41 protein-coding genes and 1 pseudogene (1 of these 42 running past the window's edge) are annotated in these 49,667 nt (G+C 66.9%); 11 read left to right on the top strand and 31 right to left on the bottom strand.

Annotated features, from left to right (window positions below; all coding sequences use genetic code 11):
* Positions 1-154: 154 nt before the first annotated feature.
* Together map and ppgK are read left to right on the top strand one after the other, a co-directional pair.
* Complete coding sequence (gene map / locus AC1DR1_RS14105) at positions 155-1,033, top strand: type I methionyl aminopeptidase (protein WP_476992767.1); 879 nt, start codon at positions 155-157, stop codon at positions 1,031-1,033.
* Positions 1,034-1,131: 98 nt separating this feature from the next.
* Positions 1,132-1,935 carry a polyphosphate--glucose phosphotransferase gene (ppgK, locus tag AC1DR1_RS14100; RefSeq protein WP_229994717.1) on the top strand — a complete coding sequence of 268 codons (804 nt, stop codon included), beginning with the start codon at positions 1,132-1,134 and terminating at the stop codon, positions 1,933-1,935.
* A gap of 206 nt (positions 1,936-2,141) precedes the next feature.
* Here ppgK and nrdR read toward each other — a convergent pair whose 3' ends face one another.
* The 3 genes from nrdR to AC1DR1_RS14085 form a co-directional block, all read right to left on the bottom strand.
* The gene (nrdR, locus tag AC1DR1_RS14095; protein ID WP_229994718.1) at positions 2,142-2,645 is read right to left on the bottom strand and encodes a transcriptional regulator NrdR; all 504 of its coding nucleotides are present in this window, start codon (positions 2,643-2,645) and stop codon (positions 2,142-2,144) included.
* A gap of 147 nt (positions 2,646-2,792) precedes the next feature.
* A complete protein-coding gene (hisD, locus tag AC1DR1_RS14090; protein ID WP_414645462.1) occupies positions 2,793-4,145 on the bottom strand; it encodes a histidinol dehydrogenase in 1,353 nt (450 codons plus the stop codon).
* A gap of 76 nt (positions 4,146-4,221) precedes the next feature.
* Positions 4,222-4,785 carry a hypothetical protein gene (locus AC1DR1_RS14085; protein ID WP_364743879.1) on the bottom strand — a complete coding sequence of 188 codons (564 nt, stop codon included), beginning with the start codon at positions 4,783-4,785 and terminating at the stop codon, positions 4,222-4,224.
* Between the two features lie 196 nt (positions 4,786-4,981).
* Between AC1DR1_RS14085 and AC1DR1_RS14080 the strand changes: the two genes are divergently transcribed.
* The gene (locus AC1DR1_RS14080) at positions 4,982-5,440 is read left to right on the top strand and encodes a flavin reductase family protein (protein ID WP_018772361.1); all 459 of its coding nucleotides are present in this window, start codon (positions 4,982-4,984) and stop codon (positions 5,438-5,440) included.
* An 80-nt stretch (positions 5,441-5,520) separates the two neighbouring features.
* On the opposite strand, the gene dnaE is transcribed toward AC1DR1_RS14080, so the two are convergent.
* The 23 genes and pseudogenes from dnaE to dinB form a co-directional block, all read right to left on the bottom strand.
* Entirely contained in the window at positions 5,521-9,078 is a 3,558-nt protein-coding gene (dnaE, locus tag AC1DR1_RS14075) for a DNA polymerase III subunit alpha (RefSeq protein ID WP_364743876.1), read from the bottom strand.
* Positions 9,079-9,222: 144 nt separating this feature from the next.
* Entirely contained in the window at positions 9,223-10,185 is a 963-nt protein-coding gene (locus tag AC1DR1_RS14070; RefSeq protein WP_229994722.1) for an RluA family pseudouridine synthase, read from the bottom strand.
* A complete protein-coding gene (lspA, locus tag AC1DR1_RS14065; protein ID WP_229994723.1) occupies positions 10,178-10,756 on the bottom strand; it encodes a signal peptidase II in 579 nt (192 codons plus the stop codon). Before lspA ends, AC1DR1_RS14070 begins: the two co-directional genes overlap by 8 nt.
* Before the next feature lie 151 nt (positions 10,757-10,907).
* Positions 10,908-11,606, bottom strand: a complete 699-nt coding sequence (locus AC1DR1_RS14060) for a DivIVA domain-containing protein (RefSeq protein ID WP_476992766.1) — start codon at positions 11,604-11,606, stop codon at positions 10,908-10,910.
* Positions 11,607-11,767: 161 nt separating this feature from the next.
* Entirely contained in the window at positions 11,768-12,076 is a 309-nt protein-coding gene (locus AC1DR1_RS14055) for a YggT family protein (RefSeq protein ID WP_229994725.1), read from the bottom strand.
* Between the two features lie 137 nt (positions 12,077-12,213).
* A complete protein-coding gene (locus AC1DR1_RS14050; protein WP_026266243.1) occupies positions 12,214-12,744 on the bottom strand; it encodes a cell division protein SepF in 531 nt (176 codons plus the stop codon).
* A gap of 88 nt (positions 12,745-12,832) precedes the next feature.
* A complete protein-coding gene (locus tag AC1DR1_RS14045) occupies positions 12,833-13,630 on the bottom strand; it encodes a YggS family pyridoxal phosphate-dependent enzyme (RefSeq protein WP_229994726.1) in 798 nt (265 codons plus the stop codon).
* Positions 13,623-14,402, bottom strand: coding sequence for a purine nucleoside phosphorylase YfiH/LACC1 family protein (locus AC1DR1_RS14040; RefSeq protein ID WP_229994727.1), 780 nt, complete (start codon positions 14,400-14,402; stop codon positions 13,623-13,625). The genes AC1DR1_RS14045 and AC1DR1_RS14040 overlap by 8 nt, the downstream gene beginning before the upstream one ends.
* Before the next feature lie 114 nt (positions 14,403-14,516).
* Positions 14,517-15,734 carry a cell division protein FtsZ gene (ftsZ, locus tag AC1DR1_RS14035; RefSeq protein WP_476992765.1) on the bottom strand — a complete coding sequence of 406 codons (1,218 nt, stop codon included), beginning with the start codon at positions 15,732-15,734 and terminating at the stop codon, positions 14,517-14,519.
* 308 nt (positions 15,735-16,042) lie between these two features.
* A complete protein-coding gene (locus AC1DR1_RS14030; RefSeq protein ID WP_476992764.1) occupies positions 16,043-16,942 on the bottom strand; it encodes a cell division protein FtsQ/DivIB in 900 nt (299 codons plus the stop codon).
* Positions 16,935-18,335 (bottom strand): UDP-N-acetylmuramate--L-alanine ligase, encoded by a 1,401-nt coding sequence (gene murC / locus AC1DR1_RS14025; protein ID WP_364743865.1) that lies wholly within the window; start codon positions 18,333-18,335, stop codon positions 16,935-16,937. Before murC ends, AC1DR1_RS14030 begins: the two co-directional genes overlap by 8 nt.
* 4 nt (positions 18,336-18,339) lie before the next feature.
* On the bottom strand, positions 18,340-19,464 hold the full coding sequence (gene murG, locus AC1DR1_RS14020; RefSeq protein ID WP_229994731.1) for an undecaprenyldiphospho-muramoylpentapeptide beta-N-acetylglucosaminyltransferase: 1,125 nt from the start codon (positions 19,462-19,464) through the stop codon (positions 18,340-18,342).
* 280 nt (positions 19,465-19,744) lie between these two features.
* Positions 19,745-21,064, bottom strand: a pseudogene (gene ftsW, locus AC1DR1_RS14015) (putative lipid II flippase FtsW); the annotation flags it as partial.
* Between the two features lie 2 nt (positions 21,065-21,066).
* Positions 21,067-22,668 (bottom strand): UDP-N-acetylmuramoyl-L-alanine--D-glutamate ligase, encoded by a 1,602-nt coding sequence (murD, locus tag AC1DR1_RS14010; RefSeq protein ID WP_229992573.1) that lies wholly within the window; start codon positions 22,666-22,668, stop codon positions 21,067-21,069.
* Positions 22,650-23,759 carry a phospho-N-acetylmuramoyl-pentapeptide-transferase gene (gene mraY, locus AC1DR1_RS14005; RefSeq protein WP_229992572.1) on the bottom strand — a complete coding sequence of 370 codons (1,110 nt, stop codon included), beginning with the start codon at positions 23,757-23,759 and terminating at the stop codon, positions 22,650-22,652. The genes murD and mraY overlap by 19 nt, the downstream gene beginning before the upstream one ends.
* The gene (locus AC1DR1_RS14000; RefSeq protein ID WP_229992571.1) at positions 23,756-25,321 is read right to left on the bottom strand and encodes a UDP-N-acetylmuramoyl-tripeptide--D-alanyl-D-alanine ligase; all 1,566 of its coding nucleotides are present in this window, start codon (positions 25,319-25,321) and stop codon (positions 23,756-23,758) included. Before AC1DR1_RS14000 ends, mraY begins: the two co-directional genes overlap by 4 nt.
* 6 nt (positions 25,322-25,327) lie before the next feature.
* Positions 25,328-26,989 carry a UDP-N-acetylmuramoyl-L-alanyl-D-glutamate--2,6-diaminopimelate ligase gene (locus tag AC1DR1_RS13995; protein ID WP_229992570.1) on the bottom strand — a complete coding sequence of 554 codons (1,662 nt, stop codon included), beginning with the start codon at positions 26,987-26,989 and terminating at the stop codon, positions 25,328-25,330.
* Between the two features lie 133 nt (positions 26,990-27,122).
* The gene (locus tag AC1DR1_RS13990; protein ID WP_229992569.1) at positions 27,123-28,925 is read right to left on the bottom strand and encodes a peptidoglycan D,D-transpeptidase FtsI family protein; all 1,803 of its coding nucleotides are present in this window, start codon (positions 28,923-28,925) and stop codon (positions 27,123-27,125) included.
* A gap of 41 nt (positions 28,926-28,966) precedes the next feature.
* Positions 28,967-29,629: a cell division protein FtsL gene (gene ftsL, locus AC1DR1_RS13985; protein ID WP_229992568.1), complete on the bottom strand. Its 663-nt coding sequence runs from the start codon at positions 29,627-29,629 to the stop codon at positions 28,967-28,969.
* Positions 29,626-30,624, bottom strand: a complete 999-nt coding sequence (gene rsmH / locus AC1DR1_RS13980) for a 16S rRNA (cytosine(1402)-N(4))-methyltransferase RsmH (RefSeq protein WP_229992567.1) — start codon at positions 30,622-30,624, stop codon at positions 29,626-29,628. Before rsmH ends, ftsL begins: the two co-directional genes overlap by 4 nt.
* Before the next feature lie 185 nt (positions 30,625-30,809).
* The gene (gene mraZ / locus AC1DR1_RS13975) at positions 30,810-31,238 is read right to left on the bottom strand and encodes a division/cell wall cluster transcriptional repressor MraZ (RefSeq protein ID WP_090956633.1); all 429 of its coding nucleotides are present in this window, start codon (positions 31,236-31,238) and stop codon (positions 30,810-30,812) included.
* 425 nt (positions 31,239-31,663) lie between these two features.
* Positions 31,664-32,035 carry a DUF3040 domain-containing protein gene (locus tag AC1DR1_RS13970; protein WP_229992566.1) on the bottom strand — a complete coding sequence of 124 codons (372 nt, stop codon included), beginning with the start codon at positions 32,033-32,035 and terminating at the stop codon, positions 31,664-31,666.
* 317 nt (positions 32,036-32,352) lie between these two features.
* Complete coding sequence (dinB, locus tag AC1DR1_RS13965; RefSeq protein WP_414645461.1) at positions 32,353-33,501, bottom strand: DNA polymerase IV; 1,149 nt, start codon at positions 33,499-33,501, stop codon at positions 32,353-32,355.
* Between the two features lie 223 nt (positions 33,502-33,724).
* On the opposite strand from dinB, the gene AC1DR1_RS13960 reads away from it, so the two are divergent.
* Positions 33,725-34,252, top strand: a complete 528-nt coding sequence (locus AC1DR1_RS13960; RefSeq protein WP_229992565.1) for a hypothetical protein — start codon at positions 33,725-33,727, stop codon at positions 34,250-34,252.
* Positions 34,249-35,343, top strand: a complete 1,095-nt coding sequence (locus AC1DR1_RS13955; protein ID WP_229992564.1) for a polyprenyl synthetase family protein — start codon at positions 34,249-34,251, stop codon at positions 35,341-35,343. Before AC1DR1_RS13960 ends, AC1DR1_RS13955 begins: the two co-directional genes overlap by 4 nt.
* A 118-nt stretch (positions 35,344-35,461) precedes the next feature.
* On the opposite strand, the gene AC1DR1_RS13950 is transcribed toward AC1DR1_RS13955, so the two are convergent.
* Entirely contained in the window at positions 35,462-35,815 is a 354-nt protein-coding gene (locus AC1DR1_RS13950) for an Rv2175c family DNA-binding protein (RefSeq protein ID WP_026538795.1), read from the bottom strand.
* Positions 35,816-36,122: 307 nt separating this feature from the next.
* Between AC1DR1_RS13950 and AC1DR1_RS13945 the strand changes: the two genes are divergently transcribed.
* Entirely contained in the window at positions 36,123-37,505 is a 1,383-nt protein-coding gene (locus tag AC1DR1_RS13945; RefSeq protein ID WP_476992763.1) for a lytic transglycosylase, read from the top strand.
* Positions 37,506-37,608: 103 nt separating this feature from the next.
* The gene (locus AC1DR1_RS13940) at positions 37,609-39,780 is read left to right on the top strand and encodes a Stk1 family PASTA domain-containing Ser/Thr kinase (RefSeq protein ID WP_229992562.1); all 2,172 of its coding nucleotides are present in this window, start codon (positions 37,609-37,611) and stop codon (positions 39,778-39,780) included.
* Positions 39,781-39,910: 130 nt separating this feature from the next.
* On the opposite strand, the gene AC1DR1_RS13935 is transcribed toward AC1DR1_RS13940, so the two are convergent.
* Complete coding sequence (locus AC1DR1_RS13935) at positions 39,911-41,302, bottom strand: class II 3-deoxy-7-phosphoheptulonate synthase (protein ID WP_229992561.1); 1,392 nt, start codon at positions 41,300-41,302, stop codon at positions 39,911-39,913.
* Positions 41,303-41,390: 88 nt separating this feature from the next.
* Positions 41,391-42,242 carry a lysophospholipid acyltransferase family protein gene (locus AC1DR1_RS13930; RefSeq protein WP_229992560.1) on the bottom strand — a complete coding sequence of 284 codons (852 nt, stop codon included), beginning with the start codon at positions 42,240-42,242 and terminating at the stop codon, positions 41,391-41,393.
* A 113-nt stretch (positions 42,243-42,355) separates the two neighbouring features.
* Between AC1DR1_RS13930 and AC1DR1_RS13925 the strand changes: the two genes are divergently transcribed.
* Genes AC1DR1_RS13925 through AC1DR1_RS13915 form a run of 3 tightly spaced genes read left to right on the top strand, consistent with a single transcriptional unit; the run spans position 42,356 to position 44,698 of the window.
* Positions 42,356-43,171, top strand: coding sequence for an alpha/beta hydrolase (locus AC1DR1_RS13925; protein ID WP_229992559.1), 816 nt, complete (start codon positions 42,356-42,358; stop codon positions 43,169-43,171).
* Positions 43,168-43,971 (top strand): alpha/beta hydrolase, encoded by an 804-nt coding sequence (locus AC1DR1_RS13920; RefSeq protein ID WP_229992558.1) that lies wholly within the window; start codon positions 43,168-43,170, stop codon positions 43,969-43,971. The genes AC1DR1_RS13925 and AC1DR1_RS13920 overlap by 4 nt, the downstream gene beginning before the upstream one ends.
* Complete coding sequence (locus tag AC1DR1_RS13915; RefSeq protein WP_229992557.1) at positions 43,964-44,698, top strand: hypothetical protein; 735 nt, start codon at positions 43,964-43,966, stop codon at positions 44,696-44,698. The genes AC1DR1_RS13920 and AC1DR1_RS13915 overlap by 8 nt, the downstream gene beginning before the upstream one ends.
* A gap of 64 nt (positions 44,699-44,762) precedes the next feature.
* On the opposite strand, the gene AC1DR1_RS13910 is transcribed toward AC1DR1_RS13915, so the two are convergent.
* Positions 44,763-45,854 carry an ROK family glucokinase gene (locus tag AC1DR1_RS13910; RefSeq protein ID WP_476992762.1) on the bottom strand — a complete coding sequence of 364 codons (1,092 nt, stop codon included), beginning with the start codon at positions 45,852-45,854 and terminating at the stop codon, positions 44,763-44,765.
* Positions 45,855-46,089: 235 nt separating this feature from the next.
* Here AC1DR1_RS13910 and AC1DR1_RS13905 point away from each other — a divergent pair, with 235 nt between their 5' ends.
* On the top strand, positions 46,090-47,913 hold the full coding sequence (locus AC1DR1_RS13905) for an AMP-dependent synthetase/ligase (RefSeq protein WP_229992555.1): 1,824 nt from the start codon (positions 46,090-46,092) through the stop codon (positions 47,911-47,913).
* An 88-nt stretch (positions 47,914-48,001) separates the two neighbouring features.
* Here AC1DR1_RS13905 and AC1DR1_RS13900 read toward each other — a convergent pair whose 3' ends face one another.
* A protein-coding gene (locus tag AC1DR1_RS13900) for a pyruvate carboxylase (protein ID WP_229992554.1) crosses the window boundary here: on the bottom strand, positions 48,002-49,667 show its final stretch. The gene runs 1,730 nt beyond the window's last position; only the last 1,666 of its 3,396 coding nucleotides appear in the window; its start codon lies beyond the right edge, outside the window — the gene reads right to left on this strand; its stop codon occupies positions 48,002-48,004.

Raw genomic sequence — 49,667 nt, 5'->3', positions numbered from 1 at the left:
GTATTCGGGCATCGGGGTTCCTTCACTGTTTTTCCAGCTGTTTTCCTGCTGTTTTTGCTGCTCTTTCCGGATGTATTTTCCGGGCCCTATTTTCCGGACTCTGTTTTCCGGACTCTGTTTTCCGAGCTGTTCCGGCACCTTATATGATCAATCTATGCCTTCTCTAGCCTCGACTGCACCCATCGGCACGCTTGTCCCGGGGACAGTGAGCCCGCAGCTTCCCGTACCGCCCTCCATCCCGCGTCCGGAATATGTGGGCAAGCCGGCTCCGGCAAAGTTCACAGGCTCAGAGGTCAAGTCGGCAGAGACCATCGAAAACATCCGGTTCGCCTCCAAGATCGCTGCCCAGGCCATCGTGGAGGTCGGCAAGCAAATCGAACCCGGCGTCACCACCGACCATCTGGACCGGGTTGGCCACGAGTTCCTGCTGGACCACAACGCGTACCCCTCCACCCTCGGCTACAGGGGTTTTCCGAAGTCCCTGTGTTCCTCCCTCAACGAGGTCATCTGCCACGGGATCCCGGACAGCACCGTGATCCAGGACGGCGACATCCTCAACATCGACATCACGGCCTTCGTCGGCGGCGTTCATGGCGACACCAACTACACGTTCCTGGTCGGCGATGTCGACGAGGAATCCCGGCTCCTCGTCGAGCGCACCCGGGAATCGCTGAACCGCGCCATCCGGGCCGTAGCTCCGGGACGCGAAATCAACGTGATCGGCCGGACCATCGAGTCCTACGCAAAACGCTTCGGCTACGGCGTGGTCCGCGACTTTACCGGACACGGAGTCGGCGAAGCTTTCCACACCGGGCTGATCATTCCGCACTACGACGCCGCGCCCGCGTACAACACCACCATCGAAACCGGTATGGTGTTCACGATCGAGCCAATGCTGACCCTGGGCACCGTTGACTGGGACATGTGGGCCGATGAATGGACCGTCGTGACCCGCGACCGCAAGCGCACTGCCCAGTTCGAGCACACCCTGCTCGTCACGGAGTCCGGTGCCGAGGTCCTCACGCTGCCCTGACTGTCCCGCTCCACACGCTATTTCCCCGAACATCCCGCTCTGCACCAGCCGGCCCTGTCCGGTCCCTACCGCCCGCCCCTGCCACGAACGGAACGAATTTGGCCAAGAAGGACGAGAAGTCGAAGAAGAACGCCCCTCTGATCGGCATTGACATCGGCGGGACCGGTATCAAGGGCGGGATCGTGGACCTCAAGAAGGGGAAGCTGATCGGCGACCGCGTGCGCTTCCCCACGCCACAGCCCTCCACCCCCGAGTCCGTGGCCGAAGTCGTCGCGCAGGTTGTCGCCGAGCTCACGGCACGTGCCGGCGCCCCCGACGCCAGCAGCCCCGTGGGTGTCACCTTCCCCGGCATCATTCAGCACGGCGTGGTCCACTCGGCCGCGAACGTGGACAAGTCCTGGCTGGAAGCCGACATCGATGCCATGCTCACGGCACGTCTGGGCCGCCCCGTAGAGGTCATCAACGACGCCGACGCCGCCGGCCTCGCCGAGGCCCGCTTCGGTGCCGGCGAGGGGATCGCCGGCACCGTCCTGGTGATCACCCTTGGCACCGGCATCGGTTCCGCCTTCATCTTCGACGGCAAGCTGGTTCCCAACGCCGAACTTGGCCACCTGGAGATCGACGGCTTCGACGCCGAGACCAAAGCCTCGGCCGTGGCCCGTGAGCGCGAGGGCCTCAGCTGGGAACAGTACAGCGTGCTGCTGCAGCGCTACTTCTCCCACGTGGAGTTCCTGTTCTCCCCCGAACTCTTCATCGTGGGTGGCGGCATCTCCAAGCGCGCCGACGAGTACCTGCCGCGCATGAAGCTGCGCACTCCGATCGTCCCGGCCGAACTGAAGAATGACGCCGGGATCGTGGGCGCGGCCATCGAGATTGCGCTGAAGCACAAGCTGGCCAAATAGAGGCGCATTCAGCTGTAAAAGCCAATTGAGCTATCACTCCGGGCCGTTCTGAACGCTGGGAACGACCCGGAGTGATAGCTCAATATTTTTGGTGGAGCCGGTGGTGGCAGCGGCTTCCCCTCCGCTGCCACCACCGGAGTCTGTGGTGTGGATCCTAGGACACAGTCACTAAGACACGAGAATCAAAAACTACGACCGAACTGAATCTACGACGGCGCTTGGAGCGGACGTTTGTCCGGGCTCTTGCCGTCCCGGCCCTTGGTCTCCGCCTCGTGGCGAAGCAGGGAAATCGCCGATTCGAAGTCCTCCAGCGATTCGAAGGCCTGGTAGACGCTGGCGAACCGCAGGTAGGCGACCTCGTCGAGACGCTGCAGCGGCTCCAGGATCGCCAGCCCGACTTCGTGGGCATCGATTTCGGCGGCGCCGGAGCCCCGGATCGCCTCCTCGACTTCCTGCGCCAGCAGGGCGAGATCGTCCTCCGTGACCGGACGGCCCTGGCAGGCCTTGCGGACGCCGTTGATGACTTTGCTGCGGCTGAATGGCTCACCGACGCCGGAGCGCTTGATGACGGTCAGGCTGGTGGTCTCCACCGTGGTGAACCGTCGGCCGCATTCGGGGCACTGACGGCGGCGCCGGATGGCGGAACCGTCGTCGGCGATCCGGCTGTCCACGACGCGCGAATCAGGGTTTCGGCAGAACGGGCAATACATGTCGGTTCCTCCCCTGTCGCAATCCGCGGCGTCAATGCTGTTTCAATGCTGTATCAGTGCAGTCGGCGCTGCCCTGTGTCCCCAGTTTACGACTACATGTAGCTGAATAACAAGCCTGTAATTACTACATGTAGTGGTCTGTGCCTGCTACCGGGCGGCGAACCGCACCGTGACGGCCTCGCCGTGCGCGGGCAGGTCCTCCGCGCCGGAGAGGCTGACGATGTGGCCGCTGACCTGCTCCAACGCGGACCGGGTGTAGTTGATGACCTGGATGGCGCGCAGGAACGTTGTCACGTTCAGTCCCGAGGAGAAAGCCGCCGTGCCGCTGGTGGGCAGCACGTGGTTGGAGCCTGCGCAGTAGTCGCCCAGGCTCACCGGGCTGTAGTCGCCCACGAAGATCGCGCCGGCGCTGCGGATCCGACTGGCCACCCGGGCAGCATCGGCGGTCATGATTTCAAGGTGTTCCGCGGCGTACGCGTCGCAGGCGGCGATGCCCTGCGCCAGGTCCTCGACCAGGACCACGCCGGACTGCGGACCGGAGAGTGCCTCGCGGACGCGGCTGGAGTGCTTGGTGGCTGCGGCCTGCCGCTCAAGCTCCACGCGGACGTCGGCGGCGAGGGCCTCTGAGTCGGTGAAGAGAACCGATGCCGCCTTGGGGTCGTGTTCTGCCTGGCTGATGAGGTCCGCGGCCACGAGGGCGGGACTGGCGGTGGAGTCCGCGAGGATCGCAATCTCGGTGGTGCCGGCCTCGGAATCGATCCCCACGACCCCCTTGACCAGCCGCTTGGCAGTTGCCACGAAGATGTTGCCCGGACCGGTCACGACATCCACGGGGTCGATCCCGGGGAGGTTGCCGCCGTCGGACGTGTCGGCCGGGATGCCGTAGGCGAAGGCGGCGATGGCCTGCGCCCCGCCGATCGCGTAGACCTCCTCGATGCCCAGCAGGCAGGCTGCCGCCAGGATTGTGGGGTGCGGAAGGCCGCCGAAGTCCTTTTGCGGCGGCGAGGCCAGGGCAATAGATTCGACGCCGGCGGCCAGTGCCGGGACCACGTTCATGATCACCGAGGACGGGTAGACCGCCAGGCCGCCGGGGACATAGAGCCCCACACGCGCCACCGGCACCCAGTTCTGGCTCACGACGGCGCCAACGCCCAGTTCGACGTCGATGTTCGCCGGGCGCTGGGCGTCGGCGAAGGCGCGGGCCCGCTTGATGGATTCCTCGAGTGCCGCGCGTACGGCGGGGTCCAGGCCCTCAAGGGCCGCACGCAGCGCCTCGGCCGGGACGCGGGGATGCGCCTGCTCGACGCCGTCGAAGGCAAGGGCCAGCTCCCGGAGTGCGCCGAAGCCGCGCGTGCGGACAGCGGCGATGATGTCCAGGACCTTGCCCTCGGCGTCCGCCATGGTGCCGGACTGTGCCCGGGGCACGGCAGCGCGGAGTCCGGCGAGGGACAGTTGCGCACCGCGCACGTCCACCGTGCGGAAGTTGAGGGCGGCGGTCATCGGGGTCACGGGGCTGTCAGGAGTTAGGCTCACCCGATCATTTTACGTGCCCTGCCCCGGCGCGCCGGCACTGGCGTCAGCGGCGGGCTTTGCCGCCGGAGCCCGGGAAGAGGCTGTTCAGGAAGATGGCCAGGGCGATCGCCGCGGGCCAGATGGCGAGGACCGCATAGGAGCGCAGTGAGAAGGCGACGCTGGCGCTGGCGGAGGTATCCGCCGGCGCTCCCCACCACTGGGCGCTGAGCACGCCGGTTCCCCACGCGATGAGCGCACCTGCGGCACCGGCCAGGACCACCAGGATGACGGTTCCGGGACCGGGCTGGTGGTGCTTGGTGCCGGCGACGAACGACCCGGCGATGCACCCTGCGAGCAGGCACAGCCCTGCCAGCACCAGGTCCCTGGGCAGCCAGGTTGCGGTGTTGGTGCCGGCGGCGAGGTCCGGGTCTCCCGTCAGGAGATTCAGGCCCGACGGCGCCAGCAGCCACCAGAGCAACCCCACCGGGACACCGGCGGCCGCGATGACCGCGGCCTTGCGCCACGGGTTTCCGCCGGGTCCGCGCTGCTGCTCTGGAGACGCGGGCCGGAGCGGCTGCGCGGGCTCCCCGGCGTGGTGGACGGGGCCGTCTAGTGCGGGCTGTGTCATGCAACAAACCGTAACAAGGATTCCGCCGGCGCATGACGAAGCCCGGCAGCACATGACGGCGGAAGTAATCAAAATGCCATACTCGATTCCCCTGCGGAATACGCTGGCAGAGTAGGAAGTATGACACGCACGTGCAGCAGGGAGTTGGATCGCAGTGGCCACAGATGAAGGAGTTTTCGAGGGGACGTTCAAGGAAATGTTCCGTCGGCACGCGGCGGGCGTGGCCATCATCACGGCCAACCACAACGGCGTACCGTTCGGATTCACGGCAACCTCCGTGGCCTCGCTGTCCGCCAAGCCGCCGCGCTTCACGTTCAACATGGCCAGGACCTCCAGCTCGTGGCCGGCTGTGGCGAACACAACCTACATTGGCGTGCACATGCTCGGGCTGGAAAACCAGGAGCTCGCCGACCGCTTCGCCCGGGCCGGCAACCGGTTCGACGGCGACCACTGGGAGCTCGGACCCCATGAGGTGCCCGTGCTCAAGGGAGTCAGCGGCTGGCTGATCGGCAAGGTCCAGATGCGGCTCTCCTTTGAGAACAACGCCGTTGTGGTGGTCGAGGTGGTGGAGGGCCAGGTCGGCGACGACGGCGTTCCCCTGCTCTACCACTCCGGGGCGTACAGCCAGCCGGTTCCGCTCGACTACGAGATCTAGGGACCGCTGGCCGGCACTGGTGACCGGGCTAGTCGCCGGCGCTAGTGACCGGGGCTAGCGGCATGCGTTAGTGACTGCGGCTAGTTATCCAGGCACGTCGGGCCCAGCAGCACCTTCAAATCGCCGAACAGCGACGGGCTCGGGTTGACGCGCAAATGCACCGGCAGGCCCATGACCTCCACCCGAGTGTCGCCCTGCAGGTGCAGCCGGACCTCGGAGTTTCCGCGGTGGGTGCGCAGCACGTCGCCCAGCTCAGTGACCACGGCCTCGGTGGCCTTGTGCGTGGCCATGGTGATCACCACGGGCCCGTTCTGGCTGTCGCTGAGGTCCGGCACGGAAAGTTCCATGCAGTTCAAGGTGACGGCGCCGTCGTCGCGCCGTTGCAGGCGACCCTTGACCACCACAATCAGGTCCTCCGCGAGCACCGAGGCGATGGGGCCGTAGACCTGGCCGAAGAACATGACCTCCATGGAACCGGCGAGGTCCTCGATTTCGGCGCGGGCGTAGGCGTTGCCGCTCGCCTTGGCGATCCTTCGGCTGAGCGAGGTGATCATTCCCGCGATGGTCACGATCGAGCCGTCCGGCGGGCCGTCTTCGGCGATGATCGAGGTGATTGACCGGTCGGCGTGCTGGCTCAGGAGCCCTTCCAAACCTTGCAGCGGGTGGTCGGAGACGTAGAGGCCCAGCATGTCGCGCTCGAACGCCAGCTTGTCCTTTTTCTCCCATTCCGGCAGGTCCGGGATTTCCGTGCTGAGCGACGCCTCGGGCTCCTGGTCCTCAAAGCCGGCGAAGAGGTCGAACTGGCCAATCGCCTCGTTGCGCTTGAGCGTGATGACGGAGTCGATCGCCTCTTCATGGATCATGGCCAGAGCCCGGCGGTGGTGTCCCAGCGAGTCGAAGGCACCGGCCTTGATCAGCGATTCGATGGTCCGCTTGTTGCAGACCACCGCGGGGACCTTCATGAGGTAGTCCTTGAATGACGTGTAGGCGCCTTCTTTTTCGCGCGCCACCACCATGGCTTCGACGGCGTTCACGCCGACATTGCGGATGGCGCCCATGCCGAAGCGGATGTCAGTGCCAACAGGGGTGAAGTTGAGGGCTGACTCATTGACGTCGGGCGGCAGCACGGTGATGCCCATCCGCCGGCATTCGTTGAGGTAGATGGCCGATTTGTCCTTATCGTCCCCCACCGAAGTCAGCAGGGCCGCCATGTACTCCGGCGCGTAGTGCGCCTTCAGGTACGCCGTCCAGTAGGAGATGACGCCGTACGCGGCCGAGTGGGCCTTGTTGAAGGCGTAGTCGGAGAACGGCAGCAGGATGTCCCAGAGGGTCTTGACCGCGGCCATGGAATAGCCGTTGTCCTGCATGCCCTGGGAGAAGCCGGCGAACTGCTTGTCCAGCTCGGACTTCTTCTTCTTGCCCATGGCGCGGCGCAGGATATCCGCCTGGCCCAGGGTATAGCCCGCGAGCTTCTGCGCCACGGCCATAACCTGCTCCTGGTACACGATCAGCCCGTAGGTCCCGCCGAGGATTTCGGACAGCGGTTCCTCCAGCTCCGGGTGGATCGGGATGACCTCTTGGATCTTGTTCTTGCGCAGCGCGTAGTCGGTGTGCGCGTTGGCGCCCATGGGTCCGGGCCGGTAGAGGGCCAGCACGGCGGAGATGTCTTCGAAGTTGTCAGGCTTCATCAGCTTGAGCAGGGAGCGCATGGGTCCGCCGTCGAGCTGGAAAACGCCCAGCGTGTCTCCCCGGGCCAGCAGCTCGTAGGACGCCGTGTCATCCAGCTCAAGGGTTTCGAGGTCGAGGTCGATGCCCCGGTTCATTTTGATGTTTTCCAGGGCATCGGAAATGATCGTCAGGTTTCGCAGCCCGAGGAAGTCCATCTTGATCAGGCCGAGGCCTTCGGAGGTCGGATAGTCGAACTGGGTGATGACCTGGCCGTCCTGGAAGCGGCGCATGATCGGAATCACGTCGATGATGGGGTCCGAGGACATGATGACACCGGCGGCGTGCACGCCCCATTGCCGCTTCAGGCCCTCAATGCCCAGTGCCGTCTCGAAGACCTTGGCGGCCTCCGGGTCAGTGCTGATCAGCTGGCGGAAGTCCCCCGCCTCGCTGTAGCGCTTGGACTGGGAGTTCTGAATGTCGGCCAGCGGAATGTCCTTGGCCATCACGGCCGGCGGCAGCGCCTTGGTCAGCTGCTCGCCCATGCTGAACGGATAGCCCAGCACGCGCGAGGAGTCCTTGAGGGCCTGCTTGGTCTTGATGGTGCCGTAGGTGACGATCATCGCCACACGTTCGTCACCGTACTTGCGCGTGACGTAATCGATCACTTCGGACCGGCGCCGGTCATCGAAGTCGACGTCGAAGTCAGGCATCGAGACGCGGTCCGGGTTGAGGAAGCGTTCGAAGATCAGGCCGTGGTGCAGCGGGTCAAGGTCGGTGATGCGCATGGCGTACGCCACCATGGAGCCGGCACCGGAGCCGCGCCCGGGACCGACCCGGATGCCGTTGTTCTTGGCCCAGTTGATGAAGTCGGCCACCACGAGGAAGTAGCCCGGGAAGCCCATGGAGGTGATGACTTCCAGCTCATAGTCGGCCTGCTTGCGGACCTTGTCCGGGATGCCCTTGGGATAGCGGTACTGAAGTCCCTTATCGACTTCCTTGACCAGCCAGGACGTTTCGTCCTCCCCTTCCGGGCAGGGGAACCGCGGCATGTAGTTGGCGCCGGTGTTGAACGAGACTTCGCAGCGCTCGGCGATCAGGAGCGTGTTGTCGCACGCCTCCGGGTGGTCGCGGAACAGCTCCCGCATTTCCTGCGGTGACTTCAGGTAGTAGCCGCTGCCGGAGAAGGCAAAGCGCGAACCGCCGTTGTCGTAGGTCGGCTCCAGGAGCGTGGAACCGGACTGGATGGCCAGCAGGGCCTCATGCGCCTTCGCGTCGTGCTCGTGCGTGTAGTGCAGGTCGTTGGTGGCCACCAGCGGCAGGTTCAGGTCCTTGGCCAGGCGCAGCAGGTCACCGGTGACGCGCCGCTCGATGTCCAGGCCGTGGTCCATGAGCTCGCAGAAGTAGTTCTCCGCACCAAAGATGTCGCGGAACTCGGCCGCGGCCTCAAGCGCTTCGCGGTACTGGCCCAGGCGCAGCCGGGTCTGGACTTCACCGGACGGGCAGCCGGTGGTGGCGATGAGCCCTTCCGAGTACGTGTTCAGCAGCTCACGGTCCAGCCGGGGCCATTTGCCGAAGACCGAATCCAGTGAGGCGATCGAGGAAGCCCGGAAGAGGTTCCGCATGCCCACGTTGTTGTAGCTGAGCAGGGTCATGTGCGTGTAGGAGCCACCGCCGGAAATGTCATCCTTGCGCTGGTGCTCCTCGCCCCACCGCACACGGGTCTTGTCCGTGCGTGCGGTCCCGGGAGTCACATAGGCTTCGACGCCGATGATGGGCCTGATGCCCTGGTCGGTTGCCCGCTTCCAGAAGTCGAAGGCGCCGAACAGGTAGCCGTGGTCCGTCGTGGCGAGGGCCGGCATGCCGAGCCGCTCGGTTTCGTCGAACAGCTCACCGAGCCGGGCGGCACCGTCCAGCATCGAGTACTCGGTGTGGTTGTGGAGATGGACAAACGAGTCGTTGCTGGAAGTCACCGCACCATTCTAGTGCCGTGCCACGACGGCGGCGTGCAACCACGACGGCCGGAACGGAACCTGCCGGACAGGCCGGCGGGATCCGCCGCGGAAACTAAGAGCAAACTGGGACCGGAGTGGATCCGGCCGCCCGCGCCGGACAGCTCAGGCGTTCCCGGATTCCAGGACCTCGAGCGCATACTTCAGGTCCTGCGGGTACTCGCTGCTGACGGTAACCCGCTCCCCCGTCCGCGGGTGGTCGAAGGAGAGTTCCCGGGCGTGCAGCCACTGCCTGGTCAGTCCGAGGTTGGCGGCCAGCCGCGGGTCCGCGCCGTAGGTGAGGTCACCGGCGCAGGGGTGCCGCAGGGCCGCGAAGTGCACACGGATCTGGTGGGTGCGGCCCGTTTCGAGGTGCACCTCCACGAGCGAGGCCTTCCCGAAGGCTTCCAGGACCTCGTAGTGCGTCACTGAATCACGGCCGTCCTCGATCACGGCGAAGCGCCAGTCATGGCCCGGGTGGCGGCCAATGGGCGCGTCGATGGTTCCCGCCAGCGGGTCGGGAAGGCCCTGGACGACGGCGTGGTAAACCTTGTCCACGGTGCGTTCCTTGAAGGCCCGCTTGAGCACGGTGTAGGCGTTTTCGGTCTTGGCGACCACCATGACGCCGGAGGTCCCGACGTCGAGYCGGTGGACGATGCCCGCGCGCTCGGGGGCGCCCGACGTCGAGATCCGGTAGCCGAGACCGGCGAGGCCACCGACCACCGTGGGTCCCACCCAGCCGGGCGAGGGATGGGCTGCCACACCCACCGGCTTGTCGATGACAACAAACTCGTCATCGTCCAGCAGGATCAACAGGTCGTCCACTACTTCCTCCACGATTTCCAGGGGGTCCCTGCGGTCCGGCACGACGACGTCGAGCACGGTGCCGGGGGTGAGCTTGAGCGACTTCCCAACCCGCTTGGCATCGCTGGAGACGTTGCCCTCCGCGATCAGGGCGGCCGCCTGGGACCGGGAGATGTCCATCAGCCTGGCCAGGCCTGCGTCCACGCGGGAACCGGCCAGGTCCTCCGGGACGGTGAACCGCAAGGGCCCCGCGGCTGTCGCGTTATCCGGGGTGTTCTCAGACATCCTTGGCCACCGTATCCTTCGTGTGGCGCGAGCCGTCCAGGGAGATCCCGCGGAAGGTGAGCAGGCAGATAATCACGACGGCGGAAACCACGGCCGAGTCGGCGATGTTGAAGATCGCAAAGTTTGGCAGCTGGATGAAATCCACCACGTGGCCCATTGCGAACGAGGGCTCGCGGAACAGCCGGTCCGTCAGGTTGCCGAGTGCGCCGCCCAGCAGCAGTCCCAGCGCCAACGCCCACCAGAGCGAGCCGAGCTTGCGCAGCTGCAGCAGGATTGCGACAGACACGGCCGCCATGATGATCGTGAACACCCACGTGACGTTCTCGCCGATCGAAAACGCCGCCCCGGAGTTGCGGATGTAGAACCAGTGCAGCAGCGGTGGAAAAACGGCGATCCGCTCGCCCTCAGTCATGGTGCTCGTTACCCAGAGCTTGGTCAGCTGGTCGAACACATAGGCGAACACCGCGAAGGCAGCGAACAGGACAAACAGCTTGGCCCGGCGCGGCCGGGCCTGCACGGGCTGTGCCGCGTCGACAGGCTGAATGGCGTCTGGTGATGGTGCGTCAGTCATAGGGCTTTCGTTCGGGAGCCAGTGCGGAGACCAGGGGCCGGGTACCCGGCAAGCGCCGTGCACCGGACCGGTGGCGGCACGTTGCGGAAAAATGAAAAGCCGGCGGCCGAGGAAACCTCAGCCACCGACTTTCAGAATACTTGGCTTTTGCCTAGCTGTTGGCCTCGACCTCAGGGGCCGCAACGGAGCCACGGGCATCGAGGTCACGGAGCTGGCCCTCAATGTAGGCCTTCAGGCGTGAGCGGTAGTCACGCTCGAAGCCGCGAAGCTGCTCGACCTTGCGTTCGAGCACGGAGCGCTGCTGCTCGAGGGCACCAAGGATCTTGCGGGACTTTTCCTGCGCATCGTTGACAAGGCTGCTGGCCTCGATCTGGGCTTCAGCGATGATCTTGTCCCGCTGCTGCTCGCCGTCGGCGACGTGCTTGTCGTGCATCTGCTGCGCCATGGCCAGCAGGCCGGCGGCGGACTCGGAAGCCGGGGTGGCAGCGTTACGTGCCGGTTGGACTGCCTGGGCTGCCTTGGCAGCCTGCTCGGCTTCCTTCTTCTGGGCAGCTTCAGCGGCTGCTGCCTTTGCCTTGGCCTCGGCCTCGGCCTTGGCGGTGTCTTCCTTCTCGGCCTTGACGGGCGCCGGGACCTTCTCCACCACGGGTGCGGCGGCTGCGGAGCTGGCAGGCGTGCCGGCGCCGGATTCGGCGAGCTTCTTGCGGAGCTCGTCGTTCTCCTGGTTCAGGCGCCGAAGTTCGACGACGATCTCGTCCAGGAAGTCATCAACCTCGTCCTGGTCGTAGCCTTCGCGGAACTTGGTCGGCTGAAAGCGCTTGTTGACAACGTCTTCTGGCGTCAAAGCCATCTGGTCACCTCGTTGGTCTAGTTAGTCAGTAGGCCTTCCGGCCGTCAAAACTACGGTACCTAAATATGGTCTGGTTCCTCTAATTCAACACCGCAGTGTCAAACCGGAGTTTCTTTCGGTTGGGCCTCGGCCCGGGCAAGTCCCCTGCTCGGCCCGGTGGCTCATGCTGCGACAGGCTGGGCGTACACCAGGCCCTTGACGATCCACATCGCCACGCTGACGGCCACGAACAGCAGCAGGAAGCCAATGTCCAGCGATATTCCGCCCAGCCGCAGCGGCGGGATGAGCCGGCGGAGCAGCTTGAGGGGCTTGTCCGTGACCGAATACACAGCATGGGCGGCCACGAGTGCCAAACCGCGCGGCCGCCAGCTTCGGGCGAACATCTGCACCCAGTCGTAGACCAGGCGGATGATCAACGCCACAAAAAATAGCAACAGCGCGATATAGACGAGCCCGAAAACAAATCCCATGAGCTAACTCATATCTCCATGTTCATTCCGGATACCGCAGTGTCCTAAGGAAAGTGTCACTTCTATTTCAACACGGATAATTCCGCAGGGATGCCAGGCAGGTGTCCCCGCCTGGCATCCGTACCGAATATTCGGGCCTAGCTCTGGTTGAAGAAACTTGCCTGCGTCTCGCTGACCTTCTTGTCATCGCCAATGACTTCGATGTACGACGGCGAGAGCAGGAAGACCTTGTTCGTCACCCGTTCGATGCTGCCGCGGAGGCCGAAAACCAGTCCGGCGGAGAAGTCCACGAGGCGCTTGGCGTCGGCCTCCCCCATGTCGGTGACGTTCATGATGACGGGGATGCCGTCGCGGAAGCTTTCGCCGATGAGTTTGGCGTCGTTGTACGACCGCGGGTGGATGGTAGTGATTTGCCGGAGTCCGGTGGTCTCTTCGCGGCTCGATGCCGCACGCTTGATGGGTGTCACAGGTGCGCGATATTCCTCTTCAGCGGCGTGAGGCTCTTCCCGGGGGACCTCGCGGACGGGCGCCGGCGCACGTCGTTCCTCGCGGTCCTGCTCCATGGATTCGTCCTCATCCTTGTGCGGTGTGGGGTGCTCAGACTCGTAGTGTTCGTCGCCGTCGGCGAGCCCAAGATAGATCATTGTCTTGCGCAGAGCGCCAGCCATGGTCGACTCCTAATCTTGTCCGTAAGCGGGCCGCTTAATGACTAGATAGCCTTGGAATCCCCGCCATTACCTTCCAATACGTTCGAACTTACCGCAGGGCCGGACGCGGACCGAGAATATCGGAGCCAATGCGCAGGTGTGTCGCCCCAAAGCGGACGGCCTCTTCGAGGTCCTGGCTCATTCCGGCGGATATTCCCGTGGCGTCCGGAAATTGTTCTCTCAGCCGCCCGGAAATGCGTGCCAGATTTTCGAAGGCGGCCGCCGGATCCGCCCCGAGCGGGGCGACGGCCATGACGCCCGCGAGCCTTAGCCCGGCAGCACCGGCCAGCTGCTCGGCCAGTGCCGGGACCTCGTCGGGGGCTGCGCCGCCGCGGTGCGCCCCGGAGGCCTCGTCCAGGCTGACCTGGATGAAGCAGTCCAGGGGCGGGCGCCCGGTGCGTTCACTTTCGGCTGCCATCGCCTTGGCGAGTGCGGAAGCCAGGGCTTCCCGGTCCACGGAGTGCACGGACGCGGCGTACTTCACCACGGACTTGGCCTTCTTGCTTTGGAGCTGGCCGATGAAGTGCCAGCTCAGGCCGAGGTCTTCGAGCTGCGCCGCCTTTTCCGCGGCCTCCTGGTCCCGGTTTTCGCCGACGTCGGTGACGCCCAGCGACGCCAGCCGCCGGACGTCCTGCGCCGGATGGAACTTGGTGACGACGATCAGGCGTGGTGGCGTCGCCGTGCGGCCGGCGGCGGTAACGGCGGCGTCGATCCTGCGGCGGACGGCCGAGAGGTTCGCGTCCAGCTGGGCAAGCCGCGGGCCCTCCAGCGCGTCCTGCCGGCTCTCCCCCGGCACGTTGACCGGCCTGTACGTGTTTGTGTCCGGTACGTCCACCGGCTCAGTCATGGCCATGCGCCCTGTTCCCGTCCGTCCCGTGCGTCCCGTCAGTCCCGTCCGTCCATGCCAGCCCGGCGAAGCGGCCGGTGTGGCTGTTGCGGCGGTAGGAGAACAGGGTGTTGTCCTCGAGGGTGCAGCCCCCGGAGTATTCGATCGCGACGCCCGCTGCTTCCAGCTGGCTCCTGACACCTGCCGGCAGGTCCAGGCCGGGGGTGCCGGTGGACGTGGTGCACCAGGTGGCAGGCACGGTGGCGGCAACGTCCGCGCGCAGCGATTCGGGGACCTCATAGCAGCGGCCGCAGACCGAGGGCCCCACCCAGGCGCTGATGCGGTCCGCGCCGAGCTCCCGCAGGCGGGCCACAGCGGCCGGCACCACCTCGGCGGCAACGCCGGGCCGTCCGGCATGGACGACCCCGAGGACGGGTGCCCCAGCAGCGTCCTCGCCGACCAGTACCACCGGCACACAGTCCGCCACCAGGACGGCCAGCGGCTCGGTCAGGGAGACCATGGCATCGGCCGTGGGGGCTGCCGGAACCTGGCCCGCGGCGTCCGCTGCCGCCGGTGCGGCCGTGGAGCCAACGATCGTGGCGACGTCATTGCCGTGGACCTGGTTCATGTACCGGAAGGATCGCCCACCTAGCCCGGCGGCCGCTTCGAGCTCCGCGCGCCGGCGGCGGACCGCCGCGGGGTCGTCGCCAACATGCAGTGCCAGGTTCCCGGCTCCGGCGTCGGTGAAGGCCACCCACACGCCCGGCCGGACTTCAGCCCGCCAGCAAAACAATCACAACACCGCCATCGACATGTCCGGAATACCTACGTTCATACAATCCACCGTAACCCGCCGCAAAGCAGCATGGCACCGCCGGGCGGCGGTGCCATGCTGAAGCAGAACGATTTACTTGAGGAAGTCCGGGACATCCAGGTCATCGGAGTGCCGGCCGGACAGGTCCGGCTCCACGACGGCCGGCAGGTCGACGTCGAAGCCCGAGTCAGCCGGTATGGCTGAGGGACGCTGCYGGCCCCAGCCGCCGTAGCCGGAGGCGCCGACAGTGGCGTGCAGCGGCTGCACCGGGGCGGAGGCGGGTGCCTGCGCCGGAGCGGGGGCGGCGGACGCGGGCCGCTGCGGCGCGGCCGGCAGGGACTGGTCCATGGACGGCGAGGTGGCCTTCACGTCGTCGAAGCCGGCTGCGATGACGGTGACGCGTGCCTCGTCGCCGAGGGCGTCGTCGATCACGGCGCCGAAGATGATGTTGGCCTCCGGGTGGGCGACTTCCTGGACCAGGCGGGCAGCCTCGTTGATTTCGAACAGGCCAAGGTCCGAGCCGCCCTGGATGGAGAGCAGGACACCGTGGGCGCCGTCGATCGATGCCTCCAGCAGCGGCGAGGCGATGGCCAGTTCCGCGGCCTTGACGGCACGGTCTTCGCCGCGGGCAGAACCAATGCCCATCAGCGCGGAACCGGCACCCTGCATGACGGACTTGACGTCGGCGAAGTCGAGGTTGATCAGGCCGGGGGTCGTAATGAGGTCCGTGATGCCTTGGACGCCGGAGAGCAGCACCTGGTCGGCGGAGCGGAACGCATCCAGGACCGAGACGTTGCGGTCGCTGATGGAGAGCAGACGGTCGTTCGGGATCACGATCAGGGTGTCGACTTCATCGCGCAGTGCGTCGATGCCGGCCTCGGCGGAGCCGGCCCGGCGGCGGCCCTCGAAGGTGAAGGGACGCGTCACGACGCCGATGGTCAGGGCGCCAAGGGAACGGGCGATCCGGGCGACGACGGGGGCGCCGCCTGTACCGGTTCCGCCGCCTTCGCCGGCGGTGACGAAGACCATGTCCGCGCCCCGGATGACCTCTTCGATTTCATCGGCGTGGTCCTCCGCGGCCTGCCGGCCAACCTCAGGGTTCGCGCCAGCACCGAGACCACGGGTCAGCTCACGCCCGACGTCGAGTTTGACGTCGGCATCGCTCATCAACAATGCCTGGGCATCGGTGTTGATGGCGATGAATTCGACGCCGCGAAGACCGACCTCGATCATGCGGTTGACTGCGTTCACGCCACCGCCGCCGATGCCGACGACCTTGATGACGGCCAAGTAATTCTGCGGAGCTGCCACGTTACGTGTCCCTTGTTCGTGTACTAATGCGAAATCTGGTCGAGTCCTGCTTGAAGCTTTGAACCTTAACCTTCGACTTGAAGGTTATAGTTATGTCAAGTAACTCATGTCTGTGACGGTATTTCCTATGCCGGGGACATTCAATAACCGGCGCCGCGTGTCGCGGTAATACCGGGTAAATAGCCCCTGTATGTACTCCCGCGGGCGGCTGGACGTCCCGCGCTCGCCCCTCGGCGAGTGCGCGGACGCATCCGTGTGCCTGCCGGCGCCACGTCCGGAGTCCCGGAGCGCGGCGGAAGTGGCCGCAGCTACCGGGTGACAGGGTGCCGGGGCACGCTGACATCGTAGACCTTGACGGGGTTCTTCGGATCGGCCGGGACCTTCAGGAGGGCCGAAAGGACCCGCGCCTTCAGGTCCTTCTCCCCCGCGTTGCCCCAGACGATTGTCTGCCCGTCGACGAGTTTGAGTTCGACGGCGTCGGCGGAGGCGGCGGAGGCGTTGGAGAGCCGCGCCAGCACATCCGCCGGCAGTGCCCCCAGCACCGCAGTGATGGCCTGGAACAGGTCCTTCGGCAGCGTCCCGCTGCCGCCGTCGATCACCGGGAGCGATACCGTGGCGGCATCCGCGGTGGTGCTGAGCTGGACGCCGTCGACGTCCACCAGCTGGAATGTCTTGCCCTGCTTGACCAGGGCCACGGGAATGCGCTCGGTGACGTGAACCTGCAAGGTGGCGGGCGGCAGCGCCTTCACGGTGACGTCCTTGACCTGGACCAGCGGCTTGAGCAGGGCCGTGACCTCCTCCTCGCTGATCTGCGGCAGTGGCTTGCCCTGGAGCGGCGCGAGGGCGGCCTGAACCTGATCCGGGTTCAGCATCTTCGTGCCCTCCACCGTGACCGTCCGCAGGGCGAGCACAGGCGAGTACACGGCGGCTGCGACGATCCCCGCCATCAGCACGGCCACGATGCCGATGGTACTGAGCACGATGCGCCGGCGGCGTTTGCCCTTGGGCTCGGGGAAGGAGAGCACGTTGCCGGGCTCTTTGCCCGATGTGCCCTGCGGGTTCCGCGGGTTCTGTGCGTTGCCGCCGGCCGTGTCCGCGGCGTTCTTGGACGCCGAAATGACATCCGTGCCCGCTCCGCCGGGCGGCCGGGAGCCGGTTCCGGAAGCGTTGGATCCGCCCCGGTAGGTGGGGCGCCTGGTGCTAGGCACCGGCGGCCTCGACCGTGAGGGCGTCGACAATCAGCGGCCCGTAGGCCGTGACGTCGCCCGCGCCGGCTGTCAGGACGATGTCCCCGGGTCCGGCGTCCGCCAGCAGAGCCTCCACAGCCTCCCCGCCCGGTCCCACGAGGCGGCCGCCGGAGCCCAGGTGCTCGGCGATCAGCCCGCTGGTGACGCCGGGAATGGGATCTTCGCGGGCAGGATAGATGTCCAGGACCAAGGCCGTGTCCGCCGTGTTGAGGGCTTCGGCGAACTCGCGCGCAAACTCGCGGGTCCGGGAAAACAGGTGGGGCTGGAAGAGTACGTGCACCTTATGCTCCCCGGCGACGGCCCGTGCCGCGGACAGGGCGGCCCGGACTTCCGTGGGGTGGTGGGCATAGTCGTCGTAGACGCGGACGCCCCGCCCTTCCCCCTTGAATTCGAAACGGCGCGAGGCACCGGAGAAGTGGGCCAGTGCCGCAGCCGCGGTCTCCGGCGCGACGCCGAGTTCGACCGCCACGGCGAAGGCGGCGGCAGCGTTGAGCGCGTTGTGCCGGCCCGGAACCTGGAGTTCGACGCCGAAGGTGCCGGCCGCTGTCGAGATCCCCATCCGCCCCGGTTCGGCGTCGTGCAGCCGGATGGCGGCGTCGGCCGCCGTCCCGTACAGGACCACGCGGGTGTTGCCGCGGGCCAGGGTGCGCTCGGCGAGGGCCCTGGCCCCGGGGTCGTCCGCGCAGGCCACCATGACGCCGTCCGCCGGGAGCAGGGCCGTGAAGCTGTCGAAGGAGGCGTAGACGGCCTCGGCGGTGCCGTAGAAGTCCAGGTGATCCGGCTCGACGTTGGTCACCACGGCGATCGTGGGGCGGTAGTTCAGGAAGGAGCCGTCCGACTCGTCGGCCTCCGCGACGAAGATTCCCGAGGTGCCGTGGGCCGCGTTGACGCCGAGCGCCGGGACGTTGGCGCCGATGGCGAACGACGGGTCCAGTCCGGCGCCCTGCAGCAGCACCGTGATCATGGAGGTCGTGGTGGACTTGCCGTGCGTTCCGGCCACTGCCACCACGGTGTCGTCCGCCATGGTGGCGGCCAGCGCCTCGGAGCGGTGCAGCACCGGGAGCCCGGCGGCGCGGGCCGCTGCGAGCTCGGGGTTGTCGGGCCGGATCGCAGAGCCGGCGACCACCGTCTGGGCGTCGCCGAGGTTCCCGGGACCGTAGCCGACGGCGATCCGGGCCCCGGCGGCTGCCAGATCCGCCATGACGGGCAGCGCCTTGGCGTCGGAGCCGCTCACCGGGATGCCGCGCGCCACCATGATGCGGGCAACGGCGGACATGCCGACGCCGCCGATGCCGATGAAGTGGACGCGGCCGAGGGATGCCAGGGAACGGGTTCCGTGCTGGGGCTGGGTCATTGCTTTACTGCTTCCTGCCGTGCTGGTTTGTGGACGCGACTTCGAGGATGAGATCGGCCATGCGCCGGTCCGCGTTCCGGATCCCGAGCTGTTCGGAGCTGGCGGCCATCCGGGCCAGCTTGTCCGTGTCCAGCAGCAGGGGAATGATGTTCTCGCGGATCCAGTCAGCGGAGAAGGCCTTGTCGTCGACGATCAGGGCGCCGCCTGCCGCGACCAGGCCCGCCGCGTTCAGCGCCTGCTCGCCGTTGCCAATGGGCAGGGGGACGAAGACGGCGGGGACGCCCACCGCGGCCACCTCGCAGACCGTGGCGGCTCCGGCACGGGCCAGCAGCAGGTCAGCCGCGGCGTAAACAGTTTCCATGCCGTCCACGTATTCCACCTGCCGGTAGCCCGGCGCGGCGAGCGGCTTGCCGTCGGCGTCGTGCACGGACTTGCCGCGACCGGTGATGTGCAGGGTCTGCACGCCGGCGTCGGCGAGGGCTCCGACGGCCGCGGCGAGGGACCGGTTGATGCTCTGGGCGCCCGAGGAGCCGCCCGTGACGATCAGCGTCGGTTTGTCCGCGTCCAGTCCGAGCGCCTGCCGCGCCCCGGCCTGGGCGGCAGCGCGGTCGAGGCCGGAGATCTCGGGGCGCATGGGCATGCCCACGTGCCGCGCGCGGCCCAGTTTGGTCGCGGCGAAGGCGACGGCCACGTGGGCGCCGAGGCGTGCGCCGACCCGGTTTGCCAGGCCGGGGCGGGTGTTGGCCTCGTGGACCACGATCGGGATCTTCCGGCGCCGGGCCGCGAGGTACATCGGCGTGCACACATAGCCGCCGACTCCCACCAGGACGTCGGCGGCTGCCTCATCAAGGATGGAGCCCGCTTGCTTCACGGCACCGGCCATCCGCCCGGGAAGCCGGAGCAGGTCCGTGGAAGGCTTGCGCGGGAGCGGGACCCGGCTGATGGTGGCGAGGTCCAGCCCGGCGGCCGGTACCAGCCGCTCTTCCATCCCTCCTGGAGTCCCGACAGCCAGGAGCTGCACTCCGGGGCGGGACTGCCGGAGGGCGCCGGCAATGGCCAGCAGCGGGCTGATATGACCGGCGGTTCCGCCGCCGGCGAGGACCACGGACAAGGGCGACTCGGTGTTCATGAAGGGCTGTTTACGCTTTCGTACGGTTCTTGGAGGCGGGGTTCTTGCTGGTGGGGTTCTTGCCGGTGGGGTTCTTGCCGGTGGGGTTCTTGCTGGTGGGGTTCTTGCTGTTGGGGATTTTGGCCGATGAATTTTTGGCGGCACTCCGAGACGGGCTCCCGGATCCGTTCCCGGCGCCCTTGGTGGCGGGACGGGAGGCTTCACGGGCGGCGGATCGGCTGGCTGCATTGCTGGTGGCCCGGGCAGCGCGGGCGCTCCGCACGGAATTCGCGAACGCGGCCGGGCCGAACCTGAGCATCTTCTTCGGCTGCATGCCGGGGTCCATCTGGGCCCTGGCCAGGGACAGGACGACGCCGATTGCGCACAGCGACATCAGCAGGGCCGAGCCGCCGTAGGAAATGAAGGGCAACGGGACGCCGATCACCGGTGCCAGCCCCGTGACCACGGCCATGTTGACGCTGGCCTGGCCCAGCAGCCAGACCATGATCGCGCCGGCCAGGACGCGGTGGAAGACATCGTGCTGTGCGACGACGACGCGGTAGATGGCGGTGCCGAGGATAGCGAAGAGGACCAGGACCACGAGCGTGCCCACCAGTCCGAGTTCCTCGCCGATGATCGCGAAGATGAAGTCGTTGTGCGCTTCCGGGATCCAGCTGTACTTCTGCCGGCTCTGGCCCAGTCCGACGCCGAACCATCCGCCGGACGCGAGCCCGTACAGACCGTTGGTGGACTGGTAGTTCAGGTCGGAGCCATCGGCACAGGTCTGGCCCGTCCATGACAGGATACGGCACATCCGGTTCGGGCTCGTGACGGCGAGGACGGTCGCGCCTATGGCCAGTAACGCCCCGGAAATGCCGAAGAAGGAGAGCCGGACTCCGGCGAAGAACAGTGCGGCGGCCACAATGATCATCACAATCATGGCCGTGCCGAGGTCGTTTCCGGCGAGGATGAGGCCAAGGACCACAATAGCGCCCGGGAGCACGACCGGAATGAGCGCGTGGCGCCACTCCTGGAGGAGCTTGGCTTTGCGGTCAAGCACCGTGGCCATCCAAAGCGCCAGGGCAAGCTTGGCGGCTTCGGAGGGCTGGAAGGTGAACGGGCCGACGTCGATCCAGTTCTGGTTGCCCAGGGCGCTGCGTCCCACGAGGAGGACCAGGCCCAACAGCGCAATGGCCAAGAACATGAGCCCCCAGGCCACGCGCCTGAGCCAGGCGACGTTGACGCGCGAAAGGACAAACATGGCGAAGAGGCCAATGGCGGCGAATCCGCCCTGTTTGAGGGCAGCGGAGTACGGTGACTCCCCCGCAGCGATGGCTTCCACGCTGGAGGCGGAGAGGACCATCATGATGCCGATCGCCGTCAGGGCCAGGGTGGAGCCAAGGATCAGGTAGTACGTGGATCCGTTGCGGGACTTGCCGGTGCCTTCGAGCGCCGACCAGAATCCGCGGTTCCAGGCACGCACCCGGGCTGCCGGGGTGACGGAGGGCCTGCCGGCCGTTGACGCGGTAGCCGAAGGCGTCCTGCTGCCGGCGGACTTGCCACTGGTGGCACCGCCTCCGGCGGGTCGTGCCGCCGTCGTACGTGTGGGCGTGCTGACCATTGTTACTCCTCGCTGGTCTGAGCCTGCCCTTCCACGAGCTCGCGGACAGCTTCGATGAAGGCATCGCCACGGTGAGCATAGGAAGAGAACTGATCCATGGAAGCAGCCGCCGGCGCGAGCAGCACAGTGTCCCCGGAGGCGGCCAGCTGCGCCGCCGAGGCAACGGCCTGGGCCATCACAGTCTCACCGAAAATCGGCGAAGGGCCTGCGTCGGCTTTGGCCGTTACGGCAGTCTGCACGTCTTCAGTCTCGCCCTTGGCCGGCAGGATCACGGGGACATCCGGCGCGTGTCGCTTCAGTGCGGCCTGCAGATCGCTGGAGTCAGCGCCGATCAGGACCACGGCTTTGAGCCGGCTGCCCTGTTCCTGGATCAAGGAGTCGTAATTCACGCCCTTGGACAAGCCACCGGCGATCCACACCACGTTCTGGAAGGCGGATAAAGCAGCGGCGGCGGCGTGCGGGTTGGTGGCCTTGGAATCATTGACCCAGAGCACACCCTCATAGCGGGCCACGGGCTGGATCCTGTGGTCTCCCGGAAGGTAGTCCAGCAGGCCCTGGCGGACAGCCGACGGCGCCAGGCCGTAGGCCCGGACCAGGGCGGCCGCTGCCAGAGCGTTCGCCACCATGTGGCGCGGAGCCGCCGACCCCAGGTCAGCAATCGAGGCGAGTTCGGCCGCGCTGTCCTTGCGTTCGGCGATGAACGCGCGGTCCACCAGCAGCCCCTCCACGACCCCAAGCATGCTGATGGCCGGCGTAAGTGTGGTGAAGCCCACGGCCCGGCAGCCTTCCACCACGTCCGCGTCCTCGACCATGCGTTCGGTCTCGATCTGCTCGGCGTTGTAGATGCAGGCCTTCTGCGTATTCGCGTAAACCTTGGCCTTGTCGGCGAGGTAGGAGGCGTACGAACCGTGCCAGTCCACGTGGTCTTCAGCGACGTTGAGGCACACGCTGGCCACTGGGGACACCGAGTGGCTCCAGTGCAGCTGGAAACTGGAGAGTTCCACTGCAAAGACGTCGTAGTCCACGGGATCGCGCAGGGCGTCCAGGATCGGGGTCCCGACGTTGCCTACGGCGATCGCCTTGAGCCCGGCGGCCTGGAGCATGGACTCGGTGAGGCCGACCGTGGTGGTCTTGCCGTTGGTGCCGGTGATGGTCAGCCAGTCGGCGGTCTTGCGGCCCTTGCGTTCGCGGAGCCGCCAGGCGAGTTCGACGTCGCCCCACACCGGAATGTGCGCCCGCGCCGCAGCGGCGAGCAAGGCCTGGTCCGGGCGCCAGCCCGGGGACGTGACAACGAGGTCGGGCTTGTGCCCGTCGATCTTCGGAACCGACTCCACGGCTTCTTCGCCCAGCAGGACGTCCACGGCGCCGACGATGCGGAGCGTGTCGGCCTGCGCCAGCGCTTTGGCGCTGGTCGCGGCGTCCACCACGACCACCCGGGCACCGAGTTCGATCAGGGTATCGGCGGCGGCGAAGCCCGAGACGCCGATGCCGGTGACCACGACGCGCAGGCCGGACCAGTCGGAGTCCCACGTGGTGAGGCCCTGCAGCCGGGGTGAGGTGGTGAGCGGGGCGGGGATCGGTCCGGTCACAGGAGTACCACCCATTCAGCGTAGAAGATGCCCAGGCCGGCGGCGACAAACAACCCGCACAGGATCCAGAACCGGACCACCACCGTGACTTCGGCCCAGCCTTTGAGCTCGAAGTGGTGCTGCAGCGGTGCCATCTTGAAGAACCGTTTGCCCTTGGTGATTTTGAAGTAGCCCACCTGGATGATGACCGAGAGCGTGATGAGGACGAAGAGCCCGCCGATGAAGGCCAGCAGCAGTTCGGTGCGGGACAGGATGGCGAAGGCTGCGACGGCGCCGCCGATGGCCAGGGAGCCGGTGTCGCCCATGAAGATTTTCGCGGGCGAGGTGTTCCACCACAGGAAGCCGACCATCGCCGCGCTCAGGATGGCGGCCAGCAGGGCCAGGTCCAGGGGGTCGCGGACGGAGTAGCAGCCGCCGCCGGCCTGGCGCGGGGACCCGCAGGCCTGGTTGCTTTGCCAGATGCCCATGAGCGTGTACGCCCCGAACACCATGACCGAAGCGCCGGCGGCCAGGCCGTCGAGGCCGTCGGTGAGGTTCACGCCGTTGGTCGCGGCCGTGACGATCAGGTTGGACCACAGCACAAAGAGTATGGCGCCGAGCACGGTTCCGGCGAAGGCCAGGTTGAGCCACGGAATATCCCGCACCAGTGAGATCTGGGTGGAAGCCGGGGTCAGGCCGGCGGCATTGGGGAAGTTCAGCGCCAGCACGGCGAAAATGATGCCCACGGCACCCTGGAGGATCAGCTTGGCTTTGGCATCCAGCCCCAGGCTGCGCTGCTTGGAAATCTTGATGAAGTCATCCAGGAAGCCGACCAGCCCCATACCCACCATGAGGAACAGCAGGAGCAGCCCGGAGGCGCTTGGACCCGGGGAGTGCGGGTTCATCATCCACATGATCAGGTGCGTGAGCCCGTAGCTGACGAGGACCGCCACGACCACAACGGTGCCGCCCATTGTCGGGGTGCCGCGCTTGGTGTGGTGGGAGGTGGGTCCGTCGTCCCGGATGAATTGTCCGTAGCCCTTGCGGACCAGGAACCGGATAAACAGCGGGGTGCCCACAAACGCGAGGAGCAGCGCCATTCCGGCGCCCATCAGCAGTGCAATCACAGCTGTGCACTCCCTTCGGTGGCGGTGGCGGCAGTTCCCTCAGCAGATCGCTCGGGAGAGTCCTTGGTGGCATGTGGGGGTAATGCTATCCGATCCCCCAAGTGGCGCAGCCCGATGCCGTTCGATGACTTGAACAGGACCAGGTCGCCGGGCTGGAGCTCGGCTTGAAGGAGCTCGTAGGCCTCGTCCGCAGTCTCGGCGAAAACACATTCGTCGCCCCAGGAGCCCTCGTTGATGGCGGAGACATACAGCGACCGGGCTTCCCGGCCCACCACGACGAGACGGGAGATGTTGAGCCGCACCACCTGGGTGCCGACTGCCATGTGCTCGCGGATGGAATCCGGGCCGAGTTCCAGCATGGCGCCCAGGACCGCCCAGGTGCGGCGGCCGCGTCCCAGCTCGGCCAGCGTCCGCAGTGCCGCCCGCATGGACTCCGGGTTGGCATTGTAGGCATCGTTGATGACTGTCACGCCGTCGGGACGCTCCGTGCGCTCCATCCGCCAGCGGCTGGCGGCGGCCTGCGTACCGAGCGAGGCGGCGATCTGCGCGCCCGGAATGCCGGCCGCGTGCGCCGCGGCCGCAGCCGCGAGGAGGTTGGCCATGTGATGGGCACCGATCAGCTTGGCGGCAACGTGGTACTCGGTCGGTCCTTGCTGGCTCAAGTCGCCGGGGAGGAACAGCTCAAATTCTGGATGGCCGTCGGCGTTCAGTTCCACACCCTCTGCCCTCACCACATCGGCTTGGGCCATGCCCGTCTGGACGCTGTTGTCTTGGCCTATGCCGGCCGCGCGGGAGGTGTAGCCGAGCACGCGGGCCCGGGTCCGGGCGGCCATCGCTGCGACGCGGGAATCATCCAGGTTCAGCACGGCGGTGCCCGTGGCCGGGAGCGACTCCACGAGTTCGCCCTTGGCCACCGCGATGTTGTCGATACCGCCGAATTCTCCGGCATGGGCGGAGCCGACACCGAGGACGACGCCGATCTCCGGCTGGACCATGTCCGCGAGGTATTGGATGTGGCCGATACCCGTGGCGCCCATCTCGATGACGAGGTAGCGGGTGTCGAAGTCGGCCTTGAAGACGGTGAGCGGGACGCCGATCTCGCCGTTGTAGGACCCTTGCGGCGCAACGGTGGCGCCTTCAGTGCCGGCTGCCGCGAAGATTCCGGCGAGCAGGTCTTTCGTGGTGGTCTTGCCGGCGGAACCGGTAATGCCGATCACCGTGAACGCGGCGCCGGCAGCTGCGCGGCTGGCCCGGATCCGGCGGACGGATTCAGCAGCCAGTGCGCCCATGGCGAGGACAGCGTCCTCAACGACGACGGCGGGAAAGTTCGTTCCGGCGGCGTCGGCGACTTCGCGCTCGACGAGTGCCAGGACGGCGCCCCGGTCAAAGGCGGCGCCCACGAAGTCGTGTCCGTCGGCGTTCTCCCCCGGTTTGGCCACATAGAGGGAACCCGCCGTGGCCTCGCGGGAGTCGGTCACCACGGATGCGGGAGTAATTCCCGGTTCCGCGGCGAGCCGGCCGTTGGTTATGTCGGCGATTTCCGCCGCTGTAAGTGCAATCATCTCGGTTTAGGACTCTATCCGGTGGTCTTCGAGAACGGTGAATCCCCGTGCTGTCAAGGCGTTCCGAAGCTCCACCCGGTCATCCAATGCCAGGTTGACTCCCTTGACCTCCTGCCACACCTCGTGCCCGCGCCCGGCCACGAGGATGGTGTCCCCGGCTCCGGCGAGCTCTACGGCCTTCACGATGGCCGCGTCGCGCGGGAAGACCTCCAGGACAGTGCAGTCCAGGCCTTCGTCATCCTTGGCCGCCAAGGCCCCGGCAAGGACGTCCGCGCGGATGGCCGCCGCGTCCTCGTCGTGGGGATCGTCGTCGCTGACAATTACGGTGTCCGCCAGCCGGGCCGCAATGGCCCCCATGGCGGGGCGCTTGCTCTGGTCGCGTTGTCCGGTGGCGCCGAAAACGATGATCACCTTGGACCCGGGCTCCGGGGACCGGACGGCTTCGAGGGCACGTTCGAGGGCGTCGGGGTTGTGCGCGAAATCCACCACGGCCGCCGGGGCCGTGGAGACGAGCTGCATCCGGCCGGGCACGGCGACGGTGAAGGGGTCTGCGGCGTCGAGGGCGGCCTGCACGGCGGCAGGCTCGTGGCCGCCGGCGAGCACCATGACCGTGGCCAGTGCTGCGTTGGCGACGTTGAAGCCTCCCGGCAGGCCAGTGTGGACGCGCAGCTCGGCGCCGTCCAGGTGCCTGAGTACGAAGTCGGAGCCAAGGCCCCGCGGAGCAGTCCGGGCCACAGTCCAGTCCGCGGTCCAGTCGGCGTCAGTCTGCCCGCTGCCGGTGGTCCCGGCCGCGGCGAGGGTTGTGACCGGGATTTCGGCGGCGGCCGCGAGCTTCCGGCCCCAGGCGTCGTCGATTGTCACCACCGCGGCGCGGGCGCGTTCCGGCGTGAACAGCCGGGCTTTGGTCTGGAAGTATTCCTCCATGGTCCCGTGCAGGTCCAGGTGGTCCTGGGTGAGGTTCGTGAACCCGGCGACGTCGAACACCACGCCGTCCACGCGGTGGAAGGACACGGCGTGCGAGGAAACTTCCATGGAGGCGGCATCGAGCCCGCGTTCGCGCATGAGCGCCAGCAGGGCGTGCACATCCGTGGATTCGGGGGTGGTCAGCAGGCTCGGGATCGGCTCGCCGCCGGCCAGGATCTCAATCGTTCCGATCAGCCCGGTCCGTTTGCCCAGCGCCCGCAAGAGGGCATTGATGAAGTAGGTGGTGGTGGTCTTGCCGTTGGTGCCCGTCACGCCGAAGAGGGCCGGCGCCCCGGCGCCGTCGGGCCGGCTCTGGTAAATGAGTGCGGACAGCCGGCCGACCACGCTGCGCGGCTCGGCGGACAGCAGCACCGGGACGGGGATGTCATTGGCCAGTGCCAGCAGGCGCGCTCCGGCGTCGTCTGTCAGGACCGCCACGGCGCCGGCGTCGACGGCCTGGGACACGAAGTCGGCCCCGTGCCGTGCGGCGCCGGGCAGGGCCACGTAGAGGTCTCCCGGGCGGACCGACCGGGAGTTCAGGGAGATCCCGGTGACCGGGACGGAGCTGGATGCCCCGGGAACGGCGACGCCGATCGCCGCACCGATGGCTGACAGCGGCACTGCGGCAACCGCAGTGGGCCGAAAGCCCGGGGTGGCGTCATGGCCGGACGGCGCGGAAGCATCGGGGGCGGTGAGCTCTGACAAGTGGATCTCCGTTGTGGTGCTAGTGGATCGGGCACTGAATGAATCGGGACCTGCGCACGGAGATAGGCTCCGGCGGGCAGGCACTGGGCAGTGGCGCCGGCTGGTAACTTCCGGGTGCCAGGTGGAACGGGCGCTACTTGGCGTACTGCGGCAGCCGGGCAGGTTCGCCGGTGGAGGGCTGGACGTTGAACGTGCGCAGCGTCTGGCTCATCACCGATCGGAACACCGGTCCGTTGGTGATTCCGTAGATGCTTCCCTTGGGCCGTTGCAGGACCACCTCAACAATAAACCGCGGATTGTCCATGGGCGCCATTCCCACCATGGAGGCCGTGAAGCCGCAGAAGCCGGATTTGCCGTCGTCGCACGGGGACTCGGACGTGCCTGTCTTGGCGCCCACGCGGTACCCGTCGATCGCGGCCTCCTTGATCTCGCCCTCGGTCACCGCGCTCTCCAGGATGTCGCGGACCTGCTTGGCGGTCTCCTTGGAAACGATCTGCTGCGGGGCCTTGGCCGGGACTTTTTCCTCGGTTCCGTCCGGGTTGATGTAGCTGTCGATCAGCCGCGGCTGGAGCATCACTCCGTCGTTGGCGATGCTCTGGTAGGCCCGGACGGTCTGGAGGGTGGATTGGGCGACGCCCTGGCCGAAGAGGACGGTGTACTGCTGGCGGCCATCCCACTGGTCAGCCGGGGTCAGGATGCCCTTGGATTCGGCCGGGAGTCCAATGTCGGGGGCGTCGCCGATCCCGAACTTCCGCAACCAGTCATGGCGCTGGTCCTTGCTCAGGCGCTGGCCCACCATGACCGTGCCGGTGTTCATGGAGTAGCCGACAATTCCGGCCAGCGTCCGGCGCTCGGTGCCGTGTTCGAACGCGTCGCTGAAGGTCTGCCCGTCCACGGTGTAGGTGGGCGGAATGGTGAAGGTGTCCAGCGGGCTGGACTTGCCTTCTTCGATCGCGGCGGCGGCCGTGATCATCTTCTCCACCGAGCCGGGCTCGTAGGAGGCGGTGACGGCCCGGACGCCGCGGTCCTCGGCCGCGACCTTGCCGGGGTCGTTGGGATCCGGGGAGTCGGTATCGGCCATGGCGATGATGTTGCCGGTCTTGGCGTCGGAGACCACAATCACACCCCACTCGGCGCCGAGCTTGTCTTTTTGGCTTTGAATCGCCTGCTGGGAAAAATACTGCAGGTCCGAATTCAGCGTGAGCTTGATGTCCTTGCCGTTAATCGCCGGCGTCAGCTCGTCCACGCCCACGGGGATGCGCAGTCCGTCGGCGCCGATTTCGAACAGGCGCTTGCCGGGTGTCCCTTTGAGGATCTCGTCCTGGGTCTGTTCGAGTCCTGCCTGCCCGGTGGTGCCGTCCTTGAGGAACCCCACAATTCCGCCGGCCACGGAGCCGTTGGGGTAGACCCGTTTGCTGGTGCCTTCGGTGACAATGCCCGGAATCTGCAGCTTGGACACCCGGTCCTCGACGTCCGGTTTCAAGTCCTTGGCCACGATGTAGTAGCGCTGGGTTCCGGTCAGGGCATCGCGCAGCGCGTCGCGGTCCATGCCGAGCACGCCGGCCAGTTCGGAGATGCCCTGGTCACGGGTGACCTTGACGAGTTCGTCCTTGCCCTTGATGGTTTCGAGCCGGCGGAACGAGTCGGTCTTGGTGTTGACGGTCTGGTCCACCACGACGTTATAGCGGATGACGCTGCTGGCCAGGACCGTGCCGGAGGAATCGAGGATACTGCCGCGCTCCGCGGGCAGCTCTATGGGCGTGAGCCGGTTATTGAGGGCCGCCTCCGCCATGCCCCCAATGTCCAGGCCCTGGACCATGAACAGCTTGCCGCCGACCACCAGCAGGAGCGCCAGCATGATGCCGAGTCCCCAGCGGAGCCGCCGGGTGGCGTTTGGGGCTTTCGCCTTGCTTGCCTTGCCGGAGTTCTTCGCCACGGTGAGTCCTTGCTGCTTGCCTTGCTGGTGGTCAGTGAGCGTTACTGCCCGGGGGTCTTCTGCGCCGGGGCGGGAACCGATCCACCGTGGAGCTCCGCCGCGGGAGCGGGCTTTGCAGGTGCCGCCGCGGGAGCGGGCTTTGCAGCCGCCGGCGCCGGCACGGTGTCCGCCGCCTTGCGCTGGGCCAGCGGTTCATTTTCCGTGACAGGCGGAACGACGTTGAGCTGTCCTGCGACGGCCGGTGCGGCGATGACGGCGCCCGGGGCATCGCCCTTGACGGCCGGTTTGGCCTTGCCGGTGACACTGAGGGTGGAGAGATCGATCTGGCCCTTGGCCAGGGATGCCACCATGCCCAGTTCCGCGGCCTTGGCCGCGAGGTTCTGCGGGGCGTCGAAGTTCTGCACTTGCTGGGTGAGGTCCTGGTTCTGCTTGGTCAGGGTGCTCTGTTCACTGCGGAGCTGGACCAACTGGTACTGGGCGGAGGAAACGGAGATGTTCAGGACCAGTACGGCCATGAGGGCAATCGCCAGGAGACCGAAGCAGAGGACCACGAATGGTGCGCGGCGCTTGCGGGGCACGGAGCGGACCACAGAAAGCGGAGTGCGCGCCTTCCGGGTCTGATCAGTGCCGGGGCGGAGGCCGGGCAGGGCACGGGCAGTGGCGCCCTGGGCAACGGGGTAGCTGTTGACGGCGGCGGTGCTCATGCGGCTCTCCTGGCTTTGATGCGTTCGACGGCGCGCAGCCGGGCGGAGGCTGCACGGGGGTTTTCGGCGATTTCAGCGGCGGTAGGTACCTCGGTGCCCTTCGTCAGGGTTTTGAGTTCGGCTTTGTGCTCTTCGAGCTCGACCGGGAAGCCGAGCGGGGCCGAGGACTTCGACCCGGCCTGGAAGAAGCCCTTGACGATCTTGTCTTCCAGGGAGTGGTAGGACATGACCACCACGCGGCCACCGAGGGCGATGGCCGCGATGGCTGCCGGAATGGCACGCTCCAGGACGTCCAGTTCCTCGTTGACCTCGATCCGGAGTGCCTGGAAAGTGCGCTTCGCGGGGTGGCCGCCGGACTTGGCGGCACCGGCGGGCACCACGGACCGGATCTGTTCGACCAGTTCGCCGGTGGTGGTGAAGGGCTTTTCGGCACGCGCGGCCACGATCCTGTTCGCGATGCGGCCGGCGAACTTCTCCTCGCCCCATTTTCGGATGATCCGGACGAGTTCTTCTTCGCTGTAATTGTTGACGACGTCGGCGGCAGTCTGGCCGCGGCTGGTGTCCATCCGCATATCCAGGGGCGCATCAAAGGAGTAGGCGAAACCGCGCTCCCGCTCGTCCAGCTGGAGGGACGAGACGCCAAGGTCCATCAGCACACCGTGGACTTCGGTGAAGCCCAGGTCCGCGAGGACGTCCGGGATTTCGTCGTAGACGGCGTGAACGAGGTCGGTCCGGTTCGCGAAGGGCGCCAGACGCGCCCCCGCCAGCGCCAGGGCTTCCTCGTCCCGGTCGATGCCGATCAGGTGGAGGTCGGGAAAGCGCTGCAGGAGGGCCTCGGAGTGGCCGCCCATGCCGAGCGTCGCGTCGATCACCACGGGGGTCTCGCCGCGGCTCCGGGCAGCCTCGAAGCCAGGGGCCAACAAATTGATGCACCGGTCCTTGAGGACCGGTACATGGCGTTCGGACGTTGGCTTCGCCTGGTCGGGATCAGTCATGCCGTCGTCCTTTCGTTGCGGGAGTTTGCTGGTTGCGGCCCTTACGCAACGTTCCTTGGTCCAGATCCCCATCCGCGCCTACCCGGTGCCGGCCTGGCTCCGGGGAAGTGAGCCAGGACAACAACCGGATGGGCGGCTGGAGATCTCGATCAAGGAACGTTGTGTGCTTGTGGATGAGTGGGGGTTCAGAGAATCCCCGGAATAGCGTCGTCTGTTTCCGAGAAGGCGGTTTCCTTTTCGGCCAGGTACTCACTCCAAGCCTGGGCGTCCCAGATCTCCGCGCGGGAACCTGCGCCAATGACGGCGAGTTCCCGGCCAAGACCTGCGTATTCCCGGAGCGCCGGCGGAATCGTCACGCGCCCCTGCTTGTCAGGTACCTCGTCCGAGGCTCCAGAGAGGAAAACACGGATGTAGTCACGTGCCTGCTTGGAGGAAATTGGAGCCTCCCGCATCTGCTCGTGAACCCGGCCGAATTCCGCCTCACTGAAAACGTAGATGCAACGCTCCTGGCCCCTTGTGAGAACCAGCCCGCTGGCAAGTTCCTCGCGGAACTTCGCGGGGAGGATAATTCGACCTTTTTCGTCCAGACGCGGCGAATGTGTGCCGAGAAACACGGCCCACCGCCCGTCTGTTCTAGAAAGTCCAACGTCCCCTGAGTTGCAACTACCCTCTTACGCCCTCCACATTACTCCACATCGCTCCACAGTCAACGACACGCCCGGGATGTTTAGACAAATTTGCGGATGTTTATCCCCTTTCGTCCCAGCATTTGCAGGGAAACAGGATTGGTGGGGGAAAGTGGAGTGATTTTTCCTGCTTGCCTCACTCGCCCTGGCCGATTCACGGTTCGGACCGGCGCCAGGGTGAATCAATTCGACGGCGCCGCCCCTTTTATGGCCCGATCGCGGCGAACCCGGGCAAGAACCGGAGCAAAATTTCTGCTTTAAATGGCGAAAGACCCGCCGAAGCGGGTCTCGCGCCGTCCCCCGGAGAGCCGGTGGCGGAAAGTGGAGGGCCTAAGGGGCCGTCACGGATTGGTTCAGGACTCGCCCCCGTGCCGTTCGTCCCAGCGCTGTTCAAGGTTGCTCATGAACGAGTTCCTGGGTTTGCCCTGCTTGCGGCCGCCGGCTGCCCGGGACCTGCCCACAGCCGAACTGCGCATCGTGGCGAAATAGACGCCGGCGCCCATCACTACAAAGCCCACAACCCCGACGATGATAATTTGCGTGGACACGCCGACCAATAACAGAAGCACGCCCGCGAGAGTCGCGAGCACGCCCATGACGAGGTGGCGTGTGGACCAAGAGCGTCCGGGGACCGATCCCATCGAGCTTGCAAACTTTGGGTCGTCCTCATTCAGCTGCTTCTCAAGTTGCTCCAGCAACTTCTGTTCGTGTTCCGAGAGCGGCATCACGACCTCCTCAAGTCTGCCAACGTCCGGGCGTGACGTATCCAGTGCCCTAATCGCCTAACGCCCGGGATTCCGAAGAGGTTCCCATTCACCGCCCTTGGTGAAAGGGGCAATTCAGCAGTCCCGTGCCGGTCTTAGCTGGCCGGGTCGCCCGAACGGTCGATCCAGTAGTCCTAAACCTAGGTATTAATAAGGATAGATTGTTGCGGCCTGTTCTGAAAGACAGTCTTAAGGCCCTGTCCCGTGTCCGAAACCCCTCGCTGGAGCCCTTGTCGGGGCGGGGCCGCCATATTCCTGCGCCGGTCCCTGCGCCGGGCTCACTCGAGGGGGCCCCCGGGATCCAGGAGCCGTGCCGGTAGAACCGACTTATTGCCGAATTTCCGGGTGACAGCATCGAGGGCTTGTTCGGCGGCCCGCCAGTTGTCGTCCCGGCGGTCCAGGCTGAGCTGGAGCGGGGCGTGGGCAGCCTCTTCCAGCTGTTCGGCCCGAATGCCCACGAGCCGGACTGTCATGGGCCTCTCACCTACCGATTCCAGGAGCTGCACTGCCACGGCGTAAAGAAGTTGGGCGCTGTCGATCGGTGTGCTGACGGTGCGGCTGCGGGTGATGGTGGAAAAGTCCGCGTAGCGCAGCTTGAGCGCCACGGTGCGGGCGTGCATGCCGGCGCCCCGGAGGCGCTCCGCGGTCCGGTGCGAAAGCCGCAGCAGCTCACGGTGCAGCAGGGCGTCATCCGCAGTGTCAGTGGCGAACGTCTCTTCGGCTCCAATGCTCTTTTCCAGCCGGACCGGCGTCACGGGCCGCGGATCGATGCCCCAGGAGAGCCGGTAGACATGCTCCCCCGACGCGCCCAGCAGCTTCCGCAGCGAGGGCAGCGGCGAGGCGGCGACGTCTGCCACCGTCCGGATCCCCCTGCGGGCAAGCACTTCCACTGTCTTGCCGCCGACGCCCCACAGCGCACTGACGGGAAGGCTGTGCAGGTACGGGACGGTTTCCTCGGGCCTGATCAGCAGCAGCCCGTCCGGCTTGCACCGGGTGGAAGCGATCTTGGCCACAAACTTGCTGGCGGCAATGCCCACCGACGCCGTGATTCCCAATTCCCGGAAGACGCGGGCCCGGATCAGTTCGCCAATCTCACGGGGCGGACCGAGCCGCCGGATGGCTCCCCCGACGTCCAGGAACGCCTCGTCCACGCTGAGCGGCTCGACGAGATCGGTGATGGAGCCAAAGATTTCCATGATCTGGCCGGAGACTTCGTAGTAGAGCTTGTGGCGGGGCTCGATAATGACAGCCGAGGGGCACATGCGTGCCGCCACCACCATAGGCATCGCTGATCTGACGCCGAACGCCCGGGCCTCGTAGGACGCGGACAGCACCACGGAGCGGTCCGCCGGATAGCCCACAATCACGGGCCTTCCCTTCAACTCGGGACGGCTGCGCAGCTCCACGGAAACAAAGAACGCGTCCATGTCCACATGCATGATGCTGCTGCGCCTCAGTTCCAGCAGGGAATCCCCGCTCAGGCGGCCGGGAAGCTGGCTGTGGGGCTGCGCATTCGGCAGCCCCCGAGGGTGCACATTTGACTGCACTCTCTGCTGATTGTCTGCGTCCGGCCCCACGTCTTCAATCCTATGCCCGGGGACTGACTAAACTGGAGGCTGATTCCGCTTCAACACCAGGAGGAAAGTCCCTGTGAAGGTATTTGGACAGCGCAAACGTGCCGCAGCAGCCATCGCGGCGGCGGGCGCGTTATTGGCCTTGGCCGCATGCACGCCCGCCGGCTCCGCGAGCCCGGCGGCGTCGTCGGCGTCGAACCCGGCCGCATCTGCGCAGTCCTCCACCACGGCTCCCCCCAGCCCTTCGGCGCAGCCCGGCACGTCGGCGACGGTTGGCGCGCTGGTTCCCGGCTTCCCGCAGAAGCTCCTGCCGCTCATGCCCGGGGCCAAGTTGGTCTCCAGCAGCTTCGATAAGACCACCGTGCCGGCAACCGTGGCACTGGTCGGCAGCATCACCGCCCCTGCCGCAGATGTCCTGGCCTTCCACACCAAGACGCTGGAGGCACAGGGCTTCAAGGCCGTACCCGGTGAAACCGTGGGCGCCCTGCCCTCGAAGGACTTCCTGCGCGGGGACAACGAAACTGTGAACATCTCCGTCATGCAGAAAGCAGGCGTGTCCACGTTCACGATTGGCGCGAACGTCGCTGCCGAGTCCGTCAAGTGAGTCTCGCTGAACAGCTAAGGCTAGAGCAGGCGGATTACGTGGCCGCCGTCGCCGGCCAGCTGACGGAGTTCCTGACCAGCCGCCAGGCCGTCATGTCCTCGATCTCCCAGGACATCGATCCGCTCATGGGCTCGATCTCAAACCTGGTCACGGGCGGAAAGCGCCTGCGGGCACTCATGTGCTACTGGGGGTGGCGTGGCGCGGGCGGGGAGGCAGGCGCCACCGAGGTGGTCACAGCCGGCTCAGCCCTGGAGCTGTTCCAGGCTGCGGCCTTGATCCACGACGACATCATTGACCGCTCGGATACCCGCCGGGGCGGCCCCAGCGTCCACCGCCGCTTCATTGAACTGCACGAGGCCCAGGGCTGGGCGCTGGACAGTGAGCGGTTCGGCCACGCGGCAGCGATCCTGACCGGGGATCTCTGCCTGTCCTTCAGCGAGGAATCCTTCACGGAAATCGGCCACCGCGCCGCCTCGGGCAGCCCGGCACGGCTGATCTTCAACCTGATGCGTGCCGAAGTGATGGCCGGGCAGTACCTGGACATCCTCGAAGAGGTCGCCGGGCCCAGGCGGGACCGCGCCGGGGCAGTCAGCCGGGCCCAGTCCATCATCCGGTTCAAGTCGGCCAAGTACTCCACCGAACACCCGCTCGCTCTCGGCGGCGCCCTGGCCGGCGCCGGCGACGAGCTGCTGCGCGGCTATTCCGCCTTCGCCCTGCCGCTCGGCGAGGCGTTCCAGCTGCGGGACGATGTCCTTGGCGTCTTCGGCGACCCCGTCACCACGGGCAAACCTGCCGGGGACGATCTCCGTGAGGGCAAGCGCACGGTCTTGGTGGCTTTCGCCCTGGACCAGGCCTCGGCGGCCGAATCAGAGTTCATCGACGCCAAACTGGGCAGCCCCGATCTCAGCGACGCGGACATCGAGGAGATCCGGCGGATCATCGTGGACTGCGGTGCGCTCCAGGCCACCGAGGTACTCATCGAGGAATTCGGCAAGGCGGCCTTCGCCGCCCTGGACCTCCTGCCGCTTCAGGAGCTGCCCAAGACCGCGCTCCGCAGGCTGGCAGAGGCCACGGTCAGCCGCGCCGCCTAATCAGAACGAAACACCGGACCAAAACGCAGCGGGCCGTGCACAGCGGCTTGCGCTGTACACGGCCCGTCATGGCACGTCTTGGGGATGCTGCCGGCTCCTTGATGCTGCCAGCGGGCTCCTACCAGGCCAGTGACTGCGCCCTGCGTCGGATTTCGGTCTTGCGCCCTTCCCGGAGGGCATCGATCGGCCGGCCGCGGAGGGACTCGTCCGGGGTAAAGAGCCAGTTGATCAGTTCCTCATCGGAGTACCCGGCGTCCGAGAGGACAACAATGGTGCCTTTCAGGCTCTCCACTGCGTGCCCGTCCTGGATGAAAGCTGCAGGCACGGACCGGATGCGCCGGTCGCCGATTCTCACAGCCGCCAGCGCACGCTCGTCCAAAAGTGCATGGACCTTGGTAATAGATACGTTCAGAAGCTGTGCGACATCGGGCAGGGGCAGCCATTCGCCCACGAGGCTTTCTACATTACTCACGCATAAAGATTGCCACGACGGGTGCCCCGCCGCCTAGTCGGCAGGCGCAGAAATGACGGCAGCGGCCATAGCCCATCCCACCGGCGGCAATGCCGCCCGGGTTCACCCGGGACCCCGCCGGGACACCAATTGCCCGACACTCCGCCGGAGAGTGGTTTGTGGAATGCCAAACAGTTCTTGTGCTAATTGCCAATTCATGAGACATTCACATAGATCACATTTGTAACAGAAATAACTTTTGTCACACTGGTAACACCAGTTCCACCGGCCTGACCGCAGCGTTGCCGCTGAGAAGAGGATCTTTCCAATGACGACCTCACGTTCGCCACAGCTCCGTCCGGGGCGCAGCCTGCCGCTGATCGCGGCCACGACGGCGGCGCTTCCCGCCGTCGTGCTTTCCTCCCTGGCGATCGCCCAGCCGGCCGCAGCCGAATCGCGTGTACGCTCGGTCCCCGCAACCCTCGCGGCTGCCATGCGAGCCCAGGCGCAGGCGGACGCAACGACGTCCCTCAAGGCGGCACTGATCCCCTCCGCCTCCGTGCCGGCAACGCTGCCAAGCGCCATGCGGCCCGCGCAGTCCGCGGCTCCCGCCGTCTACACGATCGCCCGCGGCGACACCATCAGTGCCGTTGCCGGCCGCTACGGCCTGGACACCTTCGCCGTGCTGAAGCTGAACAATCTGCAGGCGAACACCATCATCTACCCGGGGCAGAAGATCAAGCTCACGGGCTCGACGCCGGCCCCGGCAACCAAGCCCGCCGCCCCGGCCAGTTCCGCCTCTGTTACCTCCGGCTCTGGCCGCGTCTACGTCGTGAAGGCAGGCGACACCCTGAGCGCCATCGCCGCACGCCACGGCGTTGGGCTTTCCGAGCTCTTCAAGTGGAACGGGCTTGGCATGAGCTCAGTGATCTACCCCGGCCAGAAGGTCAAGGTCGGCGGCGGTTCCAGTACCCAGGCTCCGTCCGCTCCGGCCGCGACAAAGCCCGCGTCGTCGGCACCCGCGCCGGCCAGCTCGGGCTCTTACACCATCAAAGCCGGCGATACCCTTTCCGGCATCTCGGCCCGCAACGGCGTCAGGCTCTCGGATGTCCTCTCGGCCAACCGGCTGACGATGTCGAGCATCATCTACCCGGGCCAGAAGCTCGTCATCCCCGGTGCGTCGACGATCGCGCCGGCTTCGAGCAAGCCTGCTGCCACCACGCCCCTCGTGCCCAGCACGTTCCTCGGGTTCAGCTACCCGGCCGCCGTGGTCAGCTCGGCCAACCAGAACAAGGCGCTGCTCAACGCCTCTCCCGTGCCCAGCCATCAGCAGATGAAGTCGATCGTGGCGGACACGGCACGGCGCATGGGCGTGGATGCCAGCCTCGCCCTGGCCTTTGCCTTCCAGGAATCCGGCTTTGACCAGCGTGCCGTGTCACCGGCCAACGCGATCGGCACCATGCAGGTCATCCCGTCCTCCGGCCAGTGGGCCTCCGATCTCGTGGGCCGCAAGCTGAACCTCCTGGACCCGTACGACAACGCCACGGCAGGCGTAGCGATCATCCGCCAGCTGGTCCGCACGAGCCCTGACTTGGACACTGCGATCGCCGGCTACTACCAGGGCCAGTACTCGGTGAGCCAGAATGGCATGTTCGAGGACACCAAGGGATACGTCGCGGCCATCAAGGCCAACCGGAGCCTGTTCGGTTAAGCACAGACACCAGCACAGGCTCCCTGACAACGGAGCGTGACGCTACGGGCCCGGATCGCATGTTGATTCGGGCCCGTTTCTGTCCAGCGACTACGATTGTAAGGTGCAAGAATACGTGTCGGACGCTCTCGTAGGGAACCTGGTGGACAACCGCTACCAGGTTCAATCCAGGCTTGCCCGCGGCGGGATGTCCACCGTGTACCTCGCCACAGACCAGCGCCTCGAGCGCGACGTCGCGCTGAAGGTGCTCCATCCCCATCTGGCCGACGACCCGCAGTTCCTTGACCGGCTGGGCCGCGAAGCCAAGGCCGCCGCCCGGCTTTCCCATCCCCACGTGGTGGGCGTCCTGGACCAGGGTGAAGACGGCCGGCTCGCCTACCTGGTCATGGAGTTCATCAAGGGCCACACGCTGCGGGACGTCCTCAACGACAAGGGCGCCCTGTCTCCCCGGCTGGCCCTGGCGCTGATCGATCCGGTCGTCGAAGGGCTCGGCGCCGCGCACGCCGCCGGAATGATCCACCGGGACATCAAACCGGAAAACGTCCTGATCGCCGACGACGGGCGGATCAAGCTCGGCGACTTCGGCCTGGCACGCGCCATCTCGACGTCCACGAGCACCGGCGCCCTGATCGGGACTGTCGCCTACCTCTCCCCCGAACTCGTCCTGGGTAAACAGGCAGACGCGCGCAGTGACATCTATTCCGTAGGGATCATGCTCTACGAGATGATTACGGGCCGGCAGCCGTTCGACGGCGACGTGCCCATCCAGGTCGCCTACCAGCACGTCAATTCCACCGTGGGAGCTCCCTCGTTGGAGGTTCCCGGACTGGCTGCGGAGATCGACGAACTCGTCCAGTGGTGCACGGACCGGGACCCGGACAAACGCCCCGTCGACGGGAGCGCACTGTTGTCCGAGCTCCGGCACATCAGGACCAACCTCAGCGACGCCGAGCTCGACCTCGTACCGCCGGCGGCTATCCTCAGCCCGCTGCCGGCCGTGGCCGCCCCGCCGAACCGGCGGCCCGGCAGTGCCGGCCCGGCGCCGGACGCGCACGACACTCAGGACACAACCTACGTGAAGCCGCCCACCGAGGCGCCCACGGAATTACACACTGAGGTATACGGCAGCCTTGCCCGGCCCACCGAGATGATCTCCCGCGCCAGCGGCAACCCGACCACCGTGATGTCCGGTGCCCCGCGGCGTCCGTCCTACGGTCCGTTGTCCACTCCGGACGAGGCGGCCTACGACGGCGCCGCCGGCTACGACGACCCGGCGGCAGTTGCGGTTGCCCCCAGCAAGCGCGCCCAGCGCAAGCTGGACCGGGACGAGGAGAAGGCGCGCCAGCGCGCCGCGGCCACGCCCACCAAGACCCTGCACGAGGGGAACCCGCGACGCCGCGGGCTGCTGTGGATCGTCCTGCTCGTCGTCGCGGCGCTGCTCGCCGCCGTCGCCGGCTGGTTCTTCGGGATGGGACCGGGCTCGCCCGGAACGATCCCCCCGGTGGCGAACAAGACCGTTGCCGAGGCCCAGGACCTGCTCCGCACCGCCGGGTTCCAATCCACCGTCAAGGATGTCTTCGACGACGACGTCTCGCCGGGGCTGGTGGTCGGCTCGGAACCAAACGCCGGCGAGGTCATCCGCAAGTTCCAGCCCGTGTCCCTTGCCGTTTCCAAGGGCCCGGAACTGTTCCCGCTGCCGGAACTGACCGGCAAGACCCTGGACGAGGCCAAGACCACCCTCAACGCCGCCGAAATGGCCCTGGGTCCGATTACCGAGACGTTCGATGAATCGGCGCCTGCCGGCACGGTGCTTGCCCAGGCGCCTCGCAGCGGCAATCCGGTGCGGCACGGGACGCCCGTGGGCCTCACCGTCTCGAAGGGCCCGCAGCCCATTCCGGTCCCGGATGTCCGCGGCCAGGAGCAGCGTGCCGCCGTGAGCGCGCTCGAAGCCGCCGGGCTGAAGGCCGTGGTCTCCCCGGAGACAGTCAATGACCGGAAGGTGCCCAAGGGTTCCGTCGTGGCGCAAGACCCGGCCTCCGGCAACCTGACCAAGGGCGGATCGGTCACCCTGACGATCTCGAAGGGTCCGAAGCTCGTCGAGGTACCCAGCTTCATCGGGAAACAGGCCTCGGAAGCCAAGGAGGCCCTCGAAAAGCTCGGCTTCGAGGTCCAGATCGATGAGATCCTGGGAGGATTCTTCGGAACAGTCCGCGCCCAGGATCCCGTGAACACGGCCGTCCCCGAAGGCTCGCTTGTCACCCTGACCGTGGTCTGACCGCACGCGGCTCAAGGCAGACCTGCTCCACATAAAAGCTCCGCCCGGCTGCATCAGCCGGGCGGAGCTTTTTTAGCAGCGTTATTGTCTGCGTTTTTCAGCGAATTCTGTTGTCGATTAGTGCCGCGGGTCAGCGCTTGGCGAGGGCTCCGGCCACAAGGAACGCCATTTCGAGCGACTGCATGTGGTTCAGGCGCGGATCGCAGACCGACTCGTAGCGGTCCAGGAAGGCTTCCTGGTCGATCGGGTCGGCTCCGCCGAGGCATTCGGCGACGTCGTCGCCGGTCATCTCCACGTGCAGGCCGCCGGGGACGGTGCCGAGCGCGTGGTGGACTTCGAAGAATCCGCGCACTTCGTCGATGACGTCGTCGAAATTGCGGGTCTTGTAGCCGTTGGGCGAGGTGACCGTGTTGCCATGCATGGGGTCGGTGACCCACAGGACCTGAGCCCCGGAGGCGGTGACGCGTTCGACGATCGCCGGCAGCTTCTCGCGAATGTTGCTGGCGCCCATGCGGGTGATGAAGGTAAGCCGGCCGGGCTCCCGGTCCGGATCCAGTTTGTCTATCAGGCGCAGGGCGTCGTCGCCGCTCGTTGACGGGCCGAGCTTCACGCCGATCGGGTTACGGACGCGGGAGAGGAAGTCAACGTGTGCATGGTCCAGCTCGCGGGTGCGCTCCCCGATCCACAGGAAGTGCGCCGAGGTGTCGTAGGGCAGCCCCGTGCGCGAATCGATGCGGGTCAGGGCGCGCTCATAGTCCAGCAGCAGCGCCTCGTGGCTGGCGTAGAATTCCACGCGCTTGAGTGCCTCGAAGTCGGCGCCGCAGGAGGACATGAACTTGATGGCGCGGTCGATGTCCCGGGCCAGGGACTCGTAGCGGGCGTGCGCCGGGTTTTCGGTGAAGCCCTTGTTCCACTGGTGCACCAGGCGCAGGTCCGCGAAGCCACCCTGGGTGAAGGCACGGATCAGGTTCAGCGTCGAGGCGGAGGTGTGGTAAGCCTTCAGCATCCGGCCGGCGTCGTGGGCGCGGGAAGCGGGTGTGAAGTCGTAGCCGTTAACGATGTCGCCGCGGTAGGCCGGCAGGGTGACGCCCTCGCGCGTTTCGTCGTTGGAGGAGCGGGGCTTGGCGAACTGGCCAGCCATGCGGCCCATCTTGATGACGGGCATGGCCGCACCGTAGGTGAGGACGACGGCCATCTGGAGGATGGTCCGGACGCGTGCGCTGATCTTGTCCGCCGTCGCCGCTTCGAAGGTCTCGGCGCAGTCGCCGCCTTGGAGCAGGAATGCCTTGCCCTGCGCGGCAGCGGCGAGCCGTTCACGAAGGATGTCCACTTCGCCGGCGAACACGAGGGGCGGGAGGACGGAAAGTTCCTTGACGGACGCCTCAAACACAGCCGGGTCGGACCACGTGGGCTGCTGCGAGGCCGGGAGTTCCCGCCAGTTGTCCAGTCCGGGATAGTTGGCGGCTCCGCTCTGGGCGGTGCTGGTCAGCGGGGAAACTGGTTTCTCAGATAGCTCGGTCACCCTCTAAGGATAGTTGCCCCAACGAGGTTCGGCGGCCCTGCCTGTCATTGACTGCTCCGTTGCCGTCACATGGCACCCGTGGCGCCAGTTAGGCAGTCCCGGGAACCTCGGGGCCGTCTTCCGTGGCCGCCGTCGGCGCACCGGGGTTGTGAGCGTTGTCTGGCGTTTTTTCTGATGTTTTGTCGGCGGCTTTGTCGGCGGGCGCTTCCTGCGCCGCATCGGGGCCCGCGGAGGCCTTGTCCGGCGCTGCTTCCTGCGCTTTGCCCGCCAGGCGGAGCTTCACGACGGCGGCGTACTCGTCCACGTATTCCTGACCGGACAGCCGCATGAGTTCATACATGATCTCGTCAGTCACCGAACGCTGGACCAGCCGGTCATCCTCCATCCCGTAGTAGCGGCTGAAGTCGAGCGGTTCGCCAAAGATCATGCCGATGCGACGGATATTGGGGACGCGCTTGCCGATCGGCTGGACTTTGTCCGTTCCGATCATCGCCACGGGAATGACCGGTACACGGGCCTGCAGCGCCAGGCGGGCAACGCCCACCTTGCCGCGGTAGAGGCGCGCGTCGGGGCTGCGTGTCCCCTCGGGATAGATGCCCAGGAGCGAGCCGTTCCTGAGTACGTCCATGCCAGCGTTCAGGGACTGCGCGGACGCGGCTCCCCCGGACCTGTCCATGGGGAGCTGGTTGGTGAGCCGGAAGAAGGCGGCGGTCAGCCTGCCCTTGATCCCGGTGCCGGTGAAGTATTCGGATTTTGCCAGGAATGCGACGGGCCGCGGCACCATGACCGGCATGAAGATGGAATCCGAGAAGGAGAGGTGGTTCGAGGCCAGGATCGCGGCGCCCTCGGCCGGGACGTTGTCCAGGCCCTTGACCCAGGGCCGGAACAGCAGCTTCAGCACCGGTCCCAGGACAAACGTCTTCATGAACCAATAAAACACTCGGTGACCTCTCCGGAAGGCGTCTGGCCGGCCGCCCAAATCGGGTCCGGCCAGGACTTCAATGGACACCTTACTCTAGTGAGTTTTGCCGCCAAGGGTGACACGATGGGCTCATGACTGAAAGCAGCACTCCCCCGGCGCCCGCCGCTTTCAGCTACCCCGGCCACGGCCCCAACGCCCGGACCGGCGTGGCCATCTGCCACGGCTTCACGGGCAGCCCGCACAGCGTCCTGCCGTGGGCCCACCACCTCGCCGCCCAGGGCTTCGCGGTATCGGTGCCACTGCTGCCCGGGCATGGCACCCACTGGCGGGATCTCGCCCGGCAGCGCTGGCAGGACTGGTACACGAGCTTTGAAACGGCGTACCTGGACCTGGCCGCCCGGACCAACGACTGCTACGTCGCGGGGCTGTCCATGGGCGGCACCATAGCGCTGCGCACCGCGGCCCGCCACAGCGTGGCCGGCGTGGCCGCAGTCAACCCCGGCCTGAGCTTCTATGACCGCAGGGTCAGGATCGTGGGACTGCTCAAATACTTCCAGCGCACCACCATGCCGCTTCAGGAGGAGAATTCCACGGCGGCCGCCACCGACGACGGCGACTACTCGCTGACGCCGTTGGCCGCCGTCCACCAGCTGCGCCGGCTGTTCTCCGCGACCCTGCGGGACCTGCCGGCAGTGCAGGCTCCTGCCCTGGTCTTTAAGTCGGCCACCGACGCCGTGGTCCCGCCGTCGTCCCTGGCGCTGCTGCGCAGGAGGCTCGGATCCCGGGAACTCACCGTGATCCCGCTGCCGCACAGCGGGCACGTTGCCACCCTGGACGCCGATGCGCCGCTACTCTTTGAAGAATCAGTCCGCTTCTTCCTTCAGCACGCCCACGCCACCCACACACGGTCCACCATGCCGCCCACCGCCCCCTCGGAGACCACATGAGCATCCTTCCGGACCACTCGCCGTTCAGCAGCCCGTTCACGGGAACCGGCCCCCGGACCGGCGTCGTGGTGTCCCACGGCTTCACCGGCAGCCCGCACGGTGTGCGGGACTGGGCGTCGTCGCTGGCCGGTGCCGGGTTCGCCGTCCGGCTGCCCCTGCTGCCGGGGCACGGAACGAGCTGGCAGGAGCTGGCCAAGACCCGCTGGCAGGACTGGCATGCGGCCCTGGACGCGGCCTACCTGGAGCTAGCGGAAGAATGCGACATCGTGGTCGTGGCGGGGTTGTCAATGGGCGGTGCCCTGGCGTTGCGGATTGCGGCCACCCGTCCCGTGGCGGGGGTTGTGGTGGTCAACCCCGGCCTGGTCATCGATGATCCCCGTGCCCCGCTGGCCGGCGTCCTGAAGTTCGTCCTCAAGAGCACCCCTGCGATCGCCAATGACATCCTCAAGCCGGACATGGATGAGGGTGCCTACCCGCGCACGCCGGTGGCCGCGGCGCACGAGCTCAACAAGATGTTCAAGGACACCGTGCGCCTGCTGCCCCGCATCACGGCTCCTGTCCGGGTGTACCGTTCAGCAGTGGATCATGTGGTGTCCGAATCCAGCATGGTGGCCCTGCGCCGCGGGTTGACCAACGCCCCGCTCGAGGTGGTCCGTCTGGAAAACAGCTACCACGTGGCTACTATGGACAACGACGCGCCCGAGATCTTCCATGGCACAGCCGAATTTGTCCGGTCCGTTGCCTCCGCAGCCAGTCCGGGCGCGGCCCGCGCCAGCCGGAAGGACACGGCCAATGACTAAACCAGACCCCGACCTCCCGGATCCCGAGACTCCGGACCCGGACCCCGCCGATGCCCGGCACTCCGGCCCGGACGCCACCGCGCACCAGGAGCCCCAGCCCCCTGAGTCCCAGGCCGATGAGTCCCAGGACTCCCCCGCCTCGGACGCACAGTTGGCCGACGACGACGCCGTCTGGCTGGATCTCGTCGCCAGGCTTGAAGGGGTCGGGGCAGCCGGGGACGAGGCAACCGGCGGGCCGGCCGACGGAACCGAAAGCGCTGCCGGCGGCGGGGCCGGCTCCGGCGCTGGCTCCGGCGCTGGTTCCGGCGCTGGTTCCCCTCCGGGTCGGACGTTCCGGGATTTTGACCCGTTGGGCCTCTCCGGCGCCGCACCGATCGAGCTCTCCGCCAAGGAGCGCCTCGCCCCGGCCCCGGGGCAGCCGGCTGCGGGCACCAACGAGATACCGGATACTGCGCCCGGCCCCCGCGACTACGAGCCCGACGACGACGACGGCGCGTTCGTCCCGGAGGAGCCGCCCAGCCTGGCCGGGGCAGATCCGATGACTGTCCTTGCCTGGATTGGCGCGGTGGGCGGCCCGATTGCGCTCGTGCTCTCGGCAATGTTCTGGCGGTCGGCGCCGCTGGTGGCCATCCTTGGCATGGTGGCCGCGTTCGCGGCCGCAGTGGTCTTCCTGATCATGAAGCTGCCCGGCGAGAAAGACGAGCACGACGACGGGGCGCGCATCTAGCCCACCCGCTCATTTAGGCCACCAGCTACTCCGCCTGTATCTCAGGGCTGGCTACATCGCGCTGCTACGTGTGCATCCGGCTGCTGACCCGGGAGAGGTCGGCCGCGCCGATCAGTCCGGCGTTGGGTCCGAGGGCAGCCAGTTCGATCTCCGCCGCCGGGCGGAAACCGCGGCCGGTTAGGTTCCGGGCGAAGGCCTTCCGGGCCGGCGCGACCAGCAGCTCGCCGGCATCGCACAGTCCGCCGCCGATCACGAACTTTCCGGGGTCCAGGGCCGCTGCGAGGTTCGCCAGGCCAAGGCCCAGCCATTCCCCGACGTCCTCGAGGAGTTCGCAGGAGGTCTGGTCCCCGGCCTTGGCCAGCTCGGTCACAATCACGCCCGTGATCCGTCCCACGTCTCCGTCCACAGCCTTGAGCAGCTCCTGGGCAACCGGAGAATTAGCAGCGGCCAGTTCCCTGGCCTCGCGGCCGAGCGCATTGCCTGAGGCGTACTGTTCCCAGCAGCCGCGGTTGCCGCACTCGCAGCGGTGCCCGCCCGGCATGATGATCTGGTGGCCGAACTCCCCCGCCACGCCGAAGCGGCCGCGTTCCAGCCGTCCGTCCATCACCATGGCGCCGCCGATCCCGGTGCCCAGGGTGATGCAGACCAGGCGGTTCTGTCCCTGTCCGGCGCCGAAGCGCCATTCCGCCCAGGCGGCAGCGTCGGCGTCGTTGGTCAACAGGACGGGGCGGCGCRGCAGCCGCTGCAGGTTCTCGCGCAGCGGTTCATTGCGCCAGGCCAGGTGCGGGCTGAAGAGAACGGTACCGCCGTCGAGGTCCATCCAGCCGGCGGCGCCGATGCCGACCGACCAGATCCGGTGCCCGGCGCCCAGTTCCTCGACCAGCTCGACAATGACCTGCTCCACGGCGCGCGGGTCATTGCCCGGAGTGGAGCGTTTAGCCTGGCTGAGGATCCGGCCCTCGGCATCGACCACCCCGGCAGCAACCTTGGTTCCCCCGATGTCGACGCCGATCGCCAGGCCCTTGCGGCCCAGCCGCAGGTGTGAGCGGATGTCGTGCCCGGCCGTGGCGGCCGCCGCTCCGGCCACGGTCCTGCTCCGCCAGGCGGCGGTCCGGCCGCGCAGGCCGGGCTGCCGGCCAGGTGTTGGTGTCTGCATGGTGCCCCATTCTATTCGCCGGGACCGCCGCAGCCGCGAACGCCCCCGCAGCACGACGCGCCAGCACGACGCGGAGCATTACGCCGCGCCGGTGTCCGCAGCATCCAGACTGGCGGAAAGTCGGGCCCGCCCGTAAAGTTACCGGCCAGTAGGTGTCGCAGAACACACCTTGGGGGAACCGCATACTAGGCTTAGCGGTACCCCTTGCGGGCCTATGGATACCTAAGGAGCTGTCGTGCGAGAAATCATTGTCCCGCCACTGGTGAATGTCGATCCGGACACCAACGTCACCGATCTCGTAGTGCGCCAGGCGGCCAAGGCCTCCAACCCTGCGCTTTTCTCGCGGCTCGACGCGGCGGGCCAGTGGCAGGACGTCCGCGCCACGGATTTCCTGGCCGACGTGTCGGCCCTGGCCAAGGGCCTCATGGCCAGCGGCGTGGCGGCCGGCGACCGCGTGGGCATCATGTCCCGCACGCGGTATGAATGGGCCCTGATCGACTTCGCCATCTGGTTCGCCGGCGCCGTTTCGGTCCCGATCTATGAGACCTCCTCCCCCTCCCAGGTGGCGTGGAACCTTGGCGATTCCGGCGCGGTAGCCGCGTTCGGCGAATCCGCGCATCACGAGGACATCATCCGTCAGGCCGCCACCTCCGAAGGGCTCACGGCCCTGCGTCATGTCTGGCAGCTCGAGGGCGACAGCCTGGAGGAGGTCCGTGCGGCTGGAGCCGGCATCAGCGACGCCGAGCTCGAAGCGCGGCGCGGCCAAGCGTCCCTGAACGATATCGCCACGATCATCTACACCTCAGGAACCACCGGCCGGCCCAAGGGCTGCGAGCTGACCCACGGCAATTTCGTGGAACTGTCCGAGAACGCCCTGGTCACGTCGCTGGGCAAGATCGTGCACGAGCAGGCCAGGACCATCATGTTCCTGCCCATGGCCCACGTCTTCGCACGCTTCATCTCCGTGCTGGCCGTCGCAGCCGGCGTCACGGTGGCGCACACACCGGATATCAAGAACCTGCTGCCGGATCTGCAGAGCTACAAACCGACCTTCATCCTCGCCGTCCCGCGCGTCTTCGAAAAGGTCTACAACTCCGCCCTGACCAAGGCCGAGGACGGCGGCAAGGGCGCCATCTTCCACCGCGCTGCGGACACCGCCATCGAATTCTCCCGGGCCCGGCAGGCCGGCAAGGTGGGGCTCGTGCTGAGGCTCAAGCACGCCTTGTTCGACAAGCTCGTGTACAGCAAGCTTCGGGCCGCCATGGGCGGGCACGTCGCCCATGCCGTTTCCGGCGGCGGCCCGCTCGGCGAACGGCTGGGCCACTTCTTCCAAGGCATCGGCATGCAGATCCTGGAAGGGTACGGGCTGACCGAAACCACGGCGCCGGTCACGGTCAACACCCCGGACCTGATCAAGATCGGCACCGTTGGCGCCCCGATTCCCGGCAACTCCGTCAGGATCGCGGACGACGGCGAGATCCTCACCAAGGGCGTGTGCGTCATGCGCGGCTACTACAAGCGCGATGACCTGTCCGCCGCGACCTTCGACGAGGACGGCTGGTTCCGCACGGGAGACATCGGCCAGCTGGACGAGGCGGGGTTCCTGACCATCACGGGGCGCAAAAAGGAAATCATCGTCACGGCGGGCGGCAAGAACGTGGTTCCTGCCCTGCTGGAAGACCAGATCCGGGCGGACGCGCTTGTCTCGCAGGTGCTCGTGGTGGGCGACAACCGCCCGTTCATCGGCGCCCTTGTGACCCTGGACGAAGAGGCCCTTCCCGGCTGGCTGGGCCGCCACGGACTCCCGGCCTCGACCTCGCTTGCCGAGGCTGCCGGGCACCCGACGGTCAAGGCCGCCGTCCAGGAGCTCATCAACCACGCCAACCAGTCTGTGTCCCAGGCTGAGGCGATCAAGTCCTTCCGGATCGTGCCGGCCGACTTCACCGAGGCCTCCGGCCATCTGACCCCTTCCATGAAGGTCAAGCGGGCGCAGGTGCTCAAGGACTTCGAGAACGTGATCGAGGAGATGTACAGCGCCAAACGTCCCACCCTCGCGTAGGCAACGGACGCCCGCACCACAGCAAAGGGCCCTTCCAGCTTCGGCTGGAAGGACCCTTTGTCTGTGTTCCGGGTTGTTTCTGCTGCCGCTATTCGACGACGAGCAGCAGATCCCCGCCCTGGACCTGTTCGATCGAGCCGACGGCGAGGCGCGCCACGGTGCCGGCCACCGGCGTCGTGATGGACGCTTCCATCTTCATGGCCTCGATCGTGGCCACCGTGTCGCCGGCCTTGACCGTGTCGCCGGCTTTGACGGTCAGCGTGACGGCACCGGCGAACGGCGAGGCCACCTGGCCCGGCTGGGAGGCATCGGCACGTTCGGCGGCCTTGACGTTGCTCACCACTGAACGGTCACGGACCACCACGGGCCGGGACTGGCCGTTGAGCGTGCACATGACCGTCCGCATGCCCTTTTCGTCCGGCTCGGAGACGGCCTCGAGCGAGGCGATCAGGTGGACGCCCTTCTCGAGTTCGATCTCGTGCTCCGCACCGCGCTGCAGCCCGAAGAGGTAGTCGCGCGTGTCCAGCACCGAAAGGTTGCCGTAGGACTCGACGCTCTTCTCGTAGTCCTTGGTGGGACCGGCGAAGAGCAGCCGGTTGAGGGTGCGCCGACGGGTCTTGGAGTCGCCGTTGAGCGCGGCGCTGTCCTCGGTGCTGAGCTCGACGTCGCGGACCTTGACGTTGCGGCCCTGCAGCGCCTTGGTCCGGAAGGGCTCGGGCCAGCCGCCGGGCGGGTCGCCGAGTTCGCCGGAAAGGAAGCCGATCACGGAATCCGGGACATCGTACTTCTGCGGGTTCTCGTTGAAGTCCGCGGGATCGGCGTTGAGGCCCACCAGGTGCAGGGCGAGGTCGCCCACCACCTTGGACGACGGCGTCACCTTCACCAGGCGGCCGAGGATCCGGTCCGCCGCGGTGTACATGTCCTCGATCGCCTCGAAACGCTCGCCCAGGCCCAGCGCCATCGCCTGCTGGCGCAGGTTGGACAGCTGTCCGCCCGGAATCTCGTGCTGGTAGACCCGGCCGGTGGGGCCCGGCAGCCCGGACTCGAACGGCGCGTAGACCCGGCGGACGGCTTCCCAGTAGGGCTCGAGGGCACAGACGTTCGCGAGGCTGAGGCCGGTGTCGCGCGGCGTGTGGGCCAGCGCGGCGACGAGGGCCGAGGCCGAGGGCTGGCTGGTGGTTCCGGCAAGGGAGGCCGAGGCCACGTCCACGGCGTCCACGCCGGCATCCACGGCCGCGAGGAGCGTGGCCAGCTGGCCGCCTGCGGTGTCGTGGGTGTGCAGGTGGACGGGGAGGTCGAACCGCTCCCGCAGCGCCGAGACGAGGCGTGCCGCGGCAGCCGGACGCAGCAGCCCGGCCATGTCCTTGATCGCGAGGATGTGCGCCCCGGCGTCGACGATCTTCTGCGCCAGCTCCAGGTAGTAGTCCAGGGTGTAGAGCGTTTCCTCCGGATCCAGCATGTCCGCGGTGTAGCAGAGGGCGACCTCGGCGACGGCGGTACCGGTCTCGCGGACGGCCCGGATGGCCGGGGCCATCTGGTTGACGTCGTTGAGGGCGTCGAAGATGCGGAAGATGTCGATGCCCGTGGCGGCGGCCTCGTTGACGAACGCCACCGTGACCTCTTCCGGGTAGGGCGTGTAGCCGACGGTGTTGCGGCCGCGGAGCAGCATCTGCAGGCACAGGTTCGGCATTGCCTTGCGCAGGGCAGCAAGACGGTCCCACGGGTCTTCGCCGAGGAAGCGCAGGGCGACGTCG

It is taken from the genome of Arthrobacter sp. P4_F10 (assembly GCF_056401435.1).
The sequence above is the reverse complement of the archived record's forward strand: the minus strand, read 5'-3'. Positions and strand labels throughout refer to the sequence as shown.

Excerpts from the sequence above, each read along its gene's own strand:
- map (WP_476992767.1), top strand. The coding sequence starts at position 155 with ATGCCTTCTCTAGCCTCGACTGCACCCATCGGCACGCTTGTCCCGGGG.
- nrdR (WP_229994718.1), bottom strand. The coding sequence starts at position 2,645 with ATGTATTGCCCGTTCTGCCGAAACCCTGATTCGCGCGTCGTGGACAGC.
- hisD (WP_414645462.1), bottom strand. The coding sequence starts at position 4,145 with ATGACCGCCGCCCTCAACTTCCGCACGGTGGACGTGCGCGGTGCGCAA.
- AC1DR1_RS14085 (WP_364743879.1), bottom strand. The coding sequence starts at position 4,785 with ATGACACAGCCCGCACTAGACGGCCCCGTCCACCACGCCGGGGAGCCC.
- AC1DR1_RS14080 (WP_018772361.1), top strand. The coding sequence starts at position 4,982 with ATGTTCCGTCGGCACGCGGCGGGCGTGGCCATCATCACGGCCAACCAC.
- lspA (WP_229994723.1), bottom strand. The coding sequence starts at position 10,756 with ATGACTGACGCACCATCACCAGACGCCATTCAGCCTGTCGACGCGGCA.
- AC1DR1_RS14060 (WP_476992766.1), bottom strand. The coding sequence starts at position 11,606 with ATGGCTTTGACGCCAGAAGACGTTGTCAACAAGCGCTTTCAGCCGACC.
- AC1DR1_RS14055 (WP_229994725.1), bottom strand. The coding sequence starts at position 12,076 with ATGGGATTTGTTTTCGGGCTCGTCTATATCGCGCTGTTGCTATTTTTT.
- AC1DR1_RS14050 (WP_026266243.1), bottom strand. The coding sequence starts at position 12,744 with ATGGCTGGCGCTCTGCGCAAGACAATGATCTATCTTGGGCTCGCCGAC.
- AC1DR1_RS14045 (WP_229994726.1), bottom strand. The coding sequence starts at position 13,630 with ATGACTGAGCCGGTGGACGTACCGGACACAAACACGTACAGGCCGGTC.
- murC (WP_364743865.1), bottom strand. The coding sequence starts at position 18,335 with ATGACCCAGCCCCAGCACGGAACCCGTTCCCTGGCATCCCTCGGCCGC.
- murG (WP_229994731.1), bottom strand. The coding sequence starts at position 19,464 with ATGAACACCGAGTCGCCCTTGTCCGTGGTCCTCGCCGGCGGCGGAACC.
- murD (WP_229992573.1), bottom strand. The coding sequence starts at position 22,668 with ATGGGTGGTACTCCTGTGACCGGACCGATCCCCGCCCCGCTCACCACC.
- AC1DR1_RS14000 (WP_229992571.1), bottom strand. The coding sequence starts at position 25,321 with ATGATTGCACTTACAGCGGCGGAAATCGCCGACATAACCAACGGCCGG.
- ftsL (WP_229992568.1), bottom strand. The coding sequence starts at position 29,629 with ATGAGCACCGCCGCCGTCAACAGCTACCCCGTTGCCCAGGGCGCCACT.
- rsmH (WP_229992567.1), bottom strand. The coding sequence starts at position 30,624 with ATGACTGATCCCGACCAGGCGAAGCCAACGTCCGAACGCCATGTACCG.
- AC1DR1_RS13970 (WP_229992566.1), bottom strand. The coding sequence starts at position 32,035 with ATGCCGCTCTCGGAACACGAACAGAAGTTGCTGGAGCAACTTGAGAAG.
- dinB (WP_414645461.1), bottom strand. The coding sequence starts at position 33,501 with ATGGACGCGTTCTTTGTTTCCGTGGAGCTGCGCAGCCGTCCCGAGTTG.
- AC1DR1_RS13945 (WP_476992763.1), top strand. The coding sequence starts at position 36,123 with ATGACGACCTCACGTTCGCCACAGCTCCGTCCGGGGCGCAGCCTGCCG.
- AC1DR1_RS13925 (WP_229992559.1), top strand. The coding sequence starts at position 42,356 with ATGACTGAAAGCAGCACTCCCCCGGCGCCCGCCGCTTTCAGCTACCCC.
- AC1DR1_RS13920 (WP_229992558.1), top strand. The coding sequence starts at position 43,168 with ATGAGCATCCTTCCGGACCACTCGCCGTTCAGCAGCCCGTTCACGGGA.
- AC1DR1_RS13915 (WP_229992557.1), top strand. The coding sequence starts at position 43,964 with ATGACTAAACCAGACCCCGACCTCCCGGATCCCGAGACTCCGGACCCG.